We start from the raw sequence: 57,061 nt of genomic DNA, 5'->3' as shown, positions 1-57,061 counted from the left end.
ATCGAGCTGCTGGACGGTGCGGCGGACGAGTTCGACCTGGCCGCCGTGCGGTCGGGCAAGCTCTCGCCCGTGTACTTCGGCAGCGCGCTCACCAACTTCGGCGTCGAGCCGTTCTTGCAGGACTTCTTGGAATTCGCGCCGGCGCCGGGACCGCATGCGGACGCGCTCACCGGCGAGGAGGTCGAGCCCACGGACGACTTCTCGGGCTTCGTCTTCAAGATCCAGGCCAACATGGATAAGAACCATCGCGACCGCATCGCCTTCTTGCGCATCTGCTCTGGCAGGTTCGAGCGCGGCATGGACGCCTATCATATGCAGGGCGGCCGCAAGATCAAGCTCGCGACGGGCACCGCCATGATGGCGGACGACCGTGCAACCGTGGATGAGGCGTATGCCGGCGACATCGTGGGGCTGTTCGACCCGGGCATCTTCTCCATCGGTGACACGCTCTGCGCGCCCAAGAAGCGGGTGCAGTTCGCTGGCATCCCTACGTTCGCGCCCGAGCATTTCGCCCGCGTGACGCAGGTCGACACCATGAAGCGCAAGCAGTTCGTGAAGGGTATGGAGGAGCTCGCCCAAGAGGGCGCCATCCAGATCTTCCGCGAGCTCGGCGCCGGCATGGAGAGCGTCATCGTGGGCGTGGTGGGCGAGCTGCAGTTCGACGTGCTCGAGCAGCGGCTCAAGAGCGAGTACCACGTGGGCGTGCGCAGGCAGCCCTTGGGCTACACGGACATCCGCTGGATCGCCAACGAGCCGGGCGAGGTGGATGTGGCGAAGCTCAACCTCACGCGCGACACCCTGCGCGTCGAGGACATGCGCGGCGGCAAGCTCCTGCTCTTCACGAGCCCCTGGAACGTGGATTGGGCGATCGAGCACAACCCGGAGCTCAAGCTCTCGGAGTTCGGCAACGTGGAGTTCTAGCGGCGACTTTGCGGTGGAGGATGATGGAACTCCCGATGCCATCCCGTGTCTAGGGAGAATCGGCGGGGTGCCAACTCACGTCACCTCCTCGCATGTCTCAGCGAGGCTTGGAATCAGAGCCTAAATCGAGGAGCCGATTTCCAATAGCGCATTGAGGCTGCCGGCTGCCTGCTCAAAAGACGGCATCTTCAGGACCTCGTCGAGTCTACTCAAGCCACCAGTCAACGTCTACGGAGCATTCGACCTCGATAGGCTCGGGATTGAGGTCCGGCAGGAGATCTTCCGTACCGCCTGCGGATTCCCTGAAGCAATAAGGGGGGTCAGCAAAAGCGTCGCGTCTCTTGTAGCTGATTTGCCGAACCTCTCCAAGCTGCTTACCCGCTGCGACAGCGAGTGCCTCCGCGCTTCCTCGTGCTTTATCGAACGCCCTTCCGAGCAGCTTTGCCTCCTCAGCGTCCGCGTCATCGAGTGAGAAGTGGACGTCGAGCGTGGCTCTGATCTCAGATTTAGCGAGCACCGTCCAGATTGCGGAAACATCATATTCAGCCCTCTTGAGGAGCAGGGTTCCTCGGGCGGAGTACTCGTATCCGGTTATGGTGCGCCCGCGGCGGGATCGGTTGGCATACGAGGTGTATGCCGATGTTTTGAACGCGTCTTCGATACCCAATTTCTTTAGGGCGTCTTGAACGCGCTTGACGTCCCCGGCGTATTGTTTGGCGCACTGGGTCTGATCCGCCCCGTGCCCTTGGAACCAGATCCGGAATTCGGCGATGTCGGGTTCAACCGAATCTTCGACTGTAGCGTTCACGCAGACGACCGGTTTTGCCATGGTTTCCTTGGCGTTCATGCCTCGCTCCTTTCAAGAGGTGACCGTGCTGAGAGGATATACCGCCGTTCGGACAAGAATGCGCGTTCCGACGGTAGCTTGAACCATGCGCTTCAGGTCGCATGGCGTAACGAGATGGGGTTTCGAGGTGCCGACCGTTTCGTTCTGGGCCATCTCTTTGGGGGCAGATGATGTCCGTACAAGATGTGCATGCTATGGTTATACGCAACGATAGCTGGTGCTCATTAGAAGGCTTACACACCAGTAGAGAGGCATCAGATGGAGCATGCTATCGGCAGTGCTGATCGCATGAGCTGAAGAGGGGAGAGGGCCATGCGCTATCGTGAGTTGGGAAAGACCGGACTACAGGTAAGCGAGATCGGGTTCGGTGGCGAATGGGTCGATGGGACGCCCGAGGAGGCGCGCGTTATCGTGAGCGCCGCGCGCGAGGCGGGTATCAACATCATCGACTGCTGGATGCCCGACCCCACGAGGCGGTCGAACCTGGGTGACGCAATCGAGGGCGAGCGCGAGCGCTGGATCATCCAAGGGCACCTGGGCTCCACCTGGCAGGATGGCCAGTATGTACGCACGCGCGACCTCGCTCAGGTAAAACCTGCTTTCGAGGACCTGCTCGAGCGCTTCCATACCGACTACATGGACATCGGCATGATCCATTACGTGGATAAGCCGGAAGAGTTCGACGAACTTATGGCCGACAGTCCTTTCCTGGGGTACCTGCGCAAGCTCCATGCGGCGGGCACCGTGCGCCACATCGGCCTTTCGACGCACAACCCCGTCGTGGCGAAGCGCGCGGCCCAGCACCCCGAGATCGAGATGATCCTCTTCTCGGTCAACCCGGCGTTCGACATGATGCCTGCGACCGACAACCTCGACGATTACTTCGGCGAGGCAGGTGTCGCCGCGGCGATCGACGGGATGACGCCCGAGCGCGCTGAGCTCTATGCGCTCTGCGAGGAGACCGGGACGGGCATCACGGTCATGAAGGGGTATATGGGCGGCAGGCTCTTCGATGCGGCGACCTCGCCCTTTGGCGTGGCGCTCACGCCTGCGCAGTGCCTGGAGTACGACCTCACGCGTCCGGCTGTGGCGAGCGTGATGGTGGGGTTCTCCGCACCGGAGCACGTCGCCGAAGCTGTGGGGTACGAGACCGCGAGCGCCGAGGAGCGCGACTACGCGCGGGTGCTCGCGGGGGCGCCGCGCCATGCCTACGTGGGTCAGTGCACCTACTGCGGCCACTGTGCTCCGTGCCCCAAGGGGATCGACATCGCGAGCGTCAACAAGTTCTACGACCTTGCCACCATGTACGACGAGGTGCCGGATTCGCTGCTCGAGCACTACCGGGCGCTTGGTGCCACGGCGTCGGCGTGCATCGCCTGCCATGCCTGCGAGTCCCGGTGCCCCTTCGGCGTGCGCATCGCGGGGAAGATGGCGAAGGCCGCCGCGCTGTTTGGCTGCTAGGCGCGCATCTCGGCGCTGCGGGCATGCTGTTGCTGCCGCGCAAGCGCTGGAAGGGCTTTGCGCCGCTTTTGTGGAACGGGGGTTTGTGCTATGGCATGGTTGCGCAAGGTGCTGCTCGGTGGCGAGCTCGATCCGTCCATGGTCGCCAGCGCTGAGCGCTCCGGGTTCGTTACGATCGATGAGCCGCTGCGCCAGTACTCGTCATTCTTCTTGAGGCTTGTCATCGCCACGGTGATCGCTACAGCGGGCATCGCGGCGGATTCCGCGACGACCATTATCGGCGCCATGCTGGTGGCTCCGCTCATGTCTCCCATGCTTGGCACCGCGCTTGCGGCTGCGATCGGCAGGCCCCGGCGGACGATCGCGACCTTCGGGCTCACGCTGGTCGGCATGGCGGTTGTGTTCGTTGTCTCGATCGGGGTCACCGCCATCATTCCGGTCGATGTCGATCTGAGCACCAACTCGCAGGTGCTCGCGCGTACCTCTCCGCGGCTGGTCGATCTGATCATCGCTCTTGCCGCCGGGTTCATGGCGGCCCTGGCCTCCCTGCGCCGCGACATCCCCGATGCGGTTCCGGGCATCGCGATCTCGGCTTCCATCGTGCCCCCGCTGTGCGTGGTGGGTGCTGCGTTCTACGAGGGCGTCCCAGGCTCTGCGCTCGGGGCGCTGCTGCTGTTCATCACCAACTACGTAGCCATCCAGATCGCCGGGGCGGCGGTGTTTTTGCTGGCTGGCCTCGGCACCCGCGAGTTCTCGGTCATGGAGGGCAAGGCCCGCGAGACGTGGTACCTCGCGGTGGCGCTCGCCTCGGTCGTGGTCGTGCTGCTGCTCGGAGCTTCGAGCATGGGGGTGATCCACAGGAACGACCAGCTTCGGAAGGTGCAGGATACCGTCGCTGCTTGGGTGGACGGGTCCGACTACCGCGTGTCCCGCCTCGAGTTCGAGAACGATGCTTTGAGGATCGAGATCGCGGGCTCGGGAAGGGTTCCCAGCGCCGCCATCCTTGATGACGACCTTGCCGATGCAGGGGTCGAGCTCGACGAGCTTTCGCTCGCCGTGGTCGAGGAACATCGGATCTTGCATGGATGACCCCCTCGAATCGCCGGCAGCTCCGGCAGCGGTCTTGCCTCAAGGTTCGCTGGGTATAGGGGAGAGGATTGAGAGGAGCAGCGCGATGGAGATGGATGCAACAGGCAGGCCGGCTTGCGGCAATGGGTTTCAAGACCGGCTCGCCCTTGCGCAGACGGTGGTCGACCTCGATGTCGAACGCCGCGGCGAGGACGGTCTCATAGACCGGTTGCTCGCAGATGCCCGCACGCGCGTGATGCTGGTCGATGGCGGACTCGTGGCGGTGCCGCGCCGCGCGCACGGCTTGGCTCCGGAGGCGCTGGACTGCGCGGAAGACCCCGCTGCTCCCCGGCCGGATGCCAAGGCGCCCGCAGGCGAGGTCCCGCTTGCCTTCATCGAGCTTGCCGAAGCGCGCTCGATCGCAGCGCTTGAGGGCTGCCTCGCAATCTATCTCGGCATCAACCGCACCGCGGAACCTGAGGTTCCCCACCTCGCTCTCGACATCACGCGCGCCACGGACGTGCCGCCCGCGAGCCATCGCGGTGCCGACGCCGAGTTCGAAGCCGCTGGCGTTCCTGCGCTCGGCACGGTGCGCCGGCGCTTCGATTGGGTCGAGCTGCGCTCCTTTGCGCCGAGTGCCACCCAGCTCGACGCCGGTCTCGCCACGAGCGCGGTGGCGGTGAGCATGTGGCATGCCGGCCAGCGGTTCTGCCCGGCGTGCGGCGCGCCCGCGCGGCCCGCGCTCGCTGGTTGGGCTCAGACCTGCTCCAACCCTGCCGACCCCGACCGGCTGCTCTTTCCGCGCATCGAGCCGGCGGTCATCACGGCGATCGTGGATGATGACGACCGGATTCTCCTGCAGAACAACACCGCGTGGCGACCGCGGTTCTTCTCGGTATCCGCGGGGTTCGTGGAGGCGGGCGAGAGCCTCGAGCATGCGGTTGCCCGCGAGGCGATGGAGGAAGTGGGCATCGAGCTCGACCAGATCCGCTATCTGGGTTCCCAGCCGTGGCCGTTCCCCGCGTCCATCATGCTCGGTTTTCGCGCTCATGCCCGTACGACCGACGCCCGCGTGGACCACGAGGAGGTCGCTTCGGCGCGTTGGTTCACGCGGGCTGAGCTCGCGCGCGCCGTCGAGGCCGGAGAGGTCGAGCTTCCCGGACGGGCGTCGATCGCGCGCCACATGATCGAGGACTGGTTCGGAGCCCCGCTCGGCGGGATCGGCTCCCCGTCGTAGGCGCGGATTGTCGACGCACGCGCCCTAGATGCCCGTGGCTTCTTCAAACGGCGATGCCGCGGTTTGGTTCTAGGAGGGCAGCAGCTGCTCGAGAATCTGCTGTCGCCGGTTAATGAACATCTCCATGACCTGGTAGTGCTCGGTCTCCTCATAAGCGACCTCATGGATGTGCCCGTCATCGAATGAGAGGATGCGGGCGCCGGGCATGCCGATCAGGATGGGGGAATGCGTGGCGATGATGAACTGCGCGCCGTGCTGTGCGAGCAGGTGGAGCTCGTAGAGCAGCGTGAGCTGGCGCATGGGGGAAAGCGCCGCCTCGGGCTCGTCGAGCAGGTAGAATCCGTTGTCGGTGAACGTGTTCTGCACCAGCGCCAGGAAGCTCTCGCCGTGTGATTGCTCGTGGAGCGACTTGCCGCCATAGCGCGCGTAGTAAATCTCCTTTGGTGTGAGGGATCGACCGTCGTCGCGATACGACTCGGCGGCGCTCGCGACGTTGTAGAAGCTTTCCGCACGCAGGAAGTAGCTCGTTTTGGGACGGCGGACGCTCCTGATGAGGTGGACCGCCTCGTGGAGCGAGCCGTGCGAGTCGTACGTGGTGAAGCGGTAACCCTGGGAGCCGCCTTCGGCGTTGAGTCCAAAGGCCACCGCCATGCTTTCGAGTAGGGTTGATTTGCCCGACCCGTTCTCGCCGACGAACAGGGTGACAGGGGTGGTGAACTCGATGTGCCTATCGAAGTGGAGGGCGGGGATGCCGTGGGTGTAATCGCTGCTTGGGACGACATCCCAATCGATGGAGACACGGGTGATAAACGGCTGGATGTCCATGGCGCCTCCTTTGTTCGCGCAGTTCCATCATATCCTGTGGTGCGGACATGGTTGCGGCCTTGGTATTCCAATGTGGAATGTAGGCGAACAAATGTTCTTACTCTTGGTATAATCGACACGACAGTGAGAGGGTTATGGCATGGCTGCGTACGAGAGCACCTGGTAGTGGTGGGTAATTTGCATATTTTGCAAATTGCCCATCTTGGCATTTCTGCTGGTAGCGGCCAGTAATATGGATGTTTTGCATATTGCTCATGTCGTATAAGTCTTCCAGTTGTCGCGCAAATTGCGACAACTGAACTGATGAAACGCTGAAGCCGTGATGGGGGAGGTGAGTGCGCATGATCATCAACACGGGCGGGCGGACGGATACCGTGCAGTACTACACAGACTGGCTGCTCAGGCGGTTTGCCGAGGGCTACGTGCTGGTGCGGAACCCGCGCTTTCCCGAGAAGGTCACGCGCTACGAGCTCGACCCGTCGGTGGTGGACTGCGTCGTGTTCTGCTCGAAGAACTACGCGCCCATCCTGCCGCGCCTGGGCGAGATCACGGGCCGCTTCAACACGTATTTCTTCTACACCATCACCGCGTACGGACGCGACATGGAGCCCGGGGTTCCGGATGTCGATGCGAGTATCGAGACACTTATCGAGCTCGAACGCATCGTAGGGCGCGAGCGGATCGTCTGGCGCTACGACCCGGTGCTGTTGAGCGAGCGTTACACCACGGAGGCGCATCGGCGCACGTTCGACGATATGGCTCGCCGCCTGGCGCCGTATGTGAGCCGCTGCGTGTTCAGCTTTGTGGAGCCGTACCGCAAACTCGACCGGAACATGCCCGAGCTTCTGCCCCTTATGGAGGAAGAGCGCACCTACATGGCGGAGCTCTTGGGTGGCAGCGCGCGCGAACACGGGCTGCGCCTACAGGCATGCGCGACGCGCGAGGATTACTCCGCTTATGGCATCGAGCGGGCGGGCTGCGTGACCCTGGAGGCGCTTGGTGCGGCGAACGGCGTCGCATTCAGGCAGCTCGCACATCGCGGCATGCGCGAGGGCTGCGCCTGCATGGAGATGCGCGACATCGGGGTGTACAACAGCTGCCCCAACGGGTGCCGGTATTGCTACGCGAATGCCGATGCCCGAGGAGCGGCAAGGGCGTTTCGCGACCAACACGACCCGGAGTCCCCGCTCATGCTGGGGCATATCATGCCGGGTGACGTGGTGACGCAGGCAACGCAGCGGAGCTACCTTGCCGCGAGACCCCGAGCAACGCTGCAGATCGCTGCCGCAGGGCAGGAACATCTTGAGTTGTAGGGGATGGCCTTTTCGCATGGTGAGCATGGCAGCCGACGCATATGAAGGGTGCGTCTGCCGATGCCTGCGCGACAAGTTCCGAGCATCTTGTTCGTAAGGCGGGGGATCATCAGCGGCGTGGGAAACGCTCGTGGCGCTGTGCCGCGGGTCGCCGATCGCCATGGCGAGAGAGCGCGAGCCCATTGCAAGCATACGTTGATTTACATGCAGTATTTTGAAAAAGTGCGTACCCGGTGTAGCTTTTTTGACATGCGTGGTAAGCTGAGGAAGGTGCCACGCGAGCGCGCCGCTAACCGTACCTAAGGGATGCGGCCGGTGTCGCTTCGCGTCTTCTGTGTTGGATGAGTGTTGTGGGGAGAGCGATCATGGATTGGTTGAGGTCCACGGATGCGTCCGGCTGCACTGCTGCGTGCGCATACCGTGAATCAATGAATGAAGCGGGGGGTGTTCCTATAGTTTTGTCAACTGATTTTGTTGGCAAAGATCACTGCTTTCGAGCATGCTGACGCCAGCCCTTGTCGGGCTGGCGTTTTTCTATGGCTCTGGCTAGCTAGGCCGAGTACGGGACCTTGTCCCTCATGATCGCGTAGATCACCTTCATCCTCTTCCTGGCGACCGCCTTCAATGCCTCTCCGTGGCACATGCCGCGATCCCTGCATTTGCGGTAGTAGTCGCCGAACCGGCCCCTGCTCCTGCTAAGCGAGTTGCAGGAGAAGATGAGCAGGTTTTTCAGCCTCTTGTTTCCCTGGCGCGAGGCGCTCACCGACGATATCGACTTGCCTGACTGGCGGTTCCTGGGAGCGATTCCGCAATACGATGCGAGGTGGTCGTGGTCGGGGAAGTCGTCGATGTCGATGCTTATCACCAGCTCCGATGCGGTCCTTGGGCCGATTCCTGGGATGGTCAGCAGGCATTCGTAAGTGCCGTCCTCGACGAGCAGCGCCGTTATCTCCGTGTCGAGCCTTGCGGCTTCCTCGGCGGACTCCCTGATACGCCTGGCAAGCATCCTGACCTGCGGGTTCTCTGCCATGACCTGGTATTCGGACGGGCGCGTCGACGACGATATCGCCGCCAGCGCGGCGTCGATGCGCGCCCTGTTCGCGCCGCGGGTCACGGCGCCGACGGCAGGCTTGCCGGCATCCAGGATGCCCCAGGGGCCGCCCAGGGACTCCATCATCTTCAGCCAATGGGGATCGGCCAGGTCGGCCAGCGCCTCGAACGCGGGGCAGCTTTCCAGGAGTATGCTCCTGAGCCTGTTCTTGTCACGGGTGGAGCAGGTGACCATGTGGTTCCTCTGCGCCGCCATCGACCTTGCGGCCTCGAGCCTCTCGTCGCGCCTTGGCACGGGCAGCAGCGAATCCGGGATGCCGAGCGCCGTCTTGGCTATGACCGCGGCGTCGCGCTCGTCGGTCTTGGCGTCGCCCGCGAACAGCTTGGCAGCTCCGTGGGCGGCGATTCCCGGCAGGTAGGCGACGGGCAGCCCGGCCAGCCTTGCCCTCGATATCGCCAGCGACCCGATGTTGCGCACTTGGTCGACGACGACCAGCGTCCCTGCATCCACTCGGGCGAACAGGCTGTCCAGGTCATGCTCGGTGTTGGCCACGGGGCCGCTGGCGAGGATCTCGCCCTGCCTGGTCACGTGGCACGCCCAATGGGAGAACTTCCCGACGTCGAGGCCTATTACGGCAGGGCAGGCGGTGGCTTCGGTCAGCATGATGGTATCCGTCCAATCGTCGGTCGATCGGAATGCTGCCTCGCGCGACACCCACATTACCTGGCCGTGGCGCTCTTTGGTCGGAGGAGCCCGGCAGTTTCCTATTAGTCGTNCTTGGCAGCTCCGTGGGCGGCGATTCCCGGCAGGTAGGCGACGGGCAGCCCGGCCAGCCTTGCCCTCGATATCGCCAGCGACCCGATGTTGCGCACTTGGTCGACGACGACCAGCGTCCCTGCATCCACTCGGGCGAACAGGCTGTCCAGGTCATGCTCGGTGTTGGCCACGGGGCCGCTGGCGAGGATCTCGCCCTGCCTGGTCACGTGGCACGCCCAATGGGAGAACTTCCCGACGTCGAGGCCTATTACGGCAGGGCAGGCGGTGGCTTCGGTCAGCATGATGGTATCCTTCCAATCGTCGGTCGATCGGAATGCTGCCTCGCGCGACACCCACATTACCTGGCCGTGGCGCTCTTTGGTCGGAGGAGCCCGGCAGTTTCCTATTAGTCGTCAGAAGCAGCGGCGCCCGCGTCGGCAACACCCCCCGGGCCCTCAAGGGGCAGGGGCATAAGGCCGTCCGCGGGCGCCCGATCGGCAGTCCCTCGGGACATATGTCAATCGTAGTCCGACCGTCTAAGCGGATGGCTTAAGCGATTGGGCTAACTACTTCTCAAACTGTAATGGGGCGCTTCTAAAGGCCCTCTAGCGTCGGCCGCGGAGCCGGAGCTTCCAGCGAAATCGTCGCCACGCAAGCGCGGTAGGAAAAAGCGCGAGTTCACCAAGACACAAGAGCACCTAATTGAATACATAGCCGCAAAGACTGCGGAATGCGGTGGCGTGCAGCTGACGAAGCGCGAGCTCGCCCAGATCGTTGGGTGCAACGTGGGGACCGTCGATCGCCTCATGAGCGACCTGAGGCGTCGCGGCGTCATCGAAGAGGAGATGCGCTTCAACGACTCTGGCGGGCAAATCGCGAGCATGTATCGCTGCGCCGGGCGTCCGTCGCAGCGCGGAGGTGCCGCGTGAGCGGATACCCTAAGCGCGAGTATGGGGGCGCATCCGGAGATCGCCGCTTCTCCCATTGCAGCAATCTGGGGTCACCGGAAGCTTCCCTAGAGCGCCTTCGCACGGGGCGGTTGGGATACCGCGCATTCAAGCGAACATTCGATATCGGGTTCAGCCTAGCGGCGCTGATCCTGTTTTCCTGGTTGTTTCTCCTCATTGCTTTTGCGATCAAGCTGGATGATCCAACCGGTCCGGCAATCTTCAAGCAGGTGCGGGTTGGTCGCGATGGCAGTGAGTTCGTGTGCTATAAGTTTCGCTCCATGCACGTCGATGCGGAGTCCCTCATAGAAGAGCTCATGGTTTGCAACGAGAAGGATGCTCCCGTCTTTAAGATGCGAAGGGACCCTCGGATTACGCGCGTGGGCAGGGTGCTTCGCAAGGCGTCGCTCGATGAGCTGCCTCAGTTTTGGAACGTGCTCAAGGGGGACATGTCCGTTGTCGGCCCGAGGCCGGCGCTTCCGCGCGAGCTGCCGGGATATCCTGCTCGTGCGCTGCCGCGCTTTGGCATTCGCCCGGGTATTACCTGCTATTGGCAAACGCGGAGAAACCGGGACTCGATCACGTTCGACGAGTGGATGGACTTGGACCTGCTCTATCTCCAAAAGGCCGGGATCTGGACCGACATCAAATTGATCATCCAGACGGTGGGTTGCGTGCTCACGTTCCAGGGGGAATGAGCATGCGCATAGCCATGATAGGACACAGGCACTACGGCTCACGCGAAGGCGGCGTGGAGGTTGTCGTGACAAGGCTCGCACGCAGTCTGGCGGAGCTTGGGCACGAGGTCGTCTGCTACGACCGGAGCGGTCTCGATGCCGCGGCGGGCAGGGAGTCTCGTGGCGAGCGTATCGTGGACGGTGTTCGGGTGGTGCCTGTGAAGACCGTCGATGCCAGGGGCTTGGCAGCGCTTACCTCGTCGTTTGCAGCGACGGTGGCTGCCGTGAGGGCAAGGCCGGATATCATTCACTATCATGCAGAGGGTCCATGCGTCCCGCTTCCGCTGGCGCATTACGCCGGCATTCGCACCGTCGCGACCATTCATGGTTTGGATTGGCGCCGCGCCAAATGGGGGCGCGCGGCAGCGGCGTATATCCGCCTTGGAGAGCGGTCGGCAGCGCGCTTCTCCGACGCCCTCATCGTGCTCTCCCAAGCAGCGCAAAGATACTTTACGAATGCCTATGCGCGAGAAGCCCATCTTATACCCAACGGGGTCGATCCCGGCGAATCCCGGCCAGCGGATGCGATCTGCGCGCGGTGGGGCCTCGAGGAGGGATCGTACCTGCTGTTCGTGGGCAGGCTCGTGCCAGAAAAGCGCATCGAGCTCCTCATAGAGGCGTTTCGAGGCATCAAGACGGACAAACGGCTCGTCATCGCAGGCAGTGGCTCGGACACGTCTGCGTACGAGCTGTCGCTGCGCAAGGCGGCGGCAGGAGATGGGCGGGTGCTCTTTACGGGGTTCGTCGGGGGAGAGGTGCTCGCGGAGCTGTATTCATCCGCATGCTGCTATGTGCTGCCTTCGGATGTCGAGGGCATGCCCATGAGCCTGCTCGAGGCGATGTCCTATGGGTGCTGCTGCATCACGAGCGATATTCCGGAGTGCGCCGACGTCATCGCTGATGCCGGGTTGACGTTCCGTGCGGGAGACGCCGCCTCGCTTCGCGACAGGCTGGTTGCCGTGCTCGAGGGCGGGGCGGCGATGCGCTCGCTTGGCTCTGCTGCGCGTGACAGGGTGCGCCTCAACTATAGCTGGGATGCCGTTGTGCGGCGAACGTTGGAAGTGTATAGGGGGGTCGTCGCGTGAGGATCCTGCTCGTAAACAAGTTCCACTATCGTCGCGGCGGGGCGGAGACCTACTATCTCGAGCTCGGAGCGGCGCTCGAGCGCCAGGGCAACGACGTGGCGTACTTCTCGATGAAGCACCCTCAGAACATCCCTTGCAGGTGGGAGCGCTTTTTCGTTACGCAGCGGGAGTACAACGATCCCCGTGGGCGTCTCGCCGCGCTTCGCGATGGCGCCGCCTTGCTGTATTCCTGGGAGGCGCGCCGGTTGTTTCAAGCGCTGTGCGAGGAATTCCAGCCCGAGGTCGTCCACCTCAACAACGTGCACCGGCAGATCACGCTCTCCATCCTCGATGCTCCGTACCTTAGAAAGCGGCAAGCGGGAGTTGTGTACACCGCGCATGACTACATCACGGTCTGTCCGAGCTATCTTCTGGTAGATGGGTCGGGGGAGCTGTGCGATCGCTGCGTCGCAGATGGCAGGTACCTCCACTGCCTGCGCCGGCGCTGCGTCAAGGAGTCGAGGGCGAAGAGCGCGCTCGCCGTTGGCGAGGCGTACCTTAATCGAGCACTGCGCATGCCCGAGAAAATCGACTGCGTGATCGCTCCGTCGCGCTTCATGTCCTCCATGCTCGTCAAAGGCGGCTGGCCCGAGGGGAAGGTTCGCGTGCTGCGGAACTTCGCAGACCTTTCCCAAGTGAACCGCACCTGCATGCAGCGCGATGCGCAAGACCGCAGCCGGCCCTATTTCCTCTTCGCTGGAAGGCTTTCTCCCGAAAAGGGACTCATGGACCTCATCGAAGCCTTCCGGATTGCCGGGGGGGAGCTTTCCGGCTGGCGGTTGGTGATAGCGGGCGATGGGCCCTTGCGCAGCGCTGTGGAGCGAGGCGTCGAGACGGGGGAGCGAGGGAGCCACATCGAGTTCGTGGGATACCAGAGCGGAGAGACGCTCCGTCGCCTTATCGAGTGCACGGCTTTCAGCGTGGTCCCCTCCCGTTGGAACGAAAACATGCCCTTTGCCATCTTGGAGTCGCTTGCGGCAGGGACGCCGGTTATCGGTGCACGAATCGGCGGGATTCCCGAGCTCGTGGGCGACGGGAGGACGGGACTGCTGTTTACCTCGCGCGATCGCTTGTCGCTTGCCGGTGCGCTCCAACGGGCGGCGGCGCTCTTCTGCGACGAAGGGGCCTATGAGGCGATGCGGGGTGCGTGCCGCCGGCGCGCGCTTGAATGCGGCGACTCCGATTGCTATGCGGGGCGGATATCCGCTTTGTACCGAACGCTGATAAGCGGGTCGAGGTGATTCGGATATGGTGCGCGGAGACGGGATGCATCGGGTGATCGACGCGATATGCCTCATCTGCTTCAATCTACTGCTGTTCGAATCGGGCATACAGGCTGCGACGGGTTTCACCCTCATCGACGAGCTATGCGTTCTCGCCCTTGTTGCCGGCGCGCTCGGTGGCGTCCTGCGACGCGATCCGCGTGGGTGGTGGGCCGCGCACTCTCGGCCTTGCAACGCGGCGATTGCGGCGCTGGTGCTCCTTGCCCTGCTTGTTGCGGTGGGGCTTTTGGGCAACCTCGTACACGCCGTGCAGCTTCAGTTCGTCCCCATCGCGATCGACATCTTCGCCTTTGTGAAGTTCCCCGTATCCGCGCTCTCCGCATGGATCGTCATGAAGGACCGGAAGAGGCTGTATGGGCTGGTTTTGGCAGAAGCCAAGCTGCTCGTTTCCATCATGCTCATCTTAGCGATCGCGAACCTTTGCATGGATATTGGTATGGGGACGGATCCGCGCTACGGCTTGCGCGCGTCGTTCAAGTTCGTGCTGCCGCATCCGACGTTCGTGAGCTTCGGATGCGCGGGGATCATCATCCTCATGCTGCCCGAGCGAAGGGACAACCTCGGCTGGATCGTGGCATGCCTTGTTGTTTGCGCGCTCACGCTGCGCACGAAAAGCCTCGGCTTCGTTGCGCTGGCGGCGCTCTGGCTGTTCGCCACGAGGGGAGGCCGCACCCCGTCGCTCGGTTTTGCGCTCGTCGCGCTCATCGCCGTGTTCGCAATCGGTTTCAGCCAGTTGCGCTACTACTTCTTTACAGACGGCTTTGCCCGGGCGGAGCTCATGCGCGCCTCCGTGCGCATCGCGGCGGATTGCTCGCCTATCGGGTCGGGGTTCGCAACCTTCGGTTCGAACGTGACGGCGAGCCCACAGTATTATTCGCCTCTGTACTACGCATACGGCCTTTCCACGGTATGGGGCCTCGAGCCGGGTGCTGCCGATTTTGTAAGTGATTCCTTCTGGTCGACGGTTATCGCGCAAACGGGATGGATCGGCCTTCTGCTCTACATCGCGATGGTCGCGATGCTCTTCCGAGCGCTCTGCATAAGCGATGCGCGGCAAGCGCCCTCCGTGCTGTGCTGCCTATGCTATCTCCTTATCAGCAGCACATCGGAAAGCGCCTTCTTCAACCCAGCTTCGATTTTCCTCGCGGTCTGCCTCGGTTTGGCGCGTGCGGCGAACGCCGGGGTGGATACTGCGGATGAGATGCGCCGGGATGCCGCTGTCCTGCCGCCCGATCGGGATGAGGCGCTGCCCGATACGGAGGGGGCAGCTGCGCCCGTGGTGAGCGTGGTCGTCCCGGTGTACCAGGCCGGTTCGTATCTGCGCGCGTGCGTCGACAGCATCTTGGGGCAGACGCTCGGAGATCTCGAGCTCATCTTGGTGGACGACGGGTCTTGCGACGGGTCGGGGGCCATCGCAGATGGTTGCGCGAGGATGAGCCCGCGCGTCAAGGTGATCCATGCGCCGCATGGCGGGGCCGCTTCGGCGCGCAACCGCGGAATCGAGGCCGCCTCGGGGCGCTACGTTGCCTTTGTCGACGCTGACGATTGGCTCGAGCCCCAGATGTACGAGCGACTTTGCCGCTGCGCCGCCGCTTCCGGTGCGCAGATCGTCTACTGCGGCATGAAGGAGGTCCATCGCGGGGAGGTCCGCTTCGTGAGGCGGCAGGCGCTTTCGGGCCATATGCTTCGAGGAGCAGGGGAGATAGCGCGATTCAGGTGCGGGTATTTTGGAGCGTTGCCTTGCAAGAAAAAGGAGGAGGATATCCTGTCTTCAGCTTGCACGGCGGTGTTCGATAGGTCGCTACTCATGGAACGGGACGTACGCTTTCGCGACGTGCGCAGCGAGGACATCGTGTTCAACATCGAAGCATGCAAGGAAGCGGACGCGATCGCCTTTATCGGGGACACCGGATATTGCTATCGGAAGGACGGCCAGCCGTCGGCAACCTCCTCGTTCGACGATGGGGTGATAGCGAGCTTCTTTCGCTTGTTCGAGCTTATGCGGCAGATGGCATCAGACGAGCCGGAGGAGACGCGGGATGAGTGCCTCCTCAGGGTGCGGCGCTTCATCATCGATTATTCCCGCGTGCTGGTTGTGCTCATCGCTCGCTCGCCAGTTGCCTGGGACAAAAAGGGTGAGCTCATCGAGGCGGTTTGCTCAAGCGGCGCGCTGCGCGCCGCACAGGAGGGGTATCCATTCTGGAGGCTGCCCGCCGCCCAGGCGGTTTTCTTCATATGCCTGAGGGCGAGGATGGTCTTGTTGCTGCGGGCGCTTGTGAAGCTGCGGGGTGCGCTATGAGCGCCGTGGAGGTGGCTGCAATGGCTCGTCGGCCGTTGTTCAGCGTAATCGTCAACGCTTACAACGTACGCGGCTATATCGAAGACGCACTGGCGTCGATCAAGGCGCAAACCTTCGAGGACTACGAGGTGATTCTTGTCGACGACGGGTCGACGGACGGCACGGTCGACGTGCTTCGCTCGTTTGCTTCGTCAGAGTCTCGCGCATGCGTGCTCGCTCGCGCGCACCAAGGACTTCTCTTGGCGCGCCGAGCTGGGCTTCGCGCGGCGCGGGGAACCTATGTGCTGTTCCTCGATGCGGACGACTGCCTCCACAAGCGAGCTCTTCAGCGATGCGCGGAGGCTATTGGCTCGACGGGAGCGGATATCGTCATGTTCCGTTATTCGAGGGAGGCGGATTTCTCGGAAGGTGAGGAGACGGGCGCGCCGGCGCCGGGACTATATCGAGGGGCGGCGTTTCAAGAGATGAGGGAGCGCTTGTGCCGCGCGCAGTCCGTCAGCATCTGGGGGAAGGCGTTTCGGCGCTCCTGCATCGATATCGAGGATGATTGCGCGCCGTATGCCGATCTGGTTCAGGGCGAGGACCTCTTTCAGAACCTACCTATCTTCGATCGGGCGTCATCGCTTGCTTGCTTGAGCGACGTGCTCTACTTCTACCGGGCCAACCCTGCGTCGCTTACGGCTGATTTCCAGCCGGGCATGCTCGACGACTACGCTGTCGTCTGCCGCAGGCTGCGAGAGTATGCGCGGTCGTGGGGCGCTGCGTGCGGGGAGCAGGCGCTTGCGGGAGAAGCTGGCATGTATCGCTTCGCCCTGGGTCTGGCGAGCGATCGCATGCGGCCCGCTCGAGCTGGTGCATTTGAGCAGGTTCGCCGTGCGATGCTGCGAGACGGAGCATTGTCCAGGGCTTTCGAGGCGTCCATCCCGCGGCACCAGCGCCTTCTGTTCTCGCTTCTTCTGCGCAGGCGTTGGCTCCTGCTCCAGCTGTGCATCTCGCTCGGAGGCATGCGGTACCGCCTCGCGCGCATGCTGGATCGCCAGAGGTCGAGTTGGGGGCGTCATCATGGCTGAGCTCAATGAGGGTGGCGGCGTGCAGCGAAACCTGCTTTACGCCACGGCGGCCCAGGCGCTCTCGTTCGCCGTGAGCGCTTGCTCGATGCTCATCGTTCCGCGCGCGCTCGGCGTCGAGGGATACGGATATTGGCAGCTGTTCTTCCTCTATTCCGGCTATGCCGGACTCGCGTTGCTCGGGATGAACGACGGGCTGGTCTTGAGGCTTGCCGGCAAAGCGCTCTTCGAAGTCGACCGCGCTGCGTATAAAGGAGAGTTCTGCGTGGCGATGGCGCTCCAGCTGGCCTTGCTTGCGCCGGTGGCTTTCTTGCTCATCGTGCTTCAGGGCGCTGGCGAGCGCATGCTGGTTTTCATCTGCGTGTTTCTATATTGCCTGGTTGCGAATGCGTACGTCTTCCTGTCGAGCCTGCTTCAGGCGGTGAACCTTACGTATGTGCAATCTAGGGGCTATATGCTTTCCCGCACCCTCTGCCTGGCTTTTCTTGCGGTGCTGATTGCATGCGGGGCCATGGGGTATCTCCGGCTCATCGTCCTGTTCCTCGCGGCGCAGGTGCTCGCCTTGCTGTACCTGTGCCTATGCGTAAGGGCAGCGCTCCGAGGGGTTCGCCCCGATGTGCGCGCCGGTGCGCGCGACGCCCTTGCCGATGTGCGATCAGGGCTCAAGGTGATGCTCGCCTACCAGGCCGACCAGTTGACCATGGGGTTCACGCGGATGATGGTTGATGCTCGCTGGGGAATCGCGGTGTTTGGGATGTTCTCGCTCGCGAGCTCGCTCGTATCGTTTTTCCTCACGTTTGTCTCGCAGGTATCTGCGGTGCTCTTGCCGGCGATCAAGCGAATCGAGGGGGAGGGCGCCCATCAGGTCATGGGGATGCTCGAGGATGCGTTGAGCGCCCTGCTTCCCATGGGGTACCTGCTCTATTTCCCCGTTTGCGCCTTTGTCTGCTGGTGGTTGCCCCAGTATGCGGCGGGCATGGGCTTCTTGGGGCTGCTGCTGCCGATATGCTTCTTCGATTCGAAGATGAACATCCTGTGCGTGACCTACTTCAAGGCGTTTCGAAGAGAGGGGATCCTGCTCGCCATCGATCTGGTTGCCATGGCGCTCTCCATGCTTTCCGCAGGATGGGCGGTGTTCTTGATGGACGATGTCACCGCGGCGGTGCTCGGCATGGTGTGCTGCATCGCGCTGAGGAGCGTGGCTTCCGAGGTCATGCTCGCGCGCATGTGCGGCCGTCGTGTGGGGAGGCGCCTTGCTGCGGATATCGCACTCGCATGCTGCTTCTTGGTTTTCACGCAGGTGGTTTTCGCTCCCGGGGCGGTGCTTGCCTCGGTGGCGGCGTATTACGTCGCGACGAGGGAATCGCTTGCCTCCTGCCTTTCGCTTTTGCGGCGGCGGGGCATTCCGTAGAAGGTTTGAATCGTTTGGCCGGGATATTCGATGTAGCGAACGACGAGAAGGGTGCGAGATATGCAAGACAGCGAGACGAACGAGAGCAGGATGCAGGAGCAGGATAGCCATACGGCGTCGAGAAAAGAAGGGGGTACTGCTCGATCCAAGCGCGTCCCGCGCGCCGTCAAGATATCCGTGGCGCTGCTCCTTGTGCTCATCGCTGCGGGGGCAGTGGCATGGGCATGGATCTCGAGCCTCGAGGCGGAGATGAGCTTGGGTGTGGAGGAGCGCAGCGAGCTGGAGGACGTATTGGTGGAACCCGCGCAAAGCGAGCAGCAGGAGGCGTTCTACACGTTGATCATAGGCTCGGATTCTCGTGGCGACGGGGCTGCATCCCGATCGGATACCATCATCCTCGCGCGAGTCGATATTGCTGCTGCCCGTATCACCCTCGTCTCCATCCCACGTGACACCATGGTCTACGGCGAGGATGGATCGCTGGAGAAGATCAACGCAGCGTATAACGACGGGCCCGCTTCGACGGTGCGCGCAGTTTCGGAGTTTGCCGGGGTGGATATCGCTCATTACATCGAGGTGGATTTCAGGGGACTCGAGCAGATCGTCGATGCGCTCGGCGGGGTGCGCGTCACCATTCCCGAAGATATCTCCGCGGGGAACGGTGGGATGGCGTTCTCGGCGGGCGAGCAGGTTCTTACCGGCGAGCAGGCGTTTGCCTACGCGCGCGAGCGGTATACCGTATCGGGCGGGGATTTCGGCCGCGCGAGAGCGCAGCGCCAGATCGCCGAGGCGATTATCAGCCAGGTCCTCGCTTCCGGTCCAACTGAGATACCTGGCATCGTTTCTATGCTTGCTCAGAGCATCGGCACCGATCTCGCGCCCGCAGACATCATCTCTTATGCGCTTTCCCTCCAGGGTTCGGGGCAGCCGCTTACCACCTATTCGACCGTGGCGCCCAGCTATGCGCTCAACCAGGACGGCGTCTCCTATGTTGCCACCATGTATGACGAATGGCGCGCGGTGATGCAGCGCGTGGACGCAGGGCTCGATCCGTCTGACGCCTCGGTCGCTGTTCCTGCCGAGCAGATTGCCAACGAGCGTCTTGGTTCTGCCGCAAATGCTGCCGGTCCTCGCGATTATGCCGGCCTCGCCGCTGGGTCGGGGCTCACGACCGCGGATGCGCGCTAGCCGGTCTTCGCAGGCGATCGCTCCTCCGGCTGGCTTTGGAGGGCGCGATGGTGGCTCTGGTGGGCGCTCTCGAAGATGAGCAGGCTGATGTAGCGGGCGTAGCTCTCGAGCATCGCCTGCGAGAACTCCGGGTTGCGGTGCAGCAGCTCCTGCATCTGCCCGATGGAGAACTCCATGGCCGTGACCGGTGTGACCGCGGTCGTGACGAGCGAGAGCTCGATGGTGAACTGCGAGCGATGGCAGCCGGGGAACACGCTGTCCGCCCCATGGAAGTAGATGGTCTTCTTGGTGCCGTCCTCGTCGTGGAGCGCCGTCTTGATGATGCCGCGCTCGGTGTAATAGGCGCGCTCGATGTACTCGCCGGGCATCCAGAGTGCCTCGCCCGCGCCGAACACGTGCAGCTTATGAGGTAGCGTCGCGAGCTCGTCATGAAGCGCGGAGAAGTCGTTGCGGTAGAGGTAGCGCGGGGTGACCACGACGGGTCCTTTCGACAAAAGAATTGTATCTGTTTCCGCCTTATGTAGCCTAGGCAACAGACGGGCGAGCCCTGTGAGCGGGATAGTGTCCGCAGCAAGTTGAAACGGAGGAGCTAGCTATGAAACATCAGTGCAAGGTGACGGTGCTCGAGACCAAGTGCTTCCCCGAGTTGCAGGAGCGTTATCTGGCGGATCCGGCGAGCGGGCCGTGCCCGTGCTTTGCGGCTGGGCAGGAATATCTGTTCGAGCGCCGGGACGGCAAGGACGACTTCTGGCATTTCGGGCGCGACCTGGACCCGAAGTTCCCCTGCGCAGAGGCGTGGGATTGCATCAGCCGCTACATCTACACGGCCCTGCAGGGCGGCTCCATCATGCATGGCTGGACTGCGGACGAGCGCATGATGATCGCCTGCTGCAACGACGGCACGCGCCCCGTGGTGTTCAAGATTGAGCGCATCGACATCCCCGAGACGGACGCCGAGCGCACCTGGCTCGCCGAGCAGGATTTCTTCAACAGCGCTGAAGATGCGTATACGGGGGCTTAGAGACTGCAGTGGGGCGTATTGGTGCCCCGGTGCGCCCGCGTCGGATTCATCAGCTATAAGCTAGCTCAGGGTCATTGAGCCGGAGAGTCTCTGGCACCGTGCCGTTTTCCATCTGTTCTCAGGATTGCGGGCGAAGTCAAAGATAATCTCTTCATTGTTGTTCAGGAAGGTGTTAAGCTTTGCGATCTCATGGTCAGAGAAGCCGTCGATATTGCTCCATCTGTGCGAGGGGAGGGAACGCTCCGCGGAATCGGAGCCCCAATCGCGCGGGCGCTCAATGGAAATAGCCGCTGTGTCGTTGCCCAGGATATCCGAGTATGCGATGAACGTTTCATCGGGAAACTCGGTGTAGCGCCAGAATATGGCTCCTCCATTCTGCGGTTCGCGTCCCTTTATCCTGCTGTATTTCTGGAAGAGATAGGCCAGTAATTCGGGCGCAGACCCCGAAATCTCCAAGCTCTATCCCGAGGTCACGCATCAAGAAACGTCTCGTGCATTAACGCCGTCTTGCGGTCGGCTTCCCGCAGGTTGCAACGGTGTATCTCATCCTTGATCTCATTGAATGCTCCACCGGACATGGCGACAAGAACCCATTCGCCGTTTTCCATGATAGCGACCGGTTCTCCTGCCGCGATGCACATATCGTAGAAAGCTTCGGGATTTGATCCCATGGCGTCGATGTCGACAGACCTCATCGTTCGGCCTCCCTTGCGCACGGTATTCCGGTCGTTGATGAAAGTGTAGGTGCTCGTGCGGACAAGGTTTTGCTGCGTGAAGAAGCGGGGTGCATGTCAGTTTCTCCTAGTCGGATGAGCGCGGCGCGGTGTCATTATGTATGCGGGCGCGGCGAGTTCAGGCAGCGCGACACGGCGGCGCGCTGGTACACCTCGTCTCGGATCGTCGTGTAGTTCTTGACCGCTGCGATTCTGTTGGCCATCGGTTACTCCTCGTCCGCGATGCCCACGATCTCGCGCTACCGCTTCATCGTCTTGCTCTCGTCGGACGCGGCGCCCGCGTTGGGGAGTCCGGTCTTTCCGGCCTGCTTGGGTGCTCCGCCCTCGAACAGCCACGGCTCTGCCTCCTTGAGCGCCGCGACGTCGCCGTCGTGGTCGTCGAGCAGTGCCGTCGCGGCCTTGACGTTCCGCACACCGGCTAGGCGCAGCTCGTACTCCACACGATCCACCTTCGCTCGCGCCTGCACTTCCGCGATTTCGGCTCTCAGCCCCTCGGCGGCCTCTGCGCTCTTCGAGGCGTCGGCAACCTGCGCCTCCAGCTCCGCGATGCGCGCGTCGCGCTCGACGAAGGCGCGCTCATAGCCGTCCCCGGTACCTGTAGCGTCAACTGAGGCGTCCGTCACCGGCTCCGCCGCCGCGTCCTCTTGGGTCTGCGCCGCGATGCGCATCTTCGCGCCATCACCATCAGCAGCCATATAGTCACCTTCCCGTCATCGGGCAGGCAACTAAAGAGCCTGCGCCCGGTAATCAGGCACAGGCTACAACGCTGTCACAGATTCGCATAAGGTGCTCGTGGCGCTTCAGCACGTCAGGAGAGGCCGAGGACGCCCTTCCATTCTGCGGGGAACCCCATCGGTGCGAGGTCGACGCCGGGGTGCGCGTCGACGAGCGCGGCGAGCTCGGCGGCGATGTACCCCCACTCCTCCGGCCACGACCGCTCGTAGATCCTCTTAATGATGAGCAGGGTCGGGAACTGCTTGGCCCCGGCGTACGCGCGATCCTGCCGAAGCATGAGGGGCTGGATGGTCATGAGGCGGTTGTAGAAGCGGTCGTGATGGGCCGCGATGTTGCGCACCGTGGTCAGGTGATGCGCCCAGCTCCCGAGATAGCGGGGCTTCGTCCCGAATGAGGAGGCCACCAGCGCGGCGACGCCCTTGTCTCCGTCCCCGCGCCCAGCCCCGGGGTCGAGGTTGCCATAAAGCATGGAGAGCGTGCCAAGCGACATGATCTCTACGGCCGCCCACACGGGAAGCCTGCCGTACTTGTCCATGTTGTGGATGACGCAGGGAACGCCCTGCCGGTACGCCCGGTCGCGCTCGCGTACGAAGCCCTTTAAAGCAGCGGCATGGGAGTGCGCGTTCTTGAAGTTTGCGAGGTGAAGGTAGGCGTCCACCCCGCATCGGTTACCGAGGTGGTAGGCGAACTGCGTTCGGAGTTTGACCTCGATAGGAGCTATGGCGTGCCAGAGCCACTCCCGCAGCCCCGCATCGAGCTGGTAGATCTCCCAGACGTCGTTGAAGCTCGCACCCTCCACGAGCCTACCCTCGCGCTCCAGTGTCAGCCAGTAACCACGGAGGCGATAGTAGTTTAGATCCTTGAGCTTGGCAATGGCGAAGTCCTCATCGCCTATGTAGAGACCCCGCTCTTCGAGCTTGGCAAGCTGCTGCTCGAACGTCGTGGCAACGGGGAGGGGCCGAAAAGAAGATGACCCCGCCTGGTTCGCTGCGTTGCCGCGCGCGTGCGGGGTACTATCGGTATTATTTATACCACCCTTCGCGGTCTCGGAACAACGAATCTTGCCGTCCTTTTCGGTCGACGACCCATTTTCCATCATTCTCGGAGCGCCTCCTAACACAGCATCGATTGCCACAGCTCTGACATCCCTCTAGCTATCCTACCTGCTGGGAAGCTCGATAACCTGCCCCCACCCAGTGTGCGGGACCTTACGGCAACCTCCAAAGAGCATCATCATGAAGTCTCCAGGAAGTGCCGTTGCCTTTACAAACTCATCCTCTGACCCCGTTATCGACCCTGTGATGATGTCTAGGCATTTCCGAGCCAAGGCCGGGCGTTCCGGGGCCATTTCCTCATCGAAGGGCTCCGTCTTGCGCCACTTACGTCTGCTGATGGAGATGTATAAATTCCTGTAGCCGTCTTCACTGATGATGCCAAGGTCTCTGGTTCTGCGCACCATAGCGGCTATTGAGACCTTCCAGTACGGCTTGAGCTCACGGTACCCATCAAGGCTAACGCTATAAAGAGATTCAACGAACTCCTGCTCGGGAAGAAGCAACGCCGAGGCGAAGCGATGCGCTTGAGTCTCGATGAGTTTGCAGATCGCCGGTGTCGATAAAGCCGTTGCGTCAACGCCTTGATGGAGTACGAGATGCCCCAGCTCGTGCGCGCAATCGAAGCGCCATCGACAGGCGTTGCCCTGGTCGGTTCCAACAATAACATAGGGATGTTTCTCGTTCCAATCAACGGAGAGCGCATCCAGCGTGTCGGCATTGAGTGGCATCATGAACACAAAGAAGCCATGCTTCTCGAGAAGGCCAACCATGTTGTCTATTGGTCCTTTGGGCACCTCCCAAGCCAACCTGACCGAAGCGGCCGCGTCTTCGATCATGTCTACCGTTATACGCGCAGGGTCACTTGGCACGTCGATATCGAACGGCGAATACTCTGGGAGCTCGAGCATCGATTCGAAATACGCTACGCAGTCATCGATCCATTCCAACTTGCTCTCGGCAGCGCCGCGCGCTTTTTTGGTGGCAGCAGACATGGATCGATAGAAAATGGGCTGGTTCGAACCATGATCAACCCAAGGCCGGTACAGCAGCTCGACGGGGACTTGCAGGGCTTGTGCTATCGACTCGACTACCTCAACCGGAGGGACGATTGTTCCACTCTCATACTGAGATACCGTTTGAGAGGTCTTTCCGATAAGCTGTGCCAGCGCCTTTTGGGTCATGGTTCGCGCCTTGCGCGCCTGCGTAAGCCGCCTCCCTTGGAACCCTAGATTAGGCATGCTTCCTCAACAACCTTTCCTTTGGCTTAATGTCGAAGTCGTCGTACACGACCTCATGGTCGGCAACGGAGCGCGATTCGACCTTCGCGGCGAGATTCATCCGATAGGTTACCAGTTCAGGGGAGGTTCCAACCTCCTGAAGCTCGATGTCGGTAACGATGGGGCTGTCTCCCGCAATTCCGACCTCGTATGCCAAGATGAGCACACGGACGTTATCGTTTGGCGCCGAGGTCATGTCGCCCATTCCGTCGAATAGCTCGAAGCGCATCTGCGCTAAGTCGCAGCGAAGTCCCGAAGGTCGAGAAACTCGATTGTGTCCGTACATGCGAGCTACTGTGAGTACGGTGCCGTCCGCGGTGATGACCGGAGTATGGTAGCGCTGCCTCTCGGGCTTCTCGAAATGACAAGAGAGCCCCATGGCCGTCGCGACACCCCCAATGGCCTCGTTTATTTTCGCGCGACGGATGTCGCCGACCACGTCACAGCTACCAACATCCTCGAACAGGGCGCTGCTGCCGTTATAGGCAGCAGCGTCGGCGGTACGTATAGCTTTGACCACACGCTCCCCGAACGCGGGACCGCCGAGCGGCGCGAGGATTTCAATCTCATGACTGGTGTAGGCACTGAAACTCTGCAAAGATGTCTCCTTACACGACTATGTTTTGTAAGTAGAATAGCAATTTCTATCGAAAAATGAAAGTGATGTAGCAAGACATATTCCGCATGATCGTCTTGTCCGTGGCAAGTAGCTTTTTCCGGCTACTTGGAAAGTGCGGGGTTCTGCCCCCGAAACCGGACCCTACTCCGCCGGAGTCACCCCAATCGAGAGGTCAATCTGCTCCTGTGCCCGCCGCACGGCCTCGTTCTCCATCCGGTCGGCCTCGGCGGAGAGCCTGACGGACTCGTCCATGAGGTTGGCGATGCGGTTCTCGTTCGCTTCTTCAAGACGAGGAATGCGTATCGCTTGAATATCTGACGGGTCGAGGTGCGGAATGGACGTGCCGTAGGCGTTGCGCACAACATAAGGACGACCGAGAACGGGATCGTTCAAAAAAGTGAGGAGGTAGCCAGGCATTATCTCGCAGGGATTGACGACGATGCGAAGAAGATCATGGCTGCCGAACAGTCCCTCGTGGTTCTCGGTGAGCATGAGAGACCTGCCCAGGATGCCGTACTTTTGACCGGAACACGCCATGACAATCATGCCATCATGGAGGACGTAACGCTCCCATCCACGAATCAGCTTGGCATAAATCATCTTCGTGGGTTTGGCGTTAACGTCAAAGAGCTCCGATGCGGACACGTAGGGCATCCCGCTCTCTCCGTATGTGCGAGCAAAGCGTGGAAGGTCCGAGGCAAATGTCGTTACATCGCTGAGCTTGCTTGTCGGGTGGCCCGCAAACAGTTCTTGGATTCGCGCGATAGGGCCGTTATAGTACCCGGCATCGAGACGCTGCCTTCCTTTGAAAATGTCCGAAACTCGAAATGACCCGTGCCATTCACTCGCGTTAGCCGCCGTTGCACTGTCCCATCCGACAAGCTCTTCGAATAGCTTAAATGCCTCGTCACGGAGCTGCCAGGCGCGAGTGCGGCGCTCGATCGCGGCGACGGCGATGGAGCCTATCTCGCTCCTGACGACATCCTCCGGCATGATGACAGGGAACGTCTTCGCGTGGGCCACCTCGATGTGCTTGATCATGTGACCGTACTGTGCCGCCTGCGCGACCTTCATAAAGAAATCCGTCTTCAGGTAGGCGTAGAGCCATCCGTACTCACGCTCGTCCTTCGGCACAATACGCAGGAGGTCATGCGTGACGACCACGCCGAGGTGATGTGGGTAGACAGCGGTCACCTTGCCGACCACGCCGGAGCATGATAGGAGCAGCCAGCTGGAATCGACGTATCTCGACTGCTCCTGCGAGACGAACGGCTTGGCGAGCCACTTCCTGACTCGCGGGAAGTCCTCGAAGACCTGTCCAGCGGTCATGAACGGCAATCCTTTGCCGGCAGGCATTTCGTAACCAGCGAGCCTGCTCGGTTGCCAAATATCCGCCAACTCCCCCAAAACGGAGCAGCCCGGTGTCTGCCGGGCGAGGCGCGTGAGCCCATACCCGTCCCGCAGATAGGTTGAGGCCTCCAACCTGATGTCGCCGCCGAGGATGGCGGAAACGCTCACCGGCCTTGCCGTGATCTTCTCGCTCACTGGTCCCGCCGCCATTCGAGGAACGCCTTGGCGATTGCCCCGGTGTCGTCGTCCACGACGCGCTCCGTCGAGGCGTGAGCGCTCTCGTCGTCGGAGGCGACGATGCCGGTCACCGCATCGGTCTGCTCGCGTACGATGGGGTAGCCGTCGTCGTCGCGCACGTAGGTGGTGTTGCCGCGCTTGTCGTGCCCCACGTGGTCGCATACGGCCATGAAGATCTGATAGTCCATGATCGAGCCGTTCTCAAACCACGCCTCTTCCCGCGCGTCCAGGCGGCGCACCACGAGCACCGACGTCTGCACGCCCACGTTGGGCTGGAACGTGTCTGGATGCATATCGACAGATGCCAATATCCACGTATGGCGGAAGAGCCACTGCCGCACGAAGCCGAGGCCTGGGTTGCCAAGGATGCCGTTGGGGATGACGATTGCGGCCACGCCACGCCCCGGCTCAAGCAGCTTAACGCACCGCTCGATAAAGAGGATCTCCGGCGGGCGCGAGACGAGCTTGTCCTCCATGACCCACTCCAGCTCGGCCTCGTCCCACACCCACGAATGGCCAAAGTCGAACGTCTTCAGGATCTCGGGATCGTCGATGGGGATCTTCGAGCCGAAGGGCGGATTCGTCAGGATCGCGGTGACACCGTGGTCCACAGTAAGGGTCTTGTTCTCCTTCACGTCCTCGGCATCGAGCCTGAGCGCCCGGCGCATCTCGGACGAAAACGCCGAGAACGGCTCGAGCGAGTTGGCATGAAAGAGCTGCCCCGCGCCGTCGTTGTTCATGACCATGTTCATCTTTGAGGCGCGCACCAGAATGGGGTCGAAGTCGATGCCGACGATATTGTGCTGAAGGAAGGCCTTCTTCCGCTCCTCCACCACCTTGTCCCTCGTGGACTCCTTGCGGCCGCTCTCATCCACCGACTTTTTGATTTTCTCGATGACATGGTTCATGGCGGTCACTAGGAAGCCGCACGTCCCCATGGCCGGGTCGAGTATGACGTCCTCCTCGGAGGGGTCCACCATCCGCACCATCATGCTGCACATGTTGCGAGGTGTGAAGAACTGCCCCTTGTCACCGCGAAGGTTCGACCCCACGATGGTCTCGTACGCGTGCCCCTTGATGTCCACGTCGCTCTCGAGCAGCGAGAACATCTGGAGCTGCCCGACGATGTAGGCGATCACGTCGTCGGTCAGTTCGATGCGCTCGTCGGCCTTGAAGATGCTCTTGTAGGAGCCCTTCACGGCACCGAACAGCCTCTCAAGGCGCTTGCGGCACCGCTTTTTGCCGCTGGTGCTGTGCCGCTCGACGGGCGTGATGTAGAAGGTCGGCGCAGGTGAGTCGCGCTCATCCTGAATCTTGCAAAAGATTATTTTAAGCAGCTCCAGAAAGGCGTCGGATTTCTGGATACCCTGGTTGCCGGCGATGTAGTTGTGGCACCTGCGGAACGCGTAGAGCAGCGAGTCGCTCGCGGCGGGACGGAGCTGCCCCCACTGGGGTGCGTCCTCGGAAACCTCCTCGCCGGCGTGGGGCAAATCCGCTACCGTCTCGTGTGTCCTCCTGCCGGACTCGTCTGTGATGAGGCGGTATGTCAGCAGTTCGTCGCCGTTGGTCCACATGCCGTACTGCGCGTTTGCGCAGGCAGCGGCATACGACAGCATCTGGTCCACGCCGTCCCTCTTGCCCTGGCTCTTCGTCTTGGGGTCCTTGCACTCCACGACGATGAAGATGTTCTCCTGCGTGTGCTCCTGCCTGGGCTGCCAGATGGCGATGTCAACCCTCTTGCGGTTGCTCCCGAACTTGATGGGGAACTCGACCCCGATCTGCTCTCTTTTGTACTTGTGCTCGCGCACGAGCGACTTCAGGATTTCCTGCCGCACCCGCTCCTCGGGTGTGTCTCGCCGCTGTGTGGTGCCGTCGATGTAGTCCAAGATGGTCTCTGGCTGGATGACGGAAGCCTTGTCAACCTGCAGTGCCATGGTCATGCCCCTCCGCATCCGTTGCGCCGCTTACTCTAGCGCATCCCTCCATCTCGCGGCGGATGAGCCCCTTGATGTAGCCCTGCCGGTTGTCCTGTGCGGAGAGAAACGACCAGACGTCCCGGTCGGCGGGATAGAAACGCAGACAGATCTGACGCGTCTTATCCCTTTTGTATCTCCTATCGGCCCGCTTTTGGGCATCGGTGGGCATGGGACTCCAATCACCGCCACGACATCATACATTGAGTATATAGGGATATACCTATAACCAATCAGAATCATAGCGCACACCACATGAGAGGCGGAGAGAAGTTAGCGAATAGCACAATCTTCATCAAAGACCGGGAGGCACTTCAGATCCCGCAATCAATCGGGCTGTAGACAGATAGTCTTTCTGCGCCGCCAGTCCTAGCTGCCTGTTCGGCCGCGCGCTACGTTGCCGGGGTTTGCCCGCAGCCCGGCCGTCTGCACGCACCCGGTCAGCCGTTCAGGGCAGGCGGCGCACGCGCACGGCGATGCACACGCGGGCCAGTGACGGCTACCTGACCAACCGAACCGACGCCGAATCGCCGCGCATGGTTCAGGAGCGTCCTGCGGGCACCCAGCGACCGCGCTCGTCGTCCCATACGAGCGTCACCTTGTCCACGTAGGCGTCGAGCGCCCCCGTGTCGCGCGCGCCGTACTCCACGAACGCGGGCGGCTCCTCGTCGGGCAGGGCGCGCTCGCAGAAGCTCCTGACGGCCCCCTCCACGGCGTCCTCGAAGCGGTAGGCCACGACCATGCCGGAGGCGTTCTCAGGGCTTGCCAGCTCCTCCAAGCGCCCCAGCGCGGCGGCGAGCCACGCGACGTCCTCTTCGCCGTATCCGTACGACCAATGCGTGAGGTAGCGGCACTGCGAGAAGATCGCGTTGCCCAGCACCGCCATGTCGTCAGCCTGCGAGAGCCCCTCGCCGATGTCGCGGGCGCTGCCGAGGCTGAGACCGTACGCCTCCTCGTACGAGTGTCCGCAGTCCATGTCGAATCCGAGCCCGGAGAAGCCGCCTGCCCAGTCGAACTTCTCGAGCGCGGCGATCCCACGGCTCTCTAGCTCTTCCCTAAATCCACGCGCGAATGCGCCCACAGCCCGTCTATTCATGTCGGCACCTCTTCCATCCAGCAACGTGCTTCCTTAGATGATTCCCGCGAGGCGCGCGTAGACAACCAATCCCACCTGGAGGGCGATCATAATCGGGAGCCCCCACGAGAAGTGGTAGACCCGCGTCTTGTGGCGCACCAGATGCATCGCCAGAAGGCCGCCGAGCGCCCCGCCGAGGAGCGGGAGCGTGAGGAGCGCGAACTCACGCACTCTCCAGCCGCCATGCTCAGCCTGCCGTTTGTCGTAAACGAAAACGCAGAACGTGACCGCGCTCATGACGAGCACGTATATGCCGATGGGAACGAGCGCCCCAAGGTTGAGCGGAGCGAGCAGGGCCTCCACATCGAGCCTGACCACCCCGTAGACGCACGGCGTGACGAGCGCCCAAACGATGATGCCCAGCACTGCGACGAAGCGCCACGCTACGTTGTCCTTGATGGCATGCCGGTCCCACAGGAGGAACGCCAGGAGCATACCAACGCCTCCCGCCACAGCGAACAGACTGAGCACGCGATGATCCACGAACTCGCGGTCTGCGAACTTGTAGAGCAGGAAGTCGATGGTGAAGGCGAGAAACGCGACAGCATTGACCGCCAAGAGATACATCAAATAGGGATCCATACCTGCTCCTTGGTAGGCGATAAACACGCCCGTTCTACGCTCACCGTGGAAGTTGGGGTGTGTTTGTGGAGTTGTTCGGAGGAGCACAAGGGAAGTTTTGAGGGACCATTCGTCTCTGAAGCCGATGCGCTTCCGCAACGTTGTTGGGTGATGGACGGCATATGTTTGATGGCGACCTTGCAGGCGCTAGGGGTACCAGGGCTGTACGTGCAGACATGTTTGATGCTGGGGCAGCAATCTGCAACCAGTCTCCAGATTGCCATCCTGGGGCGATCGGGCATAATACGAGGTCCGCTGACTTGCAGCAGAGGTCATTTCCGGACCCGTCGAATCTGTCCTGTCATGTTCCCTTGTGCGCGGCAAGGGTTTTCCACAGTGCCGGCTGCGCCGTTTGACGGATGCCGTTGGATTGCTAAACTAATGGTGCGTTACAAAGCCTTCGGGCTTATCGGGGCGGGACTGCGAGAGCGGTTCTGCCCCGTTTTCGTTCGAGCGTAGCTGGTGCTTTATCGGTCGACAGTGTGTCTCACGTGCTGGCAACTGCAGCGATTTGAAGTTTCATCCATGTTTTCGACCGTCAGATGTCGCCCTTGACTTCGACCTAACTCTCCAAGCAGTTGAATGGTGGCATACCACATCCAACACCCATCTAGGAGGCCATCAAGAGCATCCTCGTCGTCTACTATTCGCCGTCCTGTGGGAACACGGAGCGCATAGCCGAGATGGCGGCGGCGCTCGGCGCCGACATCGAGGCAATCGAGACCGTCGATCCCTATCCGGGCGACTACCAGGGGGTCGTCGATCAGGGCAAGCGCGAGGTCGAGCGCGGCATGAGCGTGCAGTTCGACTCCACGGGCGGCGACCGCATGATCACCCCGCTCGCCGACGCGGAACGCTGGATCGATTCGCTGGAATAGCGGGCGCGTGAGCGGCGGGCACGTCGGTCTCGGCGCGCCTTGCTACCCCCTGAACCCGACCTGCCTGAGCGCCTCGTACAGCACCACGGCCGCGGCATTCGACAGGTTGAGCGCGCTGATGCGCACCTCGTTGGGGTCGATGAAGTTGCCGCAGATATCCTGCCGCTTGAGCGCCTCGTGCTCCAGGTCCTCGCCCGCAGGCGCCTTCCACGACGCGGCGTTGTCGAGCGATTCCGCATCGGGCAGCATGGGGATGCGCTCGCAGCACGCAGGATGCGCTGCCAAGATCTCCTCGGGGATGCCGGAGCTCTCCTTGCCGAGCACCAGGTAGTCGCCGTTGCGATACGTCGCCTCGGTATAGAGCCGCTGCGCCTTCTTGGTGAGGAGGTGGAGCTGCGGCTGCTGCGCCGCGCCCGCCAGTCCGCAGCGCTCGAGGAAGTCCTCCCAGTTCTCATAGACCGCAACGTCGAGGTTCTCCCAATACCCCAGGCCCGCGCGGTGAAGCGCCTTGTCATCGAGCGAGAACCCGAGCGGCCTGATCAGATGAAGGCGCGTGCCGGTGACGACGCACGTACGGCCGATGTTGCCCGTGTTGGCGGGAATCTCCGGTTCGAAGAGGACGATGTTGAACATTGCTTCTCCTTGCTAGGTTGGAAGAACCTGCTGGCAATGGGGCAATCATGACACGGGGGCGGCCTCATGTCACGAGACAGCCTCATGCCACGGGGAGCGGCCCCATGTCACGGGGGCAGCCCCATGCCGTTGGGAGTGGTCCAGCATGTCACTTCCTGCGCCTGAAGAGCATGATGCCTGCCACGCATGCCGCGATACCTACGGTCCCCAGGACAACGGCGAGTCCCATGCCGTTGGCATCGCCCGTACCGGCAAGCGCCCCGGATGCGTTCTGCTGCCCTGCGGCGTCATCTGCAGAGCTTCCTGTGGCAGGTCCCGTCGACGAGGACCCGTCTCCGGGCTCGCCGTCCGTTCCGCCGCCGGTATCGCCGGGGTCGGTATCACCAGGCGTTTCGGGATCGGGGTCTTCCGTTCCGGGTTCCTCCGGCTTGGGCTCCTCGTGCTCCGTCTCGAAGCGGTACGAGCCGTTGTTCCCCAGCTCGGCCGTGAGCACGAGCGCCCCGCCCTCATGCGTGCCGGTGAGCAGCTGACGGTACGATGCCGTGCCGGTGGCGTTCTCCGCCTTTGCCGTCGCTACCGCCGCGGAGGAGCTCGAGCGCGCCGGTGTTCCCGCGGAAAGCGCGTAGCGACCGTCGGCACCGGCATACCAGGACGGGTTTTCCTCTTGGGCGACCTGGTAGGGATGGACCGCGTCATACGCTTCGGCGTCCGCGGTCTGCTCGCCAGCGGCGAACGTGGCGCGGTACGCGGTGGTCATGTAGTAGAGGGTCTCGCCAGCGCGCGGGGCGCGCGTGAGGGGCGCGAGGTCGCTTGGTGCGGGGAGTTCGCCTGCAGCTTCCTGCGTTCCCGGGGCGAGCGTGTAGAGCGGTTGGTCCTGCGCGAGCACGTACGCGCTGTTGCCCGCAGCCGCCGCGCCGGTCACGACGGTGGCCGTCTGCGCGCTATCGCCGCTGCCATCGATCGCGAGCGCGGTGACGGCGAGCGAACCCGTGGCGTCTTCGTAGCAGGCGGACCCGAGCGCCGCTTCGAGCTCGCTCAGCGCCGCCACATCTCCCGCGCGCACCCGCTCGATCGCGTCGCGCACCTCGGCGCGCGGAGCGACCTCGAAGATCATGCGGAGCGGACTCAGGTCCTCGGCTCCGTCGATCGACATGCTCGCCCGTCCGTCGGCATGGAGGGTGACATCGGTGCGCAGCGCGGGCACGGCGTCCGAGGGGACCGATACGTATACGGTCTGGGCGCGCGTGTCGAGGTCGGTTTCGACGGCGATGTAGAAGTCGTAGAGCGCCACATCCCCGCCGGTGTAGAAGTTAGGCAGGTTGCCGATGTAGAGATAGGTCTCGCATACGGCTGTCGCTCCAGCATTTTGGGCGCGATCGATGCGCTCTAGAATCTGGGCGTCGCCGGTGCCCGTGGTGATGGCATCGATCTCGCGCTGCGTGGCGAAGCGGTAGGGCGCGCCGTTTTCGCCTGCAACCATGTGATGGTCGTCGTTGATGTACCACGAGACGCGGTTCGAGAACGCGCCGCTCGCCGCATCGTAGGAGACCTGTCCGTCCGCCATGGCCTCATAGAACAGGTTGTAGGCGTCGTAACCCAGGTGGTAGCGGTCGTTGATGCTTCGGATCAGGTAGTCGAACTCGTGCGTTGCGCCCGAAAGGTCGCCAGGGTTCTCGAGGCTCATCTGTATCGCCTGCGCCGCGAGGGAACCGGTGAGCAGCGAGTCGCCGTACTGCACGCCTGCGACGGATGCCACCTCCATGCCCGTTCCCACCGTGCTGTGAGCTTCGATCCGGCTTCCTCCCGCGATCGCATCGTCGGCGTCGACGGGAGAGGTGTAGTGCACATCGAAGACCTCGTCGAGGGCAGAGGCGAACGCCCAGCCGACGGCCGATGCGCTGCGCGACGAGTAGTACCGGTCCACGCAGCTCACGTTCGCGGGGACATCCTCGTCAAGAAGGCCGGGGACGACCTGCAGCTCGACGGATTCCGCTACGATGCCCGTTCGTCCTGACCCGTAGAGGTCGAGCGATACGGTGCCGACGCCCTGCTCGGCTGCTTGGGCGTAGGAACGGGCGGCTTGCGCGAGGTTTTCCTTGAGGTCGACGGTGAGTCCGCCGACCGTTGCCGTAAGCTCGCGCTCCGCTTGGCCTTCTGCGGTGTCGAGCAGGTAGGCGACGGCATCCGTGGTGTCGATGCCGGTCGTGTAGATGGCGAGCCGGCTTCCTCCCGATGCGTAGGCGGCGTCCACGCGCTGCTGCACCGAGCGCATGGTGAGCATGGTCGCGAGCATGCTGTCGGTCCCGTAGCCGGTTTCATGGGTGTTGGGGAGCGGCCCGAGGAACCCCGTTGAGCCACCGGTGTAAGCAGGAGGGTTCTCCACGTCCGTGTTCGCCATGGGAGGGTTCTCCACGCCCATGATGACAAGCTCGGGGGAGCGGTTCGCAGCGCCGGCGGAGCCGGCGTGGGAGAGCATGTCGCCTGCGAGGTAGATGCCGCGCTGCAGGTACGAACCGCCTTTCAGGAGCGCGCTCGCGGTGGTTCCCGCGCTGCCGGCCGCGGGCGCTCCCGCCATGCGCGCCGTCACGTTGACGGTGCGGGATGTCTCGTCGTAGTCCAGGAAGGTTCCGTCAGGCGCGGGCTCGTAGGCGGCGAGCGGCATGAGGACGGTCGTCTCGGAGGAGTAGCCGACGACGGCGACGCGCGTGGGCTCCGCACCGCCTTCGTTTTCTGCCATGAGTCGCCCGATGGCGCTGTTCAGGGCCGATACCACGTAGTCGGCATAGGGGCGTTCCGCATAGACCATGCTGCCGAGCACGCTGTTCATGCTCACGACGAACACGACATCATGCCCGCCGCCGTCTTGCTGGTGGATGGACGCGGTCTGCGCGATGGCGGAGATGCTCACGAGAAAGTCGTTCTCGGGGTCGTGGAAGGACCCGTCGGCGATACCCGCCGCCGAAGCCGCTTCCTCGCCGGCGTATACCGAGGCATCGACCCAGATGCGGCCCGCGTTCGCCGTGCTGTAGGAGCCATCGTTCTCGCCGCCGAGGAAATCGGTCCAGGATGAGGAGCTGTCGGGGTCGGCGATCTTGTCGACGCCCGTGACCGCGGGATCGCTCCCGTCCGGCGAGCCGTTCGTGGATGCTGGGGCGACCGGTTCCTCGCCCGAGGGGGCGGGCAGCGCCAGCGCGGGCGCGCAGGTGACGAGGAGGAGGGTGCCCAGCATGAGGAAGGCGAGGACGGCGGTCTCCAGGCGGCGGGTGATACGGGTCATGGGACCTCGATTCTAGGCGGCGCGAGGTGTTCGGGCGAGTTCTGCCGGCGATCCGTCGCCTGTAGCATGGGTACTCTCCGCTTACCCGTTCCCCGCCTGCTTATACCGCGGACCGCCAAGCGGCGGGATTCATGAGAGCGCCGTCGGCGCGAGGCGATCTTTGGAAGCCCGGTGTGTGCCCGCGCGATGGGGTAGACTGAGGGGAACGTATAGACAGAGAGGACCTGCATGCCCGATACGCACGCCACCGCCAGCCCCAAGACCGCTTCCGACGCTCGCCGCGTCTTCGCCGTCATCGACGGCAACTCGCTCATGCATCGCGCGTTCCATGCCGTGCCGCCCACCATGAACGCGCCGGACGGCCGGCCCACCAACGCCGTGTTCGGCTTCTTGAACATGTTCCTCAAGATGGTCGACGCGTTCCACCCGGACGGCGTGGCCGTGGCGTTCGACAAGGGCAAGCCGCGCGTGCGCATGGAGATGCTCCCGCAGTACAAGGCCCAGCGCCCGCCCATGGATCCCGACCTGCGCCCACAGTTCCCCATGATCAAGGAGCTGCTCACCAGGCTCCAGATTCCCGTGCTCGAAGCCGAGGGCTGGGAGGGCGATGACATCCTGGGTACGCTCGCACGTGCCGGGGAGGCCGCCGGGTGCGACATGTTCCTCGTCACGGGTGACCGCGACATGTACCAGCTCTCGACCGAGCACGTGAAGATCGTGGGCACCAAGAAGGGCCTCTCGGACGTGCAGATCATGACGCCTGAGACGGTCGAGGACCTCTATCATGGCATCACGCCCGAGCTCGTGCCCGATTTCTACGGTCTTAAGGGCGACACGTCGGACAACATCCCCGGTGTGCCGGGCATCGGCCCCAAGAAGGCGAGCGCGCTCATCGCGCAGTACGGCTCGCTCGACGAGGTCATCGCGCACGCCGATGAGGTCAAGGGCAAGATGGGCGAGAACCTTCGCGCGCACATCGACGATGCCCTGCTCTCGCGCCGCGTGGCGACCATCCAGACGAACGCTCCGGTCGAGCTCGATTTCGAGAACACGGCGTTCCCCGCGTTCGATGCGGCGGCGGTCGACGAGGCGCTCGGCGCGCTGGGCATCATGGCGATGCAGAATCGCTTCCTGGGGCTCATCGGCGGAGATGCGGCACCGGCTCAGAGCTCCTTCGAGCTGCCGGCCGTGCTCGCAGCGGATGCTGGCACCGGGGAGGGCGTCGAAGAGGCGCTCGCGGAGCTCGATCGCGCCATCACGGCGGGGGAGTGGGTCGCGGCGGTCCTCGATGACGACAAGCAGGAGGGCGCGCTTTTTGGGCTCACGCATGCCCTGTGGGTTGCGACGGGCGGCGCGCTCGTCGCCCTCGAGGAGCCTGCGGGCGCATCGAGAGGGGCGCATGGCGAGGCGGCGGGCTTCGATTGCGCCCATGGCCTCATCGCGGGCGTTCTCGAGCGCCTGTTCACCGAGGGGCGCGTGGCATCGCCCGATGTCAAGGCGCTGCTGCACGAGCTCTCGCCCATCGATTCCGCCGAACCGGAGCTCATGGACCCGCTCGTGGTTGATCCGCGGCGCATCTTCGATACCGTGGTCGCGGCATACGTGCTCGATTCCGTGCGCTCGACCTTCGAGGACTCCTACATCGCGGACACCTATCTCCACACATCGCTTCCCCTCGCGCGCGGGGAAGAGGGAGCCGGTGACGCCGCCCCGGCGCCAGCTGCCCGTGCCGCCGCTGTCGCCAGCGCCGCGGTCGAGCCGCTCACGCGCGCGCTGGAGGCGCAAGGCGCCCTAGAGGTGTTTCGCGATATCGAGATGCCGCTCGTACCGGTCCTCGCCGCCATGGAGCGCACGGGCATGTTCGTCGACCCCGACCGCCTGGGAGACTTGGCCTCCGGCCTCGGTGGCCAGATCGACGGGCTGGCGCATCGCATCCGCGAGCTCGCCGGCGACGAGTCGTTCAACATCTCGAGCCCCATGCAGCTCAGCCATATCCTCTTCGACGTGATGAGTCTGCCCACCAAGGGCCTCAAGAAGACGCAGCGCGGCTACTACTCCACGAACGCCCGCGTGCTCGAGGAGCTCGCGCATGACAACGAGTTCGTGCGCCTCATCCTCGAGTATCGCGAGAAGACCAAGATCAAGTCGACCTATCTCGACACGCTCGGCGCTCTTCGTCGCGAGGACGGGCGCGTTCACACCACGTACAACCAGACCGTGACCGCGACGGGCCGCCTCTCCTCGTCCAACCCCAACCTGCAGAACATCCCCACCCGTTCCGAGCTGGGCCATACCGTGAAGACGGCGTTCTCGGTCGCACCGGGCAGCGTGTTCGTGGCCGTCGATTACTCTCAGATCGAGCTCAGGCTGCTCGCGCACCTCTCGGGCGACGAGCACCTCATCCGTGCGTTCAACGAGGGCGAGGACTTCCATGCCGAGACCGCCGCTCGCGTGTTCGGCGTTCCGGTGGAGGAGGTCACCCCTTCGCTCCGCAGCCGCGCCAAGGCGGTGAACTTCGGCATCGTCTACGGGCAGCAGGCCTACGGCCTCTCGCAGTCGCTCGACATCCCCATGGCCGAGGCGCGCGAGATGATCGACCGCTACTTCGAGGCGTATCCCGGCGTGCGCACCTACCTGGACCGAACGGTCGCCGATGCCAAGCGCACCGGCTACGCCGAGACCATGTTCGGACGCCGCCGCCCCATCCCGGAACTCAAGATGCGCGTCCCGGCGCAGCGCGCGTTCGGCGAGCGAACCGCCATGAACCATCCCATGCAGGGCAGCGCGGCCGACATCATCAAGATCGCCATGGCGCGGGTCGCCTCGTGCCTGCGCGAGGAGGGCTTCCGCGCCCGCATGATCTTGCAGGTGCACGACGAACTTGATTTCGAGTGCCCTGTCGAGGAGGTTGATGCGCTCATCGCCATGGTCCGCGAGGTCATGGAGGGCGTGGTGGAGCTCAAGGTCCCGCTCATCGCCGAGGCATCGTGCGGCGAGACCTGGGCCGACGCGAAGTAGGTGGTCGAAACGATCGCGCACGATGGACTGCCCCGTGGCACCTGGGCGCTCGTGGCGGTGCGCTTCTTGCTCTACCTGGGGATGCAAGCCGCCTACTTCATCGGTGTGATCGGCACGCTCACCTATAGACTCGGGGCGGATACGGTGACACTTGCAGTTTCCGTGGGCGTGCTCGCCGCCGCGGTGGTTGCGGGCAACGCCGCGGGCGGGATCCTTCTGGACCGGCGGGGGCCGAGCACCCACACGGCCGTGACGCTCAGCGCGACCATCGCCGTGAGCCTGGCGTTCCAGGTGGTCGAGCTCAGCGCGGCTGCGGTGCTCGCGCTTGGCGCGGCGTTCAGCTTCTCCATGGGTCTCAACTACCTGTTTCTCTCGGCCTACCCCGCCTACCTCACCGCTGATGCGGACGAGCTCAAGCGCGTGAACGCGTTCATGTCCGTTGCCTCGTACGCCTCGGTGGCAGCCGGACCGGCCCTCGGTGGCGCGGTCGCGCTCTTCTTGCCGTCCGAGCGCGTGTTCCTGGTCGCTGCGATCCTCGCGCTCGCCGCCGCCGTTGCGGCCCGCCCGCTCATGGGTGCCTGTGCGACCGGTGCGGTAGGCCAAGTCCCCGTTGCTGGGAGCGATCCCAAAACGGTGTCCCCGGATGGCGGCCCGGCTGCCTCGGCGGATGGCGCCGCTGTCGCAGATCGCCACGCTGCCGTAGACGGCACCGCTGCCGCAGCAGGTGGCGATGCGACCTTTGTGGACGCGGCCCGGCTCGTCGTGCTCGCCCCGTCGCTTGCGCTGCTTTTCTGGGTGGGGCTCCTCTCGTATGCGGGCTACGGAGCCTTCGACCCGCTGGAGTCGCTCTTCTACCGCGACGTGCTCAAGGTCGACATCGCCTGGATGGGATGGCTATCGAGCGCCGCCGGCGTGGGCAGCGTGGTGGGCTCCGTCTTGGCGCTGCGCTTGCCGCGCCGCTACGTGAACGTGCGCACGCTCATGCTCCTTATCGCGCTCGAAGGCGCCGCCTGCATCCTGTATGTGGGGACGCCGTACGTGGCATGCGCGCTTGCCGGCCAGCTTCTGCTGGGCGTTGCCTTTGGCTCCATCACGCCCATCCAGAGCACGCTCGTCCAGCTCCACACGCCGCTTGCCGTGATGGGGCGCGTGAATTCCATCATGAACGCCGGGTTCAACGGCGCGGGCGTGCTGCCTCTCGTCGCGGCACCCGTCCTTGCGGGAGCCTTCGGCGTACAAGGGGTGCTTGTGGGCGCGAGCTGCTTCGTCTTGCTCGTGCCTCTGGTCTGCCTCGTTGCGCTCAAAGGCCGCATCCGGCAGATCGTCGAGGAGGAGCGCGGCGGTTTACGTTCTCGAAACATTATGCATGAGGAAAAACTTTAGCTTGGCAAAGCGCTGCAAGGTAGGGTAGTATACCGCCCAACGCGCGTCCGGTTGGTAGTTCGGTCGCGCATCGATCGCGTTCGCTTACGGCGGAGGGTTTGCAAGGTGCACAACGAGATGGCGACATATGAGGGCATGGCGGCGAGCGCCATCCTGCCCGGCCAGTGCGCCGCCGATGCACAGAACCGACGCCAGCGCGCGATTTCTCGACGACGATAATCGGTCGTCTCTGTTCGCGCGGCATTCGCGCATCCCCAGAGTCCCGATAAGGTACGTCGTCGCTTCCACCGGGTGATGCCGCTTGCCCGCTTGGCGCTTAGTGCTAACCGCTATGAGCCCTAATGCGATAGCATCCCGCGATCCCCGGCATCGAAACACCTACAAGGCTTTTTGACACCTGTTGCGTCACCTTTGACGGGCTCGTCCGTACGCTCTCTATGAAAGGACGAGAACCATGATCGACACCGCTATGATCAACATGACCGCAAGCTCCGCCACCCAGAATCCCGCCGCAGGCAGCGCCGTCGCTGCGACTGCCGCGACCGCAGCCCCTGCGAAGGACAAGGTCGTGCTCGCGTACTCGGGCGGCCTCGATACCTCCGTGTGCGTCAAATGGCTCCAAGACGAGCTCGGCTACGATGTGGTCTGCGTGCTCGGCAACGTGGGCCAGGAGCACGACGGGCTCGAGAAGATCGAGGCAAAGGCCAAGGCGCTCGGCGTCGTGGCATGCGAGGTCGTCGATATGCGCCAGGAGTTCGCGGAGTCGTTCATCACCTGCGCCATCGCCGCCAACGCCATGTACGAGAACAAGTACCCGCTGCTCTCCGCGCTCTCGCGGCCGCTCATCTCCAAGCACCTCGTGGAGGCGGCGCACAAGCACGGTGCCGTTGCCGTGGCGCATGGGTGCACGGGCAAGGGCAACGACCAGGTGCGCTTCGAGACCTCGATTATGGCGCTCGACCCCACGCTCAAGGTCATCGCGCCGGTGCGCGAGTGGGACCTCGGCATGCGCCCCGACGAGATCGCTTACGCCAAGGCCCACGGCGTTCCGGTCGATGTGAGCCTGGACAAGCCGTACTCCATCGACGACAACCTGTGGGGTCGCGCTATCGAGGCGGGTGTGCTCGAGGATCCCTGGAACGAGCCGCCCTCGGACATCTGGACCATGACGGTCGATCCCGAGGACGCACCGGATGCGCCCACCTATGTGGAGATCGGCTTCAAGCAGGGCGTCCCTGCGAGCCTCGATGGCGTCGAGATGGGCATGGTCGAGCTCGTCGAGCGCCTGAACAAGATCTGCGGCGCGGCGGGCTTTGGTCGCATCGACATGATCGAGAACCGCTACGTGGGCATCAAGAGCCGCGAGTGCTACGAGGTGCCTGCCGGCCTCGCCATCATCCAGGCGCATAAGGCGCTCGAGGACCTCTGCCTGGAGCGCGACGTGCTCCACATGAAGCTCGAGCTCGAGCAGGCCTGGGCAGACCAGGTCTACAACGGCCGCTGGTACAGCCCGCTCAAGCTATCGCTCGACGCGTTCATGGCATCGACGCAAGGTGCGCTCACCGGCGAGGTCAAGCTCAAGCTCTACAAGGGTTCGTGCACGGTTGTCGGCCGCAAGAGCGCGCAGGCGCTCTACGACCAGACGCTCGCCACCTATGACAACGACGACGCGTTCGACCAGAAGGCTGCCAAGGGCTTCATCGACATCCAGGCGCTCTCGATCAAGAACTGGGCGATGAAGCAGGGTGTCGCCTCGCAGGCGCCGGCTGGTGCGAAGGCGGGAGCCGCCGCGGGAGCGGGCTTCGACGTGGTCGACGGCGCGGGCGCGGGTGCCGTGGCATACCAGCTGGCCGTCGCGTTCTAGACCAGTAACGGTGGGTATGTTGAGCTTGGAAGCGAATGGCTGCGCAGGTAGGCTGCGCGCCGCAGACAGAAGGGATCGGGCACATGGCGCTGTGGAGCGGTAGGTTCGAAGAGGGCGCGGCGCCCGTCACGCAGGAGTTCGGCGCGTCGCTGCCCGTCGATAAGGCGTTGTATCGGCAGGATATCGCCGGATCGAAGGCGCATGCGGCGATGCTGGCCGCTCAGGGCATCATCTCCGAGGAGGACGCGACGGCCATCCGCGACGGCCTCGAGGGTATCGAGGAGGATATCGCGGCAGGGAAGCTCGTCTTCGACATCGCGGACGAGGATATCCACATGGCCGTGGAGAGCGAGCTCACGCGGCGCGTCCGCGAGGCTGGCGCTCGCCTGCACACCGGCCGCTCGCGCAACGACCAAGCGGTAACCGACACCCGGCTTGCGGCGAAGGCGCTCGCCAAGCGCCTCATGCACGCGAACCTTGGCCTGAGATGCGCCCTGCTCGATGCCGCCGCCGAGGCGGGGGACACGGTGCTGCCGGGGATGACGCACCTGCAGCATGCGCAGCCCGTGCTCTTCGCGCATCATCTGCTCGCCTATGTATGGATGCTCACGCGCGATTTCGCACGCATGCGGGCTGCCTTCGATGCCGCGGATGCATCGCCGCTGGGCGCTGCGGCGCTCGCTGGCACGAGCTACCCGCTCGATCGCCATATGACGGCCGAGGAGCTCGGCTTCGCCCAGGTGATCGAGAACTCGCTCGACGCGGTGAGCGACCGTGATTTCCTGCTCGACCTCGAATACGCCTGCGCGGTGTGCGCGATGCATCTATCGCGCCTCGGCGAGGAGATCGTGCTGTGGAGCAGCCAGGAATTCGGGTTCATCACGCTCTCCGATGCCTTCTCGACCGGCTCGTCGATCATGCCGCAGAAGAAGAACCCCGATTTCGCCGAGCTCATCCGCGGGAAATGCGGTCGCGTGGTGGGAGACCTCGTGCAGCTGCTCGTCACCATGAAGGGCCTGCCGCTCGCCTACAACAAGGACATGCAGGAGGACAAGGAGGGCGCGCTCGACGCCGCGCGCACCGTGGAGCAATCGCTCACCGTCATGGCGGGCATGGTCTCCACGTGGACGGTCAACGCGGACCGGATGCGCGCCGCCATGGACCGCGGCCACCTTGCCGCTACCGATGTGGCAGATTACCTGGTGAAGCACGGCATGCCGTTCCGCGAGGCCCATGCGGTCGTGGGGCATCTGGTGCTCGAGGCCGAGAAGCGCTCCTGCGACATCTCGGAGCTGCCGATCGAGGTGTTCAAGGCGGCGAGCGACCTGTTCGGCCGTGACATCACGCGCGCGCTCGACCTGGACGCCATCGTGGCGGCGCGCACCACCGAGGGCGGCACCGCCCCCGCCGCGGTCGAGGCGCAGTTCCGCCGCGCCCGCGCCCGCTATCTGGTCGATGAGAGCTCGATGGCCCTGCTATCTGCCGTCATCGATTTCTAAGGGCGCTGCGAGGGGCCGCTGCGTCGATCGCCCGCCCGCGCGCCGTGCCGCAAGGGTGCTTGCCGGCATCGCCCGCGGACCCGCTCCGCGCCGGCGCTACTGCTGGGAGCTCACGTAGCTCTCGTCTATGGTGACCTTGGCGATCGTCTTGGGGTAGTGGTCGCGCACGATCTGGTCGATGCGCCGCTTGAGCTGGCTGTCGGTGAGGTTCAGGTCCTGTGGCCGCACGCAGTCGAAAATGACGTTCGTGCGCGTGGTACCGGGGACGGTGCGCAGGTCGTGGATCGTGAGGCGGGGATCGATGATCTTGACCGCCTGGCCGATCCAGTTGCGCATGTCGGCCACCTCGGGGTCGTCCGTCACGATGGGGTCGTAGTGCAGGGTGACGATGAGCCCGTCCTCGGTCTTGAAGTCCTGCTCGATGTTGTCGATGAGGTCGTGGCTCTCGAGCGGGTCCGCCTCGGCAGCCATCTCCACGTGCGCGCTCGCGAACTGCCTGCCGGGGCCGTAGTCGTGGACCATGAGGTCGTGAGTGCCCAAAACACCGGGGTACGAAAGGATCTTCGTGCGGATATGCTCCACGAGCTCAGGGCTCGGTGCCTGCCCGAGCAGCGGGCTCACCGTATCGCGCAGAAGGCCGACGCCGCTCCAGCAGATGAAGGCGCCCACGGCGAGGCCGGCCCAGCCGTCGAGGTCGATGCCGGTCGCGTGCGATACGCACGCGCAGGCAAGCACCGCTGCGGTGCTGATCACGTCGTTGCGCGAGTCGATCGCGGTCGCCTCGAGCGTATCCGAGTCGATGCGCCGCCCGAGCGCGCGGTTGAAGGACGCCATCCAGAGCTTCACCGCGATGGAGAGCGCGAGCACCGCTACGAGTGCGGGGGAGAAGCCCGTGGGTGCGGGATTGGCGATCTTGCCGACGGATGACGTCACGAGGTTGATGCCGATGGCGAGCACGAGTGCCGCCACGACCAGTCCGGCGAGGTATTCATAGCGGCCGTGGCCATAGGGGTGCTCGGGATCGGCGGGACGGCTCGCCAGCTTGAACCCCAGCAGGCTCACGATGTTCGACGCTGCGTCCGAAAGGTTGTTCACCGCGTCCGCCACGATGGAGACCGAGCCGGCGATAAGGCCGATCGCTCCTTTTGCCAAGCACAGGAGCACGTTGCAGACGATGCACACCGCGCCGGCGAACTGCCCGTAGCTCGTGCGCACGGCAGGGTCGGAGGTGCGGTCGTGGTTGCGGATGAAATGGCGGACCAGCCACTCGGTCATGGTCGCTTCTCCCTTCGCGGAAAGGGTCGTACGATGCCGCCCGCCTCCGTGCGGCTCGCCCCGCGTTTACGGGACCTCGGATGCCGGATGGCGGCGGCAAAGCTCGATTGATCTGTCGGGCGGCGCCCTGCGTGCGGGCGCGATACATACTATACCGCGCCCAAAACCCAGCCACGGGAAAAGCGGCCCCGCGACGGATGCCGCGGAGCCGCAACGAGGAAACAGGGTTGTCCCGCGAACGCCGAGCGAATCGTCGGGCGCCGCCTAGAACCTCCGTGTGCGCACTTTACTCGATGTCGAGGTGATAGTAGCGGCCGAGCGCGTCGGCGGCGAGGATGGCGTCGCAGACCATCGAGGGCGTCACCGTGAAGGGCATGTTGCCCATGGTGTCGGAGGGCGCGCAGGCGCTCTCGGCAACGGCCATGATGCGCTCGCGCGAGGTGTCCTCGACGCCGAGCTCGCCCAGGGTCACGGGCAGGCCGACCTCCATGCAGAAGCCGAGCACCTCCTCGAGTTTCTCGGTCGGGGCGTTCTCGAGCACGAGCTGCACGAGCGTGCCGAAGGCGACCTTCTCGCCGTGGTAGCACTCATGCGTCTCGGGTAGCTGCGTCATGCCGTTGTGGATGGCGTGGGCGGCGGCGAGGCCGCAGCTCTCGAAGCCGATGCCGGAGAGCAGGGTGTTGGCCTCGATGATGCGCTCCACCGCGGGCGTGCAGGCGCCGGCTTCGAGAGCGACCTTGGCCTTGACGCCGTCGGCCATGAGCGTGTCGAAGCAGAGCTTGGCGAGCGCGAGGGCGGCGTTCGTCGCCTTGCCGCCGGCGCAGGTGTCGCCCTCGGAGTCAACGGAGGCCTGGGCCTCGAAGTACGTGGCGAGCGCGTCGCCCATGCCCGAGACCGTAAGGCGCACCGGCGAGGCGGCGATCACGGTGGTGTCCATCAGGACGATGTTGGGGTTGGAGGGGAGGAACAGGTAGCGGTCGAACACGCCGTCCTCGGTGTAGATGACCGAAAGCGCGCTGCAGGGGGCGTCGGACGAGGCGATGGTGGGGCAGATCACGACGGGCGCTCCGAGCTTATAGGCGACCGCCTTGGCGGTGTCGAGGACCTTGCCGCCGCCTACGCCCACGATGACGTCGGAGCCCGCTGCCTGGGCTACGGCGCAGATGCGGTCGATCTCGGAGTCGCAGCACTCGCCGTTGAACTCCTCGAAGGTCACCGAGGCTGCGGAATCGGCGAAGCCGCCCTCGATCTTGGCGCCGACGCGCTTTACGCCGGATGCCGTGGAGATTGCGAGCGCCTTGGAGCCGAGGGGCTCGATGTAGCTGGCAAGCTCGGCAAGGGCATCGGGGCCTTGGACGTACTTGCTGGGGCTGTTGAAGATTCGTGCCATGCTGTCTCCTTCTCTTACGATGGCATGTGGTGCCGGTACGCGGCAGCCAGGGGTTAATTCCCCTGGACCCTTGTACCCCGTTTCGCACCCGGGCTTTCGCGCGAAAACCGCAGGCCGTCGACGTCGCGACATACGTTTTGCCTGCCCGCGGCGTTCCCGTTCCGCAGCCCATCGAGGTGCCCTCCGCGCACGGGACCCCTCTTCGCGCCGTTTCTCGTCTGCGGCACAAGATGTAGGAAGCGGCGAGGTATCCTTTGATTCTTTGGGCGGACCCTCAACCGATTATGGAGACGCGTTCACGGATGCTCTCGCCGCCCGCTGAGCGCCGCCGCAGGTAGACCGCACGCGGCGCATGAGCCTTCAGGCCATGCTTGAGCATCCGAATAATGTGAGACCAAAAAAGCCAATTCGATGACCTGCTGAAACACAAGATATAGAAGTGCATGCAGAAAAATCCACAACGTATAGTGGCACCGCTCACGTATAGTAGATACCCGATGCAGCTACGCGCCCCTCTGGGGTTGCGGCTGAAGACGACGGATACGAGAGGATCCCCATGAAGATCATCAAGCGCAGCGGTACCGAGGTCGCGTTCGACATCGAGAAGATCGAGAACGCCATCCGCGCCGCCAATCGCGAGGTGCAGGAAAGCGACCGCCTCACGGAGCGCCAGGTGGTCTATGCCTCGCAGAACGTCGCCGATGCCTGCGAGCAGGCGGGCCACACGGTGTCGGTCGAGGAGATCCAGGACCTCGTCGAGGATGAGCTCATGAAGCTCGACAAGTTCGAGGTCGCGCGCCGCTACATCATCTATCGCTACGTGCAGAGCCTGAAGCGCCAGAAGAACACCACCGACGACAAGATCCTTTCGCTCATCGAGTGCAACAACGAAGAGGTCAAGCAGGAGAACTCCAACAAGAACCCCACGGTCAACTCCGTGCAGCGCGACTACATGGCCGGCGAGGTCTCCAAGGACCTCACGCAGCGCGTGCTGCTGCCGCAGGAGGTCGTCGAGGCGCACAACGAGGGCATCATCCACTTCCACGACTCGGATTACTTCGCCCAGCACATGCATAACTGCGATTTGGTGAACCTCGAGGACATGCTCCAGAACGGCACCGTCATCTCGGGCACGCTCATCGAGCGGCCGCACAGCTTCTCGACGGCGTGCAACATCGCCACGCAGATCATCGCCCAGGTGGCGAGCTGCCAGTACGGCGGGCAATCCATCTCGCTCACGCACCTCGCGCCGTTCGTCGACGTGAGCCGCAAGAAGATCCGCGCCCAGGTCGAGCGCGAGCTCTCCGAGCTGGGGTTCGAGGCTCCTGAGAAGAAGGTCTCCGAGGTCGTCGAGGAGCGCCTGCGCGATGAGATCCGCCGCGGCGTGCAGACCATCCAGTACCAGGTCGTGACCCTTATGACCACCAACGGCCAGGCGCCGTTCGTCACGGTCTTCATGTACCTGGGTGAGGCGCGCAACGAGGCCGAGAAGCACGATCTGGCGCTCATCATCGAGGAGACGCTGCGTCAGCGCTACGAGGGCGTGAAGAACGAGCAGGGCGTCTGGATCACGCCGGCGTTCCCCAAGCTCATCTACGTTCTCGACGAGGATAACGTCTGCGAGGGCAGCCCGTACTTCTACCTCACGCAGCTCGCCGCCAAGTGCACCGCCAAGCGCATGGTGCCCGACTACATCTCCGCCAAGAAGATGCGCGAGCTCAAGCTCTCCCGTGGCGAGAAGCCGGGCGAGGGCGATGTCTACACCTGCATGGGCTGCCGCAGCTTCCTCACGCCGGACCGCAGCGGCAACGGCTACGACAACGTGGCGCGCGCCAAGAACTACGAGCCGGGCAAGCCTAAGTACTACGGCCGCTTCAACCAGGGCGTCGTGACCATCAACCTGGTGGACGTGGCGTGCTCTTCAGGCCGCGACGAGCAGAAGTTCTGGGAGATCTTCGATGAGCGCCTGGAGCTCTGCCACAGGGCGCTTCGCTGCCGCCACGAGCGCCTGCGCGGCACGCTCTCCGACGCCGCGCCGATTCTTTGGCAGTACGGCGCGCTCGCTCGACTCGATAAGGGCGAGACCATCGACAAGCTGCTCTACGGCGGGTATTCGACCATCTCGCTCGGCTACGCGGGTCTCTACGAGTGCGTGAAGTACATGAAGGGTGTGAGCCATACCGACGAGCACGGGAAGGATTTCGGCCTCGCGGTCATGCAGCGCATGAACGACAAGTGCGCCGAGTGGAAGGCTGCCGAGAACATCGACTACTCGCTCTACGGCACGCCACTCGAGTCCACGACGTATAAGTTCGCCAAGTGCCTGCAGCGCCGCTTCGGCATCATCCCGGGCGTGACGGACAAGGGCTACATCACCAACAGCTACCACGTGCACGTGAGCGAGGAGATCGACGCCTTCGACAAGCTCAAGTTCGAGAGCGAGTTCCAGGCGCTCAGCCCCGGCGGAGCCATCTCCTACGTCGAGGTCCCCAACATGCAGGACAACCTCAAGGCCGTCATCCGCGTGATGCAGTACATCTACGAGAACATCATGTACGCCGAGCTCAACACCAAGAGCGACTACTGCCAGGTATGCGGCTACGACGGCGAGATCAAGATCGTTGAAGACGACGGCAAGCTCGTGTGGGAGTGCCCCAACTGCGGCAACCGCGACCAGGAGAAGCTCAACGTGGCCCGTCGCACCTGCGGCTACATCGGCACGCAGTTCTGGAACCAAGGGCGCACCGAGGAGATCCGCGACCGCGTCCTGCACCTGTAGGCAACGGCCGTTCGAGAGGTGGGATGCCGCGGCATGAACTACGCCGAGATCAAATATTCCGACATCGCCAACGGCGAGGGCGTGCGCACATCCCTATTCGTTTCCGGTTGCCGACGCGGATGCCCGGGGTGCTTCAATTCCGGTGCCTGGAGCTTCGCGGCGGGGGAGCCGTTCACGCGCGCGGTGGAGGATGCGATCATCGAGAGCCTCGACCATCCCTTCGTGGACGGCCTCACCGTGCTCGGCGGCGAGCCCATGGAGCCGGAGAACCAGCGCGCGCTCGTAGGGTTCCTCGAGCGCGTGCGCGAACGGTTCCCGCGCGGCGCGCGTCCGGACGGCTCGCCCACCAAGACCATCTGGTGCTTCACGGGTGATACCCTCGACGAGCTCATGCCCGGGGCGCGCCATCGCACCGAGGCGACCGAGCGCATGCTCGATTGCATCGACATCCTCGTCGACGGGCCCTGGATGCAGGAGCTCTACGACATAACGCTGCGCTTCCGCGGTTCTTCGAACCAGCGCATCATCGATATGAACGCGACGCGCGCCGCGGCGGCCGAGCTGGGCTGCCCGCTCTCCGATGCCGTCCGCCTGTGGGCGGATGAGCAGGTCTACGCGACACATAGCATGTAGAGCGTCCTGGGTGATCTGGCTCGAACGGTGCGGGAGCGCGGGAAGTTCAAGGGCATTTGTCTGTGAGGGGAAGTCTATGGAAGAGGCGCCGCACAAGCGAGGGCTTGCGAAGATGCCGCGCGTCGATGCGATCTGGGGCAGCGCTCTCTTCCAGCGCGAGTACCGGCGCCTAACGGTGCTCGAGGAGGACTGCATATTCTGCCGTCACGGGCTGCCGCACCTGCTCGATACGGCGCGCATCATGTGGATCCTCAACCTGGAGCGCGGATGCGGTCTCGATCGCGAGGTGGTGTACGCGGCGGCGATCCTGCACGACGTGGGCAAGGCGACGCAATACGCATCTGGAGAGCCGCATGAGGTAGCGGGGGAGCGCCTTGCGCGGGAGATCCTCGAGGGGCTGCCGGCGGCCTGCGCGTTCGCGCCCGCGGAGGTCGATGCCGTTTGCGCTGCGATCCGTGCCCACAGGCGCTTCGACCCCGATGCCGCGCCCCTCGGGCAGTTGCTTTACCAGGCTGACAAGGCTTCGCGCGCGTGCTTCGCCTGCCCCGCGGAGGTGCGCGCCGCCTGTTCGTGGGCGGACGAGAAGAAGAACCTCGGCATAGCCGTCTAAGCGCGCGGCTGAGGCAAAAACCCGCTGAGGTGCCGCGACGTCGTGCGCCTTAGAGCGTCGCCGAGCCCATGAGCGAGCCGTTGAAGTAGATGATGAAGCCAAGAAGCCCTGCCAGCCCGATGCAGAGGCACGCGACGCCTGCGACCATGAGCACGATCGACCAGCGCGGGAACGGCCGCTTGCCCAGCATTCCCGCGCCTGCAAGCATGCACAGGAAGATGGCAACGCCAAGCACGATCATGCACGCGCCCTCTGCCGTAGCAAGCCGGGGCAGATCCGCTGCCGCGACGTTCGCATAGTGATAGCTGTGCAGCATGCTCACATCGCCGGATGCAATCATGTAGACTCCGGGCGCGATGCTCAAGAGCGAGACCACAGCACCCACGGCTCCCATGATAAGAAGCCGCCATGCGGGCTTCATGGTGGCGAAGGGGCCGGTTGCGACCTGTCCGGAAAACGTCACGAGCCCTCCGTTGTAGTACACGATGGCGCCGAGCATGGCCACGATGCTCGCAACGAAGAGCACGATGCCTGCGATGGTGAGCCATCCTTGTATATCGAGTGCAATGAGCGCGATGGCGACCGAAAGGCCGATCATGCCAACGCCCTCGGCGCGCGCGAGTGCCGGGAGCTTCTCGGGCGGTGTCGTGGCGTAGTGGTAGCTATGGAGCAAGCGCGGGTTGCCCGAGACGATCATATAGATGCCGAGGATACCGGTCAGCGCGGGAATAACCAGGAGAAAGAGCGTATCCATCGAGAATCCCTTCCAAATGGCCTGCGATGCGGGGCGCAAGCGGGGTTGCCTGCGCCCCGCCGGCTGCTGCAACTTGCAGGTTTGTCGTCGTAGCGAATCGGTTAACGAGATTCTAGTTCTGCGCGTTCCCGCGTCAAGAGGTTTTCCGGGCAAACCGACGCGCATGCTGGGTATAGGAGATGCTGGCACAAAAAACATTCCCCTCGTTGCCGTGGTCGTGAGCGCGGTGCAAGATGGGGGACAACCGAGGAGGTCGATCATGGAGGATGCCAAGAAGGGCTTGCCAGAGGATACGTCGAGAGGCGAGGAGAAGGGACTTGCCCACCGCGTGAAGGCGGGGCTTCCGGTGAGCAGGCGCGAGCTTGCGGTGGCCGATCCCGATAGCCTGGCGCTTTCGGACAAGGTCATCATCGACGGCCTGGAGGTGTTCGCGAACCACGGTGTCTATCCCGCGGAGCAGGAGCTCGGCCAGAAGTTCGTCGTCTCGGCGGTGCTCTACACATCGCTGCACACGGCGGGAGTGGGCGACGACCTGCGCGCCTCGGTCGATTACGGCGAGGCATGCCATGCCATCGATGCGTTCGTCCGCGAGCATACCTTCAAGCTCATCGAGGCGGTTGCCGAGGGGCTCGCGTCGGAGCTGCTCGAGCGCTACCCGCAGGTGTTCGGCGTGAAGGTTTGCGTCAAGAAGCCATGGGCCCCCATCGGCCTACCGCTCACGAGTGCCGGCGTGGAGATCGTGCGCTTGCGCTAGCTCGGCTGCCGGCAGCCTGAGTGCCTTCGCGAGCTCGCGGTTCTTAGGGCAGTGCCGGTCGAGCAGCGCATGGAAGCGCGCGTTATGGCTCGGCTCCAGCAGATGGCACAGCTCGTGTGCGACGACGAACTCCAGGCAGGCGGGTGGGTATGCAGCGAGCCTCGCGTTGATGCGGATGGCGCGCGTCCGCGGCGTGCACGACCCCCAGCGCGTCTTCATGGTTCGAATCTGCCAACGCGCCGCGTGCACGCCCATGCGGGCCTCAACGTGCTCGGCAACGGCGGGTAGCCGCCGTGCGAGCTCGTCGCGATATCGCTCGGCGAGCAAGCGCTCGTACCCGTCTGCGCCCTCTCCGCGCGCATGCGCGCCGTACAGCTCTCGCACGGGAACAAGCTCTCCCCATAAGGGGAATGCGCTCGGAACGGCGTCGTCGTTCCCGCTCCCCGGGCGCTCTAGGGACCGTTTGCGTGAGACAGCTCGCTCGATCCATGCGGCGTGCTTATCGAGAAAAGCCTGTATGCGCTCGTCGCCTGTTCGCAGGGGCGCGCTTGCCGCTATGGTGCCGTCGCTTCGAACGCGGAGGTTGAGGTTCTTCACGTTCTCGCGGGTGACCAGCACGGTGAAGGTGGATGCGCCGGCTCGTACGGTAAAGCCCTTGGTGGCTTGGGGTTGCGGTCGCTTGCGTCTCACCGGTCTCCTTACGTTGGGTGCCCCGCATCAGCCAACCATTGTAGACGCGCTCGTTCGGCAATGTGTCGCGGAGCTGTGGAAGGGGCGCTGCCGCAGCGCGGCTCGATTGCCCGCGTCTCGCGGCGAATCGATTTTTCCAGAAGGTACCGCGCAGCGGGCCTTGGGAGCCCGCTTTCGGGTATAGTGGCCTTCACGTGCCGCGCCACGGGGGTGCGGCCGAAGAGAAACGAGGATTCGATGTCCAATACCGGCAAGACGCTTCGCGTCCATTACCGCGGCACGCTCGATGACGGCACGCAGTTCGACAGCTCCTATGATCGCGGCGAGACGCTCGAGTTCGTGTGCGGCGCGCACCAGATGATCGCCGGCTTCGATGCGGCGGTCGTCGATATGGAGGTGGGCGAGAAGAAGACCGTCCACATCCCCGCCGCGGATGCCTACGGCGAGCGTCGCGACGACCTGGTGATGCACTTCCCGGCGTCCCAGGTTCCCAATATCGAGCAGATCAAGGTGGGCGACAAGCTCTTCCTCACCACGCCTGCAGGCCAGCCGGTGCCGGTGACGGTCATCGGCGTCAACGCGGACGGCGTCATGCTCGACGCGAACCATGAGCTTGCGGGCAAGGATCTCAACTTCGATATCGAGCTCGTCGAGGTGCTCGACTAGCTTCATGCGCACCGCATTCGGCTGCTGGAACGATGAGGGCGGCGGGCGTGCCTAGGCGCTTCCTCCGCCCTCTGCCGTGCGGGCGCGCTTTGCGCGGCAGGCCGGGCAGAGGCCCTCGAAGAAGGTGTAGTGCGATACGCGCGCGTACCCGGTAGCCTTGTGCACGGCGCGATCGAGCGTGGGGTCGTAGGGCAGCTCGACATCGGCGACGGCCCCGCATGCAGGGCAGATGACGTGCGAATGGCGGTCGCAGCGCCAGTCGAAGCGGCTCCCTCCGGCGCATTTGAGCTGCTGTATGGCCCCTTCCTCCACAAGGAGATTGAGATTGCGGTACACCGTTCCGCGGCTAACGTGCGCATCGCGCTCGCGGACGGCATGGAAGATCTCGTCGGCGGTGGGGTGGCTGCTCGATGCCCGCACGGCGTCGAGCACCAGGCTGCGCTGGCGGGTGTTGCGTCGCTGTACAGTCATGCGGCACCTCCTTGAGGATGCGTTCGCGCCGTGAAGGCTGCCCTTATGGGGCTACTTGGTACATAGTCTTATCTTATACGACAGTAGCCGACTAGCATTTAGACGCTTTGTGCAGTTTTCCTCAAGGTTTCGAGGAATCGAGCCAGAACCCGCCCGCCCATCGGCGGCACCGCGTCCCCATGCGCCTCGCGCCCGATGATTCTAGAAGCGCACCTCGAAGCTGGTTTCATCCACCTGTACCGCAAGCTCCTCGCAGTTCTCGAGCCACACCGTGCACCGCATGCGCGCATAGTAGCGGTGGATCGTGTCGAGATGCCTGATGATGGCTGACGCGGGACCTTGGATCTCCATCTCGACCGAGCCGTCGTCGAGGTTGCGCACCCAGCCGGTGAGGCCGAGCTCCTCGGCTGTGCCGCGGTTGGTCCAGCGGAATCCCACGCCCTGCACGCGACCGGTAAAGCGCAGGAGCAGCCGGTGAGGCGTGCCCGGAGCATCGTTGCCGAGCTGTTCCTGCAGCCGCTTGATGAGGGATTGTTCGAGGTCGCTGCGCTGTGCGTCATCGCGTCGCGCATCGCCGTTGCTTGCGGCGGCGTCATCGCTGCCGGAGAGCCCGAGAACGTAGTCGAGGATACCCATGAGGGCGCCTTACGCCTGCGGGGCAGCAGCGCCCGCGCCGCCCTCTGCGGCACGCGCCTTTTCGTCTGCGGGGAACACCACGCCTCCCTGGCGGCGCACCTCGTCCATCACGGCGAGCGAGGCGAGCGTCACGTCGCGGTAGTGCGCGACCGTGCCCCAGCTGCCCGCGGCGGCATCCGCGGGAGCCGCGCCGTCGCGGACGGCCTCGATGGCTGCCAGGAAGTCGGCGAGTTCGTAGCACATCGTGTTCTCACAGGCGGGAAGCTCGAGGTCGCACGTCTTCGCGCCGCTTGCCACGCGTACGGCCTTCGCCGAGCTGCGACCGACCTCGCCGCGGAACTCGATCTTTCCCCATTTGGGGCACGAGACCCCGCCGAAGAGAAGGGTGGCGTCCTCGCCCTCGACCTGGCAGGAAAGGTTGTCGTTCGTGATTTTGGAGTGATGGAGCACGACCGTCTTGTCGGCATAGGTGCATATGATGTCGCCCGCGCCGTCGATGGGGCCGTTCGTGACGCCGCGCGTCTCCTCATCGAGCAAGACGGTGGAGCTTGCGACGCGCTCGGGGGCTCCGAACAGCTCGATCATGGGCTCCACGCAGTACACGCCGATGTCCATCAGCGAGCCGGACGCCATGGTGCAGTCGAAGATGTTGGTCTGCCTGCCGGCGAGCACCTCGAGGTAGCGCGAGGAGAACTTGCCAAAATGCAGGCCCGCGCGGCGCACGCGGCCAAGTTCGCCGATGGCATCCTGGCACGCGCGGAATGCGGGGTCATGCAAGGGGCGCATGGCCTCAAGAGCCACGACCCCTGCCGCCTCGGCTGCCTCGAACACGCGGCGCGCCTCCCACTCGTTCGAGGCGAACGGCTTCTCCACGATGACGTGCTTGCCGGCGGCTATGCAGGCGAGCGCTTGCTCGGCGTGCAAGCCGTTGGGGCTGCCGATGTACACCGCATCGACTTCGTCGCAGCCGGCGAGCTCATCCAAGCTTGTGAAGGGATGCGTGCCGCCACGCTCGGCGGTAAAGCTCGCTGCATGCTCGGCGCTGCGGGAGAGGGTCCCCACGTAGGTCGCACCCGCGTTGGCGCAGATCACCTCGATGAAGTCGTTGGAGATGAGGCTCGTTCCAATCGTCGCGATGTTGACCATGGTGTCTCCTGTTCCATCGAGATGAGCCGCCGCGCGTTAATCTGCATCGGTTTCAGCGAATCCGGTATCGATGCTCAGTGTACCCGAATCCGCGGCGGTGGTCGCAAGCTCGTCGCAGCGCTCGTTCAAGCTGTGGCCGGCGTGGCCCTTCACCCAGATGAACGTCACCTGGTGCGGCTCCTTGGCGGCGAGCAGTCGCTGCCATAGGTCGACGTTCTTCACGGGCTTCTTCGCAGCGGTCTTCCATCCACGGCGGATCCAGCCGTCGATCCAGTGGTCGTTGAAAGCCTTCACAAGGTATTGGGAGTCTGTGTGGAGCTCGACGTCGCAGGGGCGGTTGAGCGTCTCGAGCGCGACGATGGCGGCGAGGAGCTCCATACGGTTGTTGGTCGTGCGCTCGAAGCCCTGCGAGAGCTCGCGGGTGAATGTCTCGCCCTTGCTGTTGGTATAGAGCAGCACGGCGCCGTACCCGCCGTTGCCGGGGTTCCCGCGGGCAGCTCCGTCGGTGTAGATGGTGACTTTCACGTGCCGGCCTTTCTCGTATGCGCCGGGCTCTCTTGGAGCGTGCCGTGCGCAACTGGGGCGTGTCGTGCGCAACCATGATACGCCAAGCTCCGGTGCGCGTCCCTGGCGCTTTGCGGAGCGCTTACGTTTTGTTTGCGAATCGCTTGTACGGGGGTCCTATGGTTTGTTCCAAGGGGTCCGCTGAGGATAGACCGGGGAAGCCAAATGCACCGACGGGGTGCTGAAAGGGGTTCGGAATGGGCGAGACGCTCGCGATGATCTTGCTGACGGCCGGCGCCGTCGTGGCGTTCATGGCGTCGGAGGCGGTGCGCGAGATCGAGCGCCGCAGCGAGATCGCGGAGGACGCGCTCGAGTAGGGCGCTCTTCGCTACAATACGGGCTACCGTATCGTCGTCGCGAGGGGCCCTATGCAATACCGTACCGATCCTAAGAGCGGCGAGCGCATCTCGGCGCTCGGCCTTGGCTGCATGCGCTTCCCGCGCGGCGTGCTTGGAGCCATCGACCAGGAGGCGGCCGAGCGCATCATCGCCCGTGCTGCCGAACAGGGCGTCAACTATCTCGATACAGCCTATCTCTACCCTGGCAACGAGGCGTGCGTGGGGGCTGCGCTCGAGCACCTGGGCCTGCGCGATCGGTTCCTGATCGCCACCAAGCTGCCCCATGCCTCGTGCAAGAAGGCGGCTGATCTCGACCGCTATCTCGACGAGCAGCTGAAGCGCCTGCGCACCGATCGCATCGATTACTACCTCATGCACAACGTGACGAGCCCCGCGCAATGGGAGCGCCTCGTTGGGTTGGGCATCGAGGCGTGGATCGCGCGGCAGAAGGAGCGCGGTCGCATCCGCCACGTTGGCTTTTCGTATCACGGGAGCGCAGGCGACTTCACGACGCTCCTCGATGCCTACGATTGGGACTTCTGCCAGATCCAGTACAACTATGCCAACGAGACGTACCAAGCGGGCACGGCGGGCCTTAAGGCGGCGGCTGGGCGCGGGCTAGCCGTCTTCATCATGGAGCCGCTCTTGGGCGGAAGGCTTGCCGACAAGCTCCCGGACCGCGCTCGCCGCGTGCTCGATGGCGCCGAGGAGCGCGTGCTCGCGAGCGCCGCGGGCTCGGTGCCGCTCGATGCTCCGGCGGCATGGGGGCTTGCCTGGGTGTGGGACCACCCCGAGGTCACGATGCTGCTCTCGGGCATGGCGTCGCCCGCGATGGTGGACGATAACGCCGCCATCGCCCAGGTGGCGCTTCCAGGGTGCCTGAGCGGTGGGCAGCGCGCGGCGATCGGGCGCGTGCGCGAGGTCTTCGAGCAGTCGAACCGCGTGCCGTGCACGGGATGCAACTATTGCATGCCCTGTCCGCACGGCATCAACATCCCCGGGTGCTTCGCGGCGTACAACGCCTCGTACGCCCACGGGTGGTTCACGGGCGTCTCGCAGTACTTCACCGCCTCGGCCATACGCAGCGGCCACCCGCGCCTGGCGAGCAACTGCGTGCGATGCGGGGCGTGCGCGAGGCATTGCCCCCAGCATATCGAGATCCCCGACCGCTTGGTCGACGTGCGCCGGCGCCTTACCCCGGGTCCGGTGGGAGCCATCCTGTCCCGTATCGCCGGTCGCGCCGATGATACCGGCTCCGGGCGCGGGGCTGCCGCCGGCTCCGGGCGCGGCGGCGCCTCCCGCGGGCAGGGGAAGGAGTGCTAGCGTGCTCACCATCGGCTGCCATCTCTCGATCGCGAACGGTTACGCGGCTATGGGCGAGACCGCGCTATCCATAGGGGCCAACACGTTCGCGTTCTTCACACGCAACCCGCGCGGCGGCAACGTGCGCGCGCTCGATCCCGACGATGTCGCCGCGCTCGCGCGCACCATGGAGGATCACGCGTTCGGGC

The 57,061-nt window shown here is 63.8% G+C and carries 51 protein-coding genes (2 of these 51 cut by a window edge); 26 read left to right on the top strand and 25 right to left on the bottom strand.

Annotated features, from left to right (window positions below):
* A protein-coding gene (locus tag C1717_RS06640) for a peptide chain release factor 3 (RefSeq protein ID WP_102372452.1) crosses the window boundary here: on the top strand, nt 1-921 show its 3' portion. 690 nt of this gene lie to the left of the window's left edge; the window shows 921 of its 1,611 coding nt (coding positions 691-1,611); its start codon lies off the left edge, out of view; its stop codon occupies nt 919-921.
* Between the two features lie 205 nt (nt 922-1,126).
* On the opposite strand, the gene C1717_RS06635 is transcribed toward C1717_RS06640, so the two are convergent.
* Nucleotides 1,127-1,768: an SIMPL domain-containing protein gene (locus tag C1717_RS06635; RefSeq protein ID WP_102372451.1), complete on the bottom strand. Its 642-nt coding sequence runs from the start codon at nt 1,766-1,768 to the stop codon at nt 1,127-1,129.
* A gap of 312 nt (nt 1,769-2,080) precedes the next feature.
* Between C1717_RS06635 and C1717_RS06630 the strand changes: the two genes are divergently transcribed.
* The 3 genes from C1717_RS06630 (at nt 2,081) to nudC (ending at nt 5,534) form a co-directional block, all read left to right on the top strand.
* Entirely contained in the window at nt 2,081-3,229 is a 1,149-nt protein-coding gene (locus tag C1717_RS06630; protein WP_102372450.1) for an aldo/keto reductase, read from the top strand.
* Between the two features lie 90 nt (nt 3,230-3,319).
* Nucleotides 3,320-4,318, top strand: a complete 999-nt coding sequence (locus C1717_RS06625; RefSeq protein WP_102372449.1) for a DUF389 domain-containing protein — start codon at nt 3,320-3,322, stop codon at nt 4,316-4,318.
* An 85-nt stretch (nt 4,319-4,403) separates the two neighbouring features.
* The gene (gene nudC, locus C1717_RS06620; RefSeq protein ID WP_245859539.1) at nt 4,404-5,534 is read left to right on the top strand and encodes an NAD(+) diphosphatase; all 1,131 of its coding nucleotides are present in this window, start codon (nt 4,404-4,406) and stop codon (nt 5,532-5,534) included.
* Between the two features lie 69 nt (nt 5,535-5,603).
* Here the strand turns inward: nudC and C1717_RS06615 are convergent, their stop codons facing one another.
* A complete protein-coding gene (locus tag C1717_RS06615) occupies nt 5,604-6,359 on the bottom strand; it encodes an AAA family ATPase (protein ID WP_102372448.1) in 756 nt (251 codons plus the stop codon).
* 341 nt (nt 6,360-6,700) lie between these two features.
* Between C1717_RS06615 and C1717_RS06610 the strand changes: the two genes are divergently transcribed.
* On the top strand, nt 6,701-7,672 hold the full coding sequence (locus C1717_RS06610) for a DUF1848 domain-containing protein (RefSeq protein ID WP_102372447.1): 972 nt from the start codon (nt 6,701-6,703) through the stop codon (nt 7,670-7,672).
* A gap of 550 nt (nt 7,673-8,222) precedes the next feature.
* Here C1717_RS06610 and C1717_RS06605 read toward each other — a convergent pair.
* Nucleotides 8,223-9,443 (bottom strand): IS110 family RNA-guided transposase, encoded by a 1,221-nt coding sequence (locus tag C1717_RS06605; protein WP_245859536.1) that lies wholly within the window; start codon nt 9,441-9,443, stop codon nt 8,223-8,225.
* 47 nt (nt 9,444-9,490) lie between these two features.
* Entirely contained in the window at nt 9,491-9,781 is a 291-nt protein-coding gene (locus C1717_RS06600; RefSeq protein WP_425430935.1) for an IS110 family transposase, read from the bottom strand.
* 438 nt (nt 9,782-10,219) lie between these two features.
* On the opposite strand from C1717_RS06600, the gene C1717_RS10700 reads away from it, so the two are divergent.
* Genes C1717_RS10700 through C1717_RS06565 form a run of 8 tightly spaced genes read left to right on the top strand, consistent with a single transcriptional unit; the run spans nt 10,220 to nt 19,535 of the window.
* Entirely contained in the window at nt 10,220-10,408 is a 189-nt protein-coding gene (locus C1717_RS10700) for a helix-turn-helix domain-containing protein (RefSeq protein ID WP_219722287.1), read from the top strand.
* Nucleotides 10,405-11,124, top strand: a complete 720-nt coding sequence (locus C1717_RS06595) for a sugar transferase (protein WP_219722286.1) — start codon at nt 10,405-10,407, stop codon at nt 11,122-11,124. The genes C1717_RS10700 and C1717_RS06595 overlap by 4 nt, the downstream gene beginning before the upstream one ends.
* Nucleotides 11,125-11,126: 2 nt before the next feature.
* Nucleotides 11,127-12,248, top strand: coding sequence for a glycosyltransferase family 4 protein (locus C1717_RS06590; protein WP_102372445.1), 1,122 nt, complete (start codon nt 11,127-11,129; stop codon nt 12,246-12,248).
* Nucleotides 12,245-13,528 (top strand): glycosyltransferase, encoded by a 1,284-nt coding sequence (locus tag C1717_RS06585; protein WP_102372444.1) that lies wholly within the window; start codon nt 12,245-12,247, stop codon nt 13,526-13,528. Before C1717_RS06590 ends, C1717_RS06585 begins: the two co-directional genes overlap by 4 nt.
* 25 nt (nt 13,529-13,553) lie before the next feature.
* Nucleotides 13,554-15,869 (top strand): glycosyltransferase, encoded by a 2,316-nt coding sequence (locus C1717_RS06580; protein WP_180965867.1) that lies wholly within the window; start codon nt 13,554-13,556, stop codon nt 15,867-15,869.
* A gap of 20 nt (nt 15,870-15,889) precedes the next feature.
* The gene (locus C1717_RS06575) at nt 15,890-16,939 is read left to right on the top strand and encodes a glycosyltransferase family 2 protein (RefSeq protein ID WP_180965866.1); all 1,050 of its coding nucleotides are present in this window, start codon (nt 15,890-15,892) and stop codon (nt 16,937-16,939) included.
* Nucleotides 16,932-18,347, top strand: coding sequence for a lipopolysaccharide biosynthesis protein (locus tag C1717_RS06570; RefSeq protein WP_102372441.1), 1,416 nt, complete (start codon nt 16,932-16,934; stop codon nt 18,345-18,347). Before C1717_RS06575 ends, C1717_RS06570 begins: the two co-directional genes overlap by 8 nt.
* 60 nt (nt 18,348-18,407) lie before the next feature.
* Nucleotides 18,408-19,535: an LCP family protein gene (locus C1717_RS06565; protein WP_102372440.1), complete on the top strand. Its 1,128-nt coding sequence runs from the start codon at nt 18,408-18,410 to the stop codon at nt 19,533-19,535.
* On the opposite strand, the gene C1717_RS06560 is transcribed toward C1717_RS06565, so the two are convergent.
* A complete protein-coding gene (locus C1717_RS06560; protein WP_102372439.1) occupies nt 19,532-20,011 on the bottom strand; it encodes a Crp/Fnr family transcriptional regulator in 480 nt (159 codons plus the stop codon). The genes C1717_RS06565 and C1717_RS06560 overlap by 4 nt on opposite strands.
* 119 nt (nt 20,012-20,130) lie before the next feature.
* Here C1717_RS06560 and C1717_RS06555 point away from each other — a divergent pair, with 119 nt between their 5' ends.
* A complete protein-coding gene (locus C1717_RS06555; protein ID WP_102372438.1) occupies nt 20,131-20,556 on the top strand; it encodes a TIGR04076 family protein in 426 nt (141 codons plus the stop codon).
* A gap of 60 nt (nt 20,557-20,616) precedes the next feature.
* Here C1717_RS06555 and C1717_RS06550 read toward each other — a convergent pair whose 3' ends face one another.
* The 10 genes from C1717_RS06550 to C1717_RS10695 all read right to left on the bottom strand — a co-directional run bounded on the left by C1717_RS06550 (nt 20,617) and on the right by C1717_RS10695 (nt 30,253).
* On the bottom strand, nt 20,617-21,012 hold the full coding sequence (locus tag C1717_RS06550; protein WP_102372437.1) for a hypothetical protein: 396 nt from the start codon (nt 21,010-21,012) through the stop codon (nt 20,617-20,619).
* A 14-nt stretch (nt 21,013-21,026) separates the two neighbouring features.
* A complete protein-coding gene (locus tag C1717_RS06545) occupies nt 21,027-21,251 on the bottom strand; it encodes a hypothetical protein (RefSeq protein ID WP_102372436.1) in 225 nt (74 codons plus the stop codon).
* Between the two features lie 278 nt (nt 21,252-21,529).
* On the bottom strand, nt 21,530-21,985 hold the full coding sequence (locus C1717_RS06540) for a hypothetical protein (protein WP_102372435.1): 456 nt from the start codon (nt 21,983-21,985) through the stop codon (nt 21,530-21,532).
* Nucleotides 21,986-22,098: 113 nt separating this feature from the next.
* Entirely contained in the window at nt 22,099-23,124 is a 1,026-nt protein-coding gene (locus C1717_RS06535) for an Abi family protein (protein ID WP_102372434.1), read from the bottom strand.
* Between the two features lie 60 nt (nt 23,125-23,184).
* On the bottom strand, nt 23,185-24,318 hold the full coding sequence (locus C1717_RS06530; RefSeq protein WP_102372433.1) for a helix-turn-helix domain-containing protein: 1,134 nt from the start codon (nt 24,316-24,318) through the stop codon (nt 23,185-23,187).
* Nucleotides 24,311-24,955 carry a hypothetical protein gene (locus C1717_RS06525; RefSeq protein ID WP_102372432.1) on the bottom strand — a complete coding sequence of 215 codons (645 nt, stop codon included), beginning with the start codon at nt 24,953-24,955 and terminating at the stop codon, nt 24,311-24,313. The genes C1717_RS06530 and C1717_RS06525 overlap by 8 nt, the downstream gene beginning before the upstream one ends.
* A gap of 162 nt (nt 24,956-25,117) precedes the next feature.
* Nucleotides 25,118-26,521: a restriction endonuclease subunit S domain-containing protein gene (locus tag C1717_RS06520; RefSeq protein WP_146003668.1), complete on the bottom strand. Its 1,404-nt coding sequence runs from the start codon at nt 26,519-26,521 to the stop codon at nt 25,118-25,120.
* Nucleotides 26,518-28,497: a type I restriction-modification system subunit M gene (locus C1717_RS06515; RefSeq protein ID WP_219722285.1), complete on the bottom strand. Its 1,980-nt coding sequence runs from the start codon at nt 28,495-28,497 to the stop codon at nt 26,518-26,520. Before C1717_RS06515 ends, C1717_RS06520 begins: the two co-directional genes overlap by 4 nt.
* Before the next feature lie 580 nt (nt 28,498-29,077).
* Nucleotides 29,078-29,632: a hypothetical protein gene (locus C1717_RS06505; RefSeq protein WP_146003667.1), complete on the bottom strand. Its 555-nt coding sequence runs from the start codon at nt 29,630-29,632 to the stop codon at nt 29,078-29,080.
* A gap of 33 nt (nt 29,633-29,665) precedes the next feature.
* Nucleotides 29,666-30,253 carry a DUF1294 domain-containing protein gene (locus C1717_RS10695; RefSeq protein WP_219722284.1) on the bottom strand — a complete coding sequence of 196 codons (588 nt, stop codon included), beginning with the start codon at nt 30,251-30,253 and terminating at the stop codon, nt 29,666-29,668.
* A gap of 722 nt (nt 30,254-30,975) precedes the next feature.
* Here C1717_RS10695 and C1717_RS06495 point away from each other — a divergent pair.
* Entirely contained in the window at nt 30,976-31,170 is a 195-nt protein-coding gene (locus C1717_RS06495; RefSeq protein ID WP_219722283.1) for a hypothetical protein, read from the top strand.
* Nucleotides 31,171-31,212: 42 nt separating this feature from the next.
* Here C1717_RS06495 and C1717_RS06490 read toward each other — a convergent pair whose 3' ends face one another.
* Complete coding sequence (locus C1717_RS06490; RefSeq protein ID WP_102372426.1) at nt 31,213-31,803, bottom strand: TrmH family RNA methyltransferase; 591 nt, start codon at nt 31,801-31,803, stop codon at nt 31,213-31,215.
* Nucleotides 31,804-31,951: 148 nt separating this feature from the next.
* Nucleotides 31,952-35,080: a vWA domain-containing protein gene (locus tag C1717_RS06485; RefSeq protein WP_102372425.1), complete on the bottom strand. Its 3,129-nt coding sequence runs from the start codon at nt 35,078-35,080 to the stop codon at nt 31,952-31,954.
* Between the two features lie 228 nt (nt 35,081-35,308).
* Here C1717_RS06485 and polA point away from each other — a divergent pair, with 228 nt between their 5' ends.
* The 4 genes from polA (at nt 35,309) to argH (ending at nt 42,844) form a co-directional block, all read left to right on the top strand.
* Entirely contained in the window at nt 35,309-38,098 is a 2,790-nt protein-coding gene (gene polA, locus C1717_RS06480; RefSeq protein WP_102372424.1) for a DNA polymerase I, read from the top strand.
* Nucleotides 38,099-39,481: an MFS transporter gene (locus tag C1717_RS06475; RefSeq protein WP_102372423.1), complete on the top strand. Its 1,383-nt coding sequence runs from the start codon at nt 38,099-38,101 to the stop codon at nt 39,479-39,481.
* Nucleotides 39,482-39,935: 454 nt separating this feature from the next.
* Complete coding sequence (locus C1717_RS06470; protein WP_245859534.1) at nt 39,936-41,345, top strand: argininosuccinate synthase; 1,410 nt, start codon at nt 39,936-39,938, stop codon at nt 41,343-41,345.
* Nucleotides 41,346-41,428: 83 nt separating this feature from the next.
* The gene (gene argH, locus C1717_RS06465) at nt 41,429-42,844 is read left to right on the top strand and encodes an argininosuccinate lyase (RefSeq protein ID WP_102372422.1); all 1,416 of its coding nucleotides are present in this window, start codon (nt 41,429-41,431) and stop codon (nt 42,842-42,844) included.
* A gap of 96 nt (nt 42,845-42,940) precedes the next feature.
* Here the strand turns inward: argH and C1717_RS06460 are convergent, their stop codons facing one another.
* Nucleotides 42,941-44,119 carry a cation diffusion facilitator family transporter gene (locus C1717_RS06460; RefSeq protein ID WP_102372421.1) on the bottom strand — a complete coding sequence of 393 codons (1,179 nt, stop codon included), beginning with the start codon at nt 44,117-44,119 and terminating at the stop codon, nt 42,941-42,943.
* 286 nt (nt 44,120-44,405) lie between these two features.
* Complete coding sequence (locus tag C1717_RS06455) at nt 44,406-45,509, bottom strand: glycerol dehydrogenase (RefSeq protein WP_102372420.1); 1,104 nt, start codon at nt 45,507-45,509, stop codon at nt 44,406-44,408.
* A gap of 556 nt (nt 45,510-46,065) precedes the next feature.
* Between C1717_RS06455 and nrdD the strand changes: the two genes are divergently transcribed.
* From nrdD to C1717_RS06440, 3 genes are all read left to right on the top strand, one after another.
* Nucleotides 46,066-48,288: an anaerobic ribonucleoside-triphosphate reductase gene (nrdD, locus tag C1717_RS06450; RefSeq protein ID WP_102372419.1), complete on the top strand. Its 2,223-nt coding sequence runs from the start codon at nt 46,066-46,068 to the stop codon at nt 48,286-48,288.
* Nucleotides 48,289-48,321: 33 nt separating this feature from the next.
* Entirely contained in the window at nt 48,322-48,921 is a 600-nt protein-coding gene (nrdG, locus tag C1717_RS06445; RefSeq protein ID WP_102372418.1) for an anaerobic ribonucleoside-triphosphate reductase activating protein, read from the top strand.
* Between the two features lie 76 nt (nt 48,922-48,997).
* Nucleotides 48,998-49,531, top strand: coding sequence for an HD domain-containing protein (locus C1717_RS06440; protein ID WP_102372417.1), 534 nt, complete (start codon nt 48,998-49,000; stop codon nt 49,529-49,531).
* Nucleotides 49,532-49,580: 49 nt separating this feature from the next.
* Here the strand turns inward: C1717_RS06440 and C1717_RS06435 are convergent, their stop codons facing one another.
* On the bottom strand, nt 49,581-50,285 hold the full coding sequence (locus C1717_RS06435) for a hypothetical protein (protein ID WP_102372416.1): 705 nt from the start codon (nt 50,283-50,285) through the stop codon (nt 49,581-49,583).
* A 259-nt stretch (nt 50,286-50,544) separates the two neighbouring features.
* Here C1717_RS06435 and folB point away from each other — a divergent pair, with 259 nt between their 5' ends.
* A complete protein-coding gene (gene folB, locus C1717_RS06430; protein WP_102372415.1) occupies nt 50,545-51,039 on the top strand; it encodes a dihydroneopterin aldolase in 495 nt (164 codons plus the stop codon).
* Here the strand turns inward: folB and C1717_RS06425 are convergent.
* Nucleotides 50,995-51,729 carry a M48 family metallopeptidase gene (locus C1717_RS06425; protein ID WP_102372414.1) on the bottom strand — a complete coding sequence of 245 codons (735 nt, stop codon included), beginning with the start codon at nt 51,727-51,729 and terminating at the stop codon, nt 50,995-50,997. The genes folB and C1717_RS06425 overlap by 45 nt on opposite strands.
* A 237-nt stretch (nt 51,730-51,966) precedes the next feature.
* Here C1717_RS06425 and C1717_RS06420 point away from each other — a divergent pair, with 237 nt between their 5' ends.
* Nucleotides 51,967-52,395, top strand: a complete 429-nt coding sequence (locus C1717_RS06420; RefSeq protein WP_102372413.1) for an FKBP-type peptidyl-prolyl cis-trans isomerase — start codon at nt 51,967-51,969, stop codon at nt 52,393-52,395.
* 51 nt (nt 52,396-52,446) lie between these two features.
* On the opposite strand, the gene C1717_RS06415 is transcribed toward C1717_RS06420, so the two are convergent.
* The 4 genes from C1717_RS06415 to rnhA all read right to left on the bottom strand — a co-directional run bounded on the left by C1717_RS06415 (nt 52,447) and on the right by rnhA (nt 55,173).
* A complete protein-coding gene (locus C1717_RS06415; RefSeq protein ID WP_102372412.1) occupies nt 52,447-52,866 on the bottom strand; it encodes a Fur family transcriptional regulator in 420 nt (139 codons plus the stop codon).
* Nucleotides 52,867-53,067: 201 nt separating this feature from the next.
* On the bottom strand, nt 53,068-53,502 hold the full coding sequence (locus C1717_RS06410) for an acylphosphatase (RefSeq protein ID WP_102372411.1): 435 nt from the start codon (nt 53,500-53,502) through the stop codon (nt 53,068-53,070).
* Nucleotides 53,503-53,511: 9 nt separating this feature from the next.
* A complete protein-coding gene (locus tag C1717_RS06405) occupies nt 53,512-54,648 on the bottom strand; it encodes a Gfo/Idh/MocA family protein (RefSeq protein ID WP_102372410.1) in 1,137 nt (378 codons plus the stop codon).
* A 36-nt stretch (nt 54,649-54,684) separates the two neighbouring features.
* The gene (rnhA, locus tag C1717_RS06400; RefSeq protein WP_102372409.1) at nt 54,685-55,173 is read right to left on the bottom strand and encodes a ribonuclease HI; all 489 of its coding nucleotides are present in this window, start codon (nt 55,171-55,173) and stop codon (nt 54,685-54,687) included.
* A gap of 407 nt (nt 55,174-55,580) precedes the next feature.
* Here rnhA and C1717_RS06395 point away from each other — a divergent pair, with 407 nt between their 5' ends.
* Together C1717_RS06395 and C1717_RS06390 are read left to right on the top strand one after the other, a co-directional pair.
* Nucleotides 55,581-56,873, top strand: coding sequence for an aldo/keto reductase (locus C1717_RS06395; protein ID WP_102372408.1), 1,293 nt, complete (start codon nt 55,581-55,583; stop codon nt 56,871-56,873).
* 1 nt (nt 56,874) lies between these two features.
* Nucleotides 56,875-57,061, top strand: the beginning of a protein-coding gene (locus tag C1717_RS06390; protein ID WP_102372407.1) for a deoxyribonuclease IV. It continues 686 nt past the right edge of the window; only the first 187 of its 873 coding nucleotides appear in the window; the start codon lies at nt 56,875-56,877; its stop codon lies beyond the right edge, outside the window.

Origin of the sequence: Enorma phocaeensis (genome assembly GCF_900186505.1) — a bacterium.
Lineage (GTDB): Bacteria > Actinomycetota > Coriobacteriia > Coriobacteriales > Coriobacteriaceae > Enorma > Enorma phocaeensis.
This window is presented reverse-complemented; position numbering and strand designations above follow the sequence as displayed.

What these genes read in the sequence shown, in the direction of transcription:
- C1717_RS06495 (WP_219722283.1), top strand. Translation starts at nt 30,976, where the DNA reads ATGGCGGCGGCGCTCGGCGCCGACATCGAGGCAATCGAGACCGTCGAT.
- polA (WP_102372424.1), top strand. Translation starts at nt 35,309, where the DNA reads ATGCCCGATACGCACGCCACCGCCAGCCCCAAGACCGCTTCCGACGCT.
- C1717_RS06410 (WP_102372411.1), bottom strand. Translation starts at nt 53,502, where the DNA reads ATGGGTATCCTCGACTACGTTCTCGGGCTCTCCGGCAGCGATGACGCC.
- C1717_RS06485 (WP_102372425.1), bottom strand. Translation starts at nt 35,080, where the DNA reads ATGACCCGTATCACCCGCCGCCTGGAGACCGCCGTCCTCGCCTTCCTC.
- C1717_RS06440 (WP_102372417.1), top strand. Translation starts at nt 48,998, where the DNA reads ATGGAAGAGGCGCCGCACAAGCGAGGGCTTGCGAAGATGCCGCGCGTC.
- C1717_RS06405 (WP_102372410.1), bottom strand. Translation starts at nt 54,648, where the DNA reads ATGGTCAACATCGCGACGATTGGAACGAGCCTCATCTCCAACGACTTC.
- C1717_RS06625 (WP_102372449.1), top strand. Translation starts at nt 3,320, where the DNA reads ATGGCATGGTTGCGCAAGGTGCTGCTCGGTGGCGAGCTCGATCCGTCC.
- C1717_RS06630 (WP_102372450.1), top strand. Translation starts at nt 2,081, where the DNA reads ATGCGCTATCGTGAGTTGGGAAAGACCGGACTACAGGTAAGCGAGATC.
- C1717_RS06490 (WP_102372426.1), bottom strand. Translation starts at nt 31,803, where the DNA reads ATGTTCAACATCGTCCTCTTCGAACCGGAGATTCCCGCCAACACGGGC.
- C1717_RS06470 (WP_245859534.1), top strand. Translation starts at nt 39,936, where the DNA reads ATGATCGACACCGCTATGATCAACATGACCGCAAGCTCCGCCACCCAG.
- C1717_RS06455 (WP_102372420.1), bottom strand. Translation starts at nt 45,509, where the DNA reads ATGGCACGAATCTTCAACAGCCCCAGCAAGTACGTCCAAGGCCCCGAT.
- C1717_RS06635 (WP_102372451.1), bottom strand. Translation starts at nt 1,768, where the DNA reads ATGAACGCCAAGGAAACCATGGCAAAACCGGTCGTCTGCGTGAACGCT.
- C1717_RS06575 (WP_180965866.1), top strand. Translation starts at nt 15,890, where the DNA reads ATGGCTCGTCGGCCGTTGTTCAGCGTAATCGTCAACGCTTACAACGTA.
- nrdG (WP_102372418.1), top strand. Translation starts at nt 48,322, where the DNA reads ATGAACTACGCCGAGATCAAATATTCCGACATCGCCAACGGCGAGGGC.
- C1717_RS06505 (WP_146003667.1), bottom strand. Translation starts at nt 29,632, where the DNA reads ATGAATAGACGGGCTGTGGGCGCATTCGCGCGTGGATTTAGGGAAGAG.
- C1717_RS06610 (WP_102372447.1), top strand. Translation starts at nt 6,701, where the DNA reads ATGATCATCAACACGGGCGGGCGGACGGATACCGTGCAGTACTACACA.
- C1717_RS06590 (WP_102372445.1), top strand. Translation starts at nt 11,127, where the DNA reads ATGCGCATAGCCATGATAGGACACAGGCACTACGGCTCACGCGAAGGC.
- C1717_RS06580 (WP_180965867.1), top strand. Translation starts at nt 13,554, where the DNA reads ATGCATCGGGTGATCGACGCGATATGCCTCATCTGCTTCAATCTACTG.
- C1717_RS06395 (WP_102372408.1), top strand. Translation starts at nt 55,581, where the DNA reads ATGCAATACCGTACCGATCCTAAGAGCGGCGAGCGCATCTCGGCGCTC.
- C1717_RS06615 (WP_102372448.1), bottom strand. Translation starts at nt 6,359, where the DNA reads ATGGACATCCAGCCGTTTATCACCCGTGTCTCCATCGATTGGGATGTC.
- C1717_RS06570 (WP_102372441.1), top strand. Translation starts at nt 16,932, where the DNA reads ATGGCTGAGCTCAATGAGGGTGGCGGCGTGCAGCGAAACCTGCTTTAC.
- C1717_RS06545 (WP_102372436.1), bottom strand. Translation starts at nt 21,251, where the DNA reads ATGAGGTCTGTCGACATCGACGCCATGGGATCAAATCCCGAAGCTTTC.
- nudC (WP_245859539.1), top strand. Translation starts at nt 4,404, where the DNA reads ATGGAGATGGATGCAACAGGCAGGCCGGCTTGCGGCAATGGGTTTCAA.
- C1717_RS06435 (WP_102372416.1), bottom strand. Translation starts at nt 50,285, where the DNA reads ATGGATACGCTCTTTCTCCTGGTTATTCCCGCGCTGACCGGTATCCTC.
- C1717_RS10695 (WP_219722284.1), bottom strand. Translation starts at nt 30,253, where the DNA reads ATGGATCCCTATTTGATGTATCTCTTGGCGGTCAATGCTGTCGCGTTT.
- C1717_RS06605 (WP_245859536.1), bottom strand. Translation starts at nt 9,443, where the DNA reads ATGTGGGTGTCGCGCGAGGCAGCATTCCGATCGACCGACGATTGGACG.
- nrdD (WP_102372419.1), top strand. Translation starts at nt 46,066, where the DNA reads ATGAAGATCATCAAGCGCAGCGGTACCGAGGTCGCGTTCGACATCGAG.
- argH (WP_102372422.1), top strand. Translation starts at nt 41,429, where the DNA reads ATGGCGCTGTGGAGCGGTAGGTTCGAAGAGGGCGCGGCGCCCGTCACG.
- C1717_RS06555 (WP_102372438.1), top strand. Translation starts at nt 20,131, where the DNA reads ATGAAACATCAGTGCAAGGTGACGGTGCTCGAGACCAAGTGCTTCCCC.
- folB (WP_102372415.1), top strand. Translation starts at nt 50,545, where the DNA reads ATGGAGGATGCCAAGAAGGGCTTGCCAGAGGATACGTCGAGAGGCGAG.
- C1717_RS06420 (WP_102372413.1), top strand. Translation starts at nt 51,967, where the DNA reads ATGTCCAATACCGGCAAGACGCTTCGCGTCCATTACCGCGGCACGCTC.
- C1717_RS06540 (WP_102372435.1), bottom strand. Translation starts at nt 21,985, where the DNA reads ATGGCTGCTGATGGTGATGGCGCGAAGATGCGCATCGCGGCGCAGACC.
- C1717_RS06415 (WP_102372412.1), bottom strand. Translation starts at nt 52,866, where the DNA reads ATGACTGTACAGCGACGCAACACCCGCCAGCGCAGCCTGGTGCTCGAC.
- C1717_RS06565 (WP_102372440.1), top strand. Translation starts at nt 18,408, where the DNA reads ATGCAAGACAGCGAGACGAACGAGAGCAGGATGCAGGAGCAGGATAGC.
- C1717_RS06530 (WP_102372433.1), bottom strand. Translation starts at nt 24,318, where the DNA reads ATGCCTAATCTAGGGTTCCAAGGGAGGCGGCTTACGCAGGCGCGCAAG.
- C1717_RS06460 (WP_102372421.1), bottom strand. Translation starts at nt 44,119, where the DNA reads ATGACCGAGTGGCTGGTCCGCCATTTCATCCGCAACCACGACCGCACC.
- C1717_RS06535 (WP_102372434.1), bottom strand. Translation starts at nt 23,124, where the DNA reads ATGATGGAAAATGGGTCGTCGACCGAAAAGGACGGCAAGATTCGTTGT.
- C1717_RS06515 (WP_219722285.1), bottom strand. Translation starts at nt 28,497, where the DNA reads ATGGCACTGCAGGTTGACAAGGCTTCCGTCATCCAGCCAGAGACCATC.